General features: G+C 63.9%; 53 protein-coding genes and 2 pseudogenes (1 of these 55 only partly in view). 21 read left to right on the top strand and 34 right to left on the bottom strand.

From position 1 onward, the window contains the following. Positions 1-1,138, top strand: partial view of a class II poly(R)-hydroxyalkanoic acid synthase gene (gene phaC, locus E8E75_RS19305; protein WP_153918174.1) — the 3' portion only. The gene continues 545 nt to the left of window position 1, outside the view; 1,138 of the gene's 1,683 nt are visible here — the last part of the coding sequence; its start codon lies beyond the left edge, outside the window; it ends in the stop codon at positions 1,136-1,138. 75 nt (positions 1,139-1,213) lie between these two features. Beyond that, on the top strand, positions 1,214-1,828 hold the full coding sequence (locus tag E8E75_RS19300) for a TetR/AcrR family transcriptional regulator (RefSeq protein ID WP_120654153.1): 615 nt from the start codon (positions 1,214-1,216) through the stop codon (positions 1,826-1,828). 48 nt (positions 1,829-1,876) lie between these two features. On the opposite strand, the gene E8E75_RS19295 is transcribed toward E8E75_RS19300, so the two are convergent. From E8E75_RS19295 to E8E75_RS19285, 3 genes are all read right to left on the bottom strand, one after another. After that, positions 1,877-2,794, bottom strand: coding sequence for a phasin family protein (locus tag E8E75_RS19295; RefSeq protein ID WP_153918175.1), 918 nt, complete (start codon positions 2,792-2,794; stop codon positions 1,877-1,879). Between the two features lie 10 nt (positions 2,795-2,804). Then, entirely contained in the window at positions 2,805-3,236 is a 432-nt protein-coding gene (locus E8E75_RS19290) for a phasin family protein (RefSeq protein WP_120654151.1), read from the bottom strand. A 175-nt stretch (positions 3,237-3,411) separates the two neighbouring features. Further along, on the bottom strand, positions 3,412-3,687 hold the full coding sequence (locus E8E75_RS19285; RefSeq protein ID WP_120654150.1) for a polyhydroxyalkanoic acid system family protein: 276 nt from the start codon (positions 3,685-3,687) through the stop codon (positions 3,412-3,414). A gap of 142 nt (positions 3,688-3,829) precedes the next feature. On the opposite strand from E8E75_RS19285, the gene ubiE reads away from it, so the two are divergent. The 10 genes from ubiE (at position 3,830) to E8E75_RS19235 (ending at position 10,381) form a co-directional block, all read left to right on the top strand. Continuing rightward, positions 3,830-4,600, top strand: a complete 771-nt coding sequence (gene ubiE, locus E8E75_RS19280; RefSeq protein ID WP_120654149.1) for a bifunctional demethylmenaquinone methyltransferase/2-methoxy-6-polyprenyl-1,4-benzoquinol methylase UbiE — start codon at positions 3,830-3,832, stop codon at positions 4,598-4,600. Next, positions 4,600-5,217, top strand: coding sequence for an SCP2 sterol-binding domain-containing protein (locus tag E8E75_RS19275; protein WP_120654148.1), 618 nt, complete (start codon positions 4,600-4,602; stop codon positions 5,215-5,217). Before ubiE ends, E8E75_RS19275 begins: the two co-directional genes overlap by 1 nt. Beyond that, a complete protein-coding gene (gene ubiB / locus E8E75_RS19270) occupies positions 5,214-6,806 on the top strand; it encodes a ubiquinone biosynthesis regulatory protein kinase UbiB (RefSeq protein WP_153918177.1) in 1,593 nt (530 codons plus the stop codon). The genes E8E75_RS19275 and ubiB overlap by 4 nt, the downstream gene beginning before the upstream one ends. A 78-nt stretch (positions 6,807-6,884) precedes the next feature. Beyond that, positions 6,885-7,286, top strand: coding sequence for a phosphoribosyl-AMP cyclohydrolase (hisI, locus tag E8E75_RS19265; protein WP_120654146.1), 402 nt, complete (start codon positions 6,885-6,887; stop codon positions 7,284-7,286). Beyond that, positions 7,279-7,614, top strand: coding sequence for a phosphoribosyl-ATP diphosphatase (locus E8E75_RS19260; RefSeq protein WP_120654145.1), 336 nt, complete (start codon positions 7,279-7,281; stop codon positions 7,612-7,614). Before hisI ends, E8E75_RS19260 begins: the two co-directional genes overlap by 8 nt. Before the next feature lie 25 nt (positions 7,615-7,639). Beyond that, positions 7,640-7,900, top strand: a complete 261-nt coding sequence (locus E8E75_RS19255; RefSeq protein WP_120654144.1) for a twin-arginine translocase TatA/TatE family subunit — start codon at positions 7,640-7,642, stop codon at positions 7,898-7,900. Between the two features lie 6 nt (positions 7,901-7,906). Further along, entirely contained in the window at positions 7,907-8,410 is a 504-nt protein-coding gene (gene tatB, locus E8E75_RS19250; RefSeq protein ID WP_120654143.1) for a Sec-independent protein translocase protein TatB, read from the top strand. Next, complete coding sequence (gene tatC, locus E8E75_RS19245; protein WP_077524723.1) at positions 8,407-9,201, top strand: twin-arginine translocase subunit TatC; 795 nt, start codon at positions 8,407-8,409, stop codon at positions 9,199-9,201. The genes tatB and tatC overlap by 4 nt, the downstream gene beginning before the upstream one ends. After that, entirely contained in the window at positions 9,198-9,905 is a 708-nt protein-coding gene (locus tag E8E75_RS19240; RefSeq protein WP_120654142.1) for a 16S rRNA (uracil(1498)-N(3))-methyltransferase, read from the top strand. The genes tatC and E8E75_RS19240 overlap by 4 nt, the downstream gene beginning before the upstream one ends. A 53-nt stretch (positions 9,906-9,958) precedes the next feature. Continuing rightward, entirely contained in the window at positions 9,959-10,381 is a 423-nt protein-coding gene (locus E8E75_RS19235) for a UPF0158 family protein (protein WP_120654141.1), read from the top strand. Positions 10,382-10,504: 123 nt separating this feature from the next. Here the strand turns inward: E8E75_RS19235 and E8E75_RS19230 are convergent, their stop codons facing one another. From E8E75_RS19230 to pip, 5 genes are all read right to left on the bottom strand, one after another. Next, positions 10,505-11,239, bottom strand: coding sequence for an amino acid ABC transporter ATP-binding protein (locus tag E8E75_RS19230; protein ID WP_028629825.1), 735 nt, complete (start codon positions 11,237-11,239; stop codon positions 10,505-10,507). After that, the gene (locus tag E8E75_RS19225; RefSeq protein WP_153918179.1) at positions 11,232-12,194 is read right to left on the bottom strand and encodes an amino acid ABC transporter permease; all 963 of its coding nucleotides are present in this window, start codon (positions 12,192-12,194) and stop codon (positions 11,232-11,234) included. The genes E8E75_RS19230 and E8E75_RS19225 overlap by 8 nt, the downstream gene beginning before the upstream one ends. A 92-nt stretch (positions 12,195-12,286) precedes the next feature. Next, a complete protein-coding gene (locus tag E8E75_RS19220; protein ID WP_120654139.1) occupies positions 12,287-13,078 on the bottom strand; it encodes a transporter substrate-binding domain-containing protein in 792 nt (263 codons plus the stop codon). Positions 13,079-13,342: 264 nt separating this feature from the next. Continuing rightward, on the bottom strand, positions 13,343-13,780 hold the full coding sequence (gene dtd / locus E8E75_RS19215) for a D-aminoacyl-tRNA deacylase (RefSeq protein ID WP_120654138.1): 438 nt from the start codon (positions 13,778-13,780) through the stop codon (positions 13,343-13,345). Beyond that, a complete protein-coding gene (gene pip, locus E8E75_RS19210; RefSeq protein ID WP_120654137.1) occupies positions 13,780-14,754 on the bottom strand; it encodes a prolyl aminopeptidase in 975 nt (324 codons plus the stop codon). The genes dtd and pip overlap by 1 nt, the downstream gene beginning before the upstream one ends. 93 nt (positions 14,755-14,847) lie before the next feature. Here pip and E8E75_RS19205 point away from each other — a divergent pair, with 93 nt between their 5' ends. From E8E75_RS19205 to E8E75_RS19190, 4 genes are all read left to right on the top strand, one after another. Further along, positions 14,848-15,279, top strand: coding sequence for a hypothetical protein (locus E8E75_RS19205; RefSeq protein WP_153918181.1), 432 nt, complete (start codon positions 14,848-14,850; stop codon positions 15,277-15,279). After that, positions 15,276-15,749, top strand: coding sequence for an NUDIX hydrolase (locus tag E8E75_RS19200; RefSeq protein ID WP_153918183.1), 474 nt, complete (start codon positions 15,276-15,278; stop codon positions 15,747-15,749). Before E8E75_RS19205 ends, E8E75_RS19200 begins: the two co-directional genes overlap by 4 nt. A 147-nt stretch (positions 15,750-15,896) precedes the next feature. Further along, on the top strand, positions 15,897-17,309 hold the full coding sequence (locus tag E8E75_RS19195) for an FAD/NAD(P)-binding protein (protein WP_153918186.1): 1,413 nt from the start codon (positions 15,897-15,899) through the stop codon (positions 17,307-17,309). A gap of 15 nt (positions 17,310-17,324) precedes the next feature. Then, entirely contained in the window at positions 17,325-18,284 is a 960-nt protein-coding gene (locus tag E8E75_RS19190) for an alpha/beta hydrolase (protein ID WP_153918188.1), read from the top strand. A 30-nt stretch (positions 18,285-18,314) separates the two neighbouring features. Here the strand turns inward: E8E75_RS19190 and hutG are convergent, their stop codons facing one another. The 11 genes from hutG to hutC all read right to left on the bottom strand — a co-directional run bounded on the left by hutG (position 18,315) and on the right by hutC (position 30,716). Continuing rightward, positions 18,315-19,118, bottom strand: a complete 804-nt coding sequence (gene hutG, locus E8E75_RS19185; RefSeq protein ID WP_280359644.1) for an N-formylglutamate deformylase — start codon at positions 19,116-19,118, stop codon at positions 18,315-18,317. Further along, entirely contained in the window at positions 19,111-20,319 is a 1,209-nt protein-coding gene (gene hutI / locus E8E75_RS19180; protein WP_120654131.1) for an imidazolonepropionase, read from the bottom strand. Before hutI ends, hutG begins: the two co-directional genes overlap by 8 nt. Beyond that, positions 20,316-21,848 (bottom strand): histidine ammonia-lyase, encoded by a 1,533-nt coding sequence (gene hutH, locus E8E75_RS19175; protein ID WP_120654130.1) that lies wholly within the window; start codon positions 21,846-21,848, stop codon positions 20,316-20,318. The genes hutI and hutH (E8E75_RS19175) overlap by 4 nt, the downstream gene beginning before the upstream one ends. An 11-nt stretch (positions 21,849-21,859) precedes the next feature. Beyond that, on the bottom strand, positions 21,860-22,690 hold the full coding sequence (locus E8E75_RS19170; protein ID WP_153918190.1) for a glycine betaine/L-proline ABC transporter ATP-binding protein: 831 nt from the start codon (positions 22,688-22,690) through the stop codon (positions 21,860-21,862). Further along, a complete protein-coding gene (locus tag E8E75_RS19165) occupies positions 22,687-23,538 on the bottom strand; it encodes a proline/glycine betaine ABC transporter permease (protein ID WP_028629837.1) in 852 nt (283 codons plus the stop codon). Before E8E75_RS19165 ends, E8E75_RS19170 begins: the two co-directional genes overlap by 4 nt. A gap of 74 nt (positions 23,539-23,612) precedes the next feature. Further along, a complete protein-coding gene (locus E8E75_RS19160; protein WP_120654128.1) occupies positions 23,613-24,581 on the bottom strand; it encodes an ABC transporter substrate-binding protein in 969 nt (322 codons plus the stop codon). A gap of 206 nt (positions 24,582-24,787) precedes the next feature. Beyond that, entirely contained in the window at positions 24,788-26,326 is a 1,539-nt protein-coding gene (hutH, locus tag E8E75_RS19155) for a histidine ammonia-lyase (RefSeq protein ID WP_153918193.1), read from the bottom strand. Beyond that, positions 26,323-27,993, bottom strand: a complete 1,671-nt coding sequence (gene hutU, locus E8E75_RS19150; RefSeq protein WP_153918194.1) for a urocanate hydratase — start codon at positions 27,991-27,993, stop codon at positions 26,323-26,325. The genes hutH (E8E75_RS19155) and hutU overlap by 4 nt, the downstream gene beginning before the upstream one ends. 291 nt (positions 27,994-28,284) lie before the next feature. Next, the gene (locus E8E75_RS19145; protein ID WP_153918196.1) at positions 28,285-29,292 is read right to left on the bottom strand and encodes an ABC transporter substrate-binding protein; all 1,008 of its coding nucleotides are present in this window, start codon (positions 29,290-29,292) and stop codon (positions 28,285-28,287) included. A 90-nt stretch (positions 29,293-29,382) separates the two neighbouring features. Next, the gene (locus E8E75_RS19140) at positions 29,383-29,967 is read right to left on the bottom strand and encodes a HutD family protein (RefSeq protein WP_120654124.1); all 585 of its coding nucleotides are present in this window, start codon (positions 29,965-29,967) and stop codon (positions 29,383-29,385) included. Beyond that, on the bottom strand, positions 29,964-30,716 hold the full coding sequence (hutC, locus tag E8E75_RS19135; protein WP_120654123.1) for a histidine utilization repressor: 753 nt from the start codon (positions 30,714-30,716) through the stop codon (positions 29,964-29,966). Before hutC ends, E8E75_RS19140 begins: the two co-directional genes overlap by 4 nt. Before the next feature lie 179 nt (positions 30,717-30,895). Here hutC and E8E75_RS19130 point away from each other — a divergent pair, with 179 nt between their 5' ends. Continuing rightward, on the top strand, positions 30,896-32,260 hold the full coding sequence (locus E8E75_RS19130; protein ID WP_153918198.1) for a formimidoylglutamate deiminase: 1,365 nt from the start codon (positions 30,896-30,898) through the stop codon (positions 32,258-32,260). Between the two features lie 123 nt (positions 32,261-32,383). Here E8E75_RS19130 and E8E75_RS19125 read toward each other — a convergent pair whose 3' ends face one another. The 7 genes from E8E75_RS19125 to E8E75_RS19095 form a co-directional block, all read right to left on the bottom strand. Continuing rightward, entirely contained in the window at positions 32,384-32,953 is a 570-nt protein-coding gene (locus tag E8E75_RS19125) for a lipocalin family protein (protein WP_280359642.1), read from the bottom strand. After that, positions 32,950-33,204 (bottom strand): outer membrane protein assembly factor BamE, encoded by a 255-nt coding sequence (bamE, locus tag E8E75_RS19120; RefSeq protein WP_120654120.1) that lies wholly within the window; start codon positions 33,202-33,204, stop codon positions 32,950-32,952. The genes E8E75_RS19125 and bamE overlap by 4 nt, the downstream gene beginning before the upstream one ends. 69 nt (positions 33,205-33,273) lie before the next feature. Then, entirely contained in the window at positions 33,274-33,873 is a 600-nt protein-coding gene (locus tag E8E75_RS19115) for a DUF924 family protein (protein WP_120654119.1), read from the bottom strand. Between the two features lie 2 nt (positions 33,874-33,875). After that, a complete protein-coding gene (locus tag E8E75_RS19110) occupies positions 33,876-34,886 on the bottom strand; it encodes a class 1 fructose-bisphosphatase (protein ID WP_120654118.1) in 1,011 nt (336 codons plus the stop codon). Positions 34,887-35,040: 154 nt separating this feature from the next. Beyond that, entirely contained in the window at positions 35,041-36,690 is a 1,650-nt protein-coding gene (locus E8E75_RS19105; protein ID WP_153918200.1) for a histidine kinase N-terminal 7TM domain-containing protein, read from the bottom strand. 172 nt (positions 36,691-36,862) lie between these two features. Then, on the bottom strand, positions 36,863-38,248 hold the full coding sequence (locus tag E8E75_RS19100; protein ID WP_153918202.1) for a DUF3999 domain-containing protein: 1,386 nt from the start codon (positions 38,246-38,248) through the stop codon (positions 36,863-36,865). Continuing rightward, complete coding sequence (locus E8E75_RS19095) at positions 38,245-41,847, bottom strand: DUF2339 domain-containing protein (protein WP_153918204.1); 3,603 nt, start codon at positions 41,845-41,847, stop codon at positions 38,245-38,247. Before E8E75_RS19095 ends, E8E75_RS19100 begins: the two co-directional genes overlap by 4 nt. Before the next feature lie 263 nt (positions 41,848-42,110). Here E8E75_RS19095 and E8E75_RS19090 point away from each other — a divergent pair, with 263 nt between their 5' ends. Beyond that, on the top strand, positions 42,111-42,506 hold the full coding sequence (locus E8E75_RS19090) for a YkgJ family cysteine cluster protein (protein WP_077524693.1): 396 nt from the start codon (positions 42,111-42,113) through the stop codon (positions 42,504-42,506). A gap of 42 nt (positions 42,507-42,548) precedes the next feature. On the opposite strand, the gene E8E75_RS19085 is transcribed toward E8E75_RS19090, so the two are convergent. The 3 genes from E8E75_RS19085 to cptA all read right to left on the bottom strand — a co-directional run bounded on the left by E8E75_RS19085 (position 42,549) and on the right by cptA (position 46,522). Beyond that, positions 42,549-43,478 carry a pentapeptide repeat-containing protein gene (locus E8E75_RS19085; RefSeq protein ID WP_120654115.1) on the bottom strand — a complete coding sequence of 310 codons (930 nt, stop codon included), beginning with the start codon at positions 43,476-43,478 and terminating at the stop codon, positions 42,549-42,551. 274 nt (positions 43,479-43,752) lie between these two features. Then, complete coding sequence (locus tag E8E75_RS19080) at positions 43,753-44,667, bottom strand: DUF808 domain-containing protein (protein ID WP_120654114.1); 915 nt, start codon at positions 44,665-44,667, stop codon at positions 43,753-43,755. 76 nt (positions 44,668-44,743) lie between these two features. Continuing rightward, complete coding sequence (gene cptA, locus E8E75_RS19075; protein ID WP_153918206.1) at positions 44,744-46,522, bottom strand: phosphoethanolamine transferase CptA; 1,779 nt, start codon at positions 46,520-46,522, stop codon at positions 44,744-44,746. A gap of 321 nt (positions 46,523-46,843) precedes the next feature. Between cptA and E8E75_RS19070 the strand changes: the two genes are divergently transcribed. Continuing rightward, positions 46,844-48,601: a carboxylesterase family protein gene (locus tag E8E75_RS19070; RefSeq protein ID WP_153918209.1), complete on the top strand. Its 1,758-nt coding sequence runs from the start codon at positions 46,844-46,846 to the stop codon at positions 48,599-48,601. Between the two features lie 436 nt (positions 48,602-49,037). Here the strand turns inward: E8E75_RS19070 and E8E75_RS19065 are convergent. From E8E75_RS19065 to thiI, 5 genes and pseudogenes are all read right to left on the bottom strand, one after another. Then, positions 49,038-49,487: pseudogene (locus tag E8E75_RS19065) on the bottom strand (CsgG/HfaB family protein); the annotation flags it as partial. Then, entirely contained in the window at positions 49,394-49,738 is a 345-nt protein-coding gene (locus E8E75_RS19060) for a DUF637 domain-containing protein (protein WP_280359661.1), read from the bottom strand. The pseudogene E8E75_RS19065 and the gene E8E75_RS19060, both read right to left, overlap by 94 nt. A 146-nt stretch (positions 49,739-49,884) precedes the next feature. Beyond that, positions 49,885-50,040 (bottom strand): annotated as a pseudogene (locus tag E8E75_RS19055) (hypothetical protein); the annotation flags it as partial. Between the two features lie 345 nt (positions 50,041-50,385). Continuing rightward, positions 50,386-52,203 (bottom strand): translational GTPase TypA, encoded by a 1,818-nt coding sequence (gene typA / locus E8E75_RS19050; protein WP_120654110.1) that lies wholly within the window; start codon positions 52,201-52,203, stop codon positions 50,386-50,388. Between the two features lie 126 nt (positions 52,204-52,329). Next, entirely contained in the window at positions 52,330-53,784 is a 1,455-nt protein-coding gene (gene thiI / locus E8E75_RS19045; RefSeq protein ID WP_120654109.1) for a tRNA uracil 4-sulfurtransferase ThiI, read from the bottom strand. A gap of 331 nt (positions 53,785-54,115) precedes the next feature. Here thiI and glnA point away from each other — a divergent pair, with 331 nt between their 5' ends. Both glnA and E8E75_RS19035 read left to right on the top strand, forming a co-directional pair. After that, positions 54,116-55,519, top strand: a complete 1,404-nt coding sequence (gene glnA / locus E8E75_RS19040) for a glutamate--ammonia ligase (protein WP_120654108.1) — start codon at positions 54,116-54,118, stop codon at positions 55,517-55,519. 157 nt (positions 55,520-55,676) lie between these two features. Continuing rightward, positions 55,677-56,841, top strand: a 1,165-nt coding sequence (locus E8E75_RS19035) for an ISL3 family transposase (RefSeq protein ID WP_280358009.1), incomplete at its 3' end; no start/stop codon positions are given.

Here is a 56,841-nt window from a genome sequence, read left to right as displayed (position 1 = left end):
GATCGGCCGCAACCTCGCCAACACGCCGGGTGCAGTGGTCTACCGCAACGAGCTGCTGGAGCTGATCCAGTACAAGCCGATGAGCGAGAAGCAGTACCTGCGCCCACTGCTGGTGGTGCCACCGCAGATCAACAAGTACTACATCTTCGACCTCGCCCCGGATAAGAGCTTCGTCCAGTACGCCCTTAAGAATGGCCTGCAGGTGTTCATGGTGAGCTGGCGCAACCCTGATGCGCGACACCGCGAATGGGGCTTGTCGACCTATGTGCAGGCCCTCGAAGAGGCCTTCGAAGCCTGCCGCGCCATCACTGGCAGCAAGGAAGTCAACCTGGCGGGCGCTTGCGCAGGGGGCCTCACCATTGCCGCACTGCAGGGCCACCTGCAAGCGCGTCGTCAATTGCGCAAGGTCACCAGTGCCACTTACCTGGTCAGCCTGCTGGACAGCCAGGTGGACAGTCCCGCCGCGCTTTTCGCCGATGAGCAGACCCTGGAAGCTGCCAAGCGTCGGTCGTACCAGGCTGGCGTCCTGGACGGCAAGGACATGGCCAAGATCTTCGCCTGGATGCGTCCCAACGACCTGGTGTGGAACTACTTCGTCAACAACTACCTGCTGGGCCGCGAACCACCGGCGTTCGACATCCTCTACTGGAACAACGACAACACCCGCCTGCCCGCCGCGCTGCATGGCGACATGCTGGACTTCTTCAAGCACAACCCGCTGGCCCGCAGCGGTGGGCTGGAGATCTGCGGCACCTCCATCGACCTGCAGAAGGTCACGGTGGACAGCTTCAGCGTGGCCGGCATCAACGACCACATCACCCCCTGGGACGCGGTCTACCGATCCGCGCTGCTGCTGGGTGGAGACAGTCATTTCGTACTGTCCAACAGCGGCCACATCCAGAGCATCCTCAATCCGCCGGGCAACCCCAAGGCGAACTACTACGAGAACGGCAAACTCAGCTCCGATCCCCGCGCCTGGTACTACGATGCCAAGCATGTGCAAGGTAGCTGGTGGGGCAAGTGGTTGGGCTGGATCCAGGAGCGCTCCGGCGAGCAACGGGAAACCATCATGGCGCTGGGCAATCAGGACTATCCGCCGATGGAGGCCGCCCCCGGCACTTACATTCACGTGCGCTGATACCTATGCGGGCCGGCCGGGCAAGTAGCCGGCCGGCCCTTCAATTCTTCTTTGAGTGCCTGGCAAGAAACCTGGATGAAGACCCGCGACCGCATCCTCGAATGCGCCCTCGAGCTGTTCAACCTCAACGGCGAACCCAACGTCACCACCCTGGAAATAGCCACCGAACTGGGCATCAGCCCCGGCAATCTCTACTACCACTTCCATGGTAAGGAACCGCTGGTGATGGCGCTGTTCGAGCGCTTCCAGGAAGAGCTGGCACCGCTGCTTGACCCGCCAGCCGACGCGCAACTCGACGCCGAGGATTACTGGCTGTTCCTGCATCTGATCGTGGAGCGCCTGTCCCAGTACCGTTTCCTGTTCCAGGACTTGTCCAACCTGGCCGGCCGCCTTCCCAAGCTGGCCCGCGGCATGCGCAACTGGCTGAACCACCTCAAGCGTACCCTGGCTGCCCTGCTGGCACGTTTGAAGTCCGAGGACCAGTTGGTGAGCGATACCGAGGCCCTTGGCCAACTGGTGGAGCAGATCACCCTGACCCTGTTGTTCTCCCTCGACTACCAGCGCGTGCTGGGCAGCGGCGGCGAGATACGTCTGGTGGTCTATCAGGTGATGATGCTGGTCGCCCCGCATTTGCGCCCAGGCTCCCGGCACGCTGCCGAAAACCTCGCCCGGCGCTACCGGGAAACCTGAAACGAAAACGCCCGGCAAAGCCGGGCGTTTTCGTCATACCGATAAAGCTCAGGACTGGCTGGCCGGCGGAGTTGCCGGTGCTGCCGGAGCCGGTGCTGCTGCCGGTGCCGCGCTGGGCGCCGGGGTAGCGGCTGCAACCGGTGCCGCGGGAGCAGCTGCCGGAGCGGCAGGCTTGGCGGCCGCCTTGGGCGCAGCGGGCTTCTTCACTGCCGGTTTTTTCGCGGCGGCGGGTTTGGCCACTGCCGGTTTTGCAGCTGCCGGCTTGGCAGCAGGTTTCGCTGCGGCGGGCTTCGAGGCAGCAGGCTTCGCCGCTGGTTTGGCAGCGGGCTTGGCCGCAGCCGCCGGCTTCGCAGCAGCCTTTGCAGCTGGCTTGGCGGCCGGTTTTGCAGCAGCAGGTTTGGCAGCCGCAGCCTTGGGTGCCGGCTTGGCAGCGGCAACCTTGGCAGCAGGTTTCGCAGCAGGCTTGGCGGCGGGTTTCGCAGCAGCTTTGGCAGCCGGTTTGGCGGCAGTCTTTGCAGCAGCGGGCTTGACCGATTTCGCCGACACGCCGGTGAGCTTCTCGAGCTGCTTGGTCAGGGAATCCACCTTGCCTTGCAGGTCCTTGACTTCACTGCGGCTGGGCACGCCGAGACGGGAAATGGCGCTATTCAGACGCTTGTCGAAAGCCTCCTCCAGCTCACCCCATTTGCCGATCGCCTTGCCCTTGACCTCTTCAACCTTGGACTTGGCCGTGCCCACGCGGGCGCCGACCTTCGACTTGACCGCGTCTACCTGCTTGTCCACTTCGGTCTTGGCCTGCTTTTCAGCCTTCTCACCATCCTTGACCAGCGTATCGAACAGCTTGGAGCCGTCGTTACTGACCTTCGAGTAGGCCCCCAAGCCAGCCAGCCAGATCTGGCGCGAGTATTTCTCGATCTCGCCGATCCAGGAGTTGGTGTCTTTATCGGTTTTCTTCTTGCCAGCCATCCTGCTCTCCTTATTTGGTTCGCGCGACGTGCTCGAGCAACGCGCTCAGCTCATCAAGCTTAGCAGAGAGTGCCTCAACGTCCTGCCGGGAGGGAATACCAATGCGATTGAGAGCACTGGCCACACGGTTGTCGAACGCCTTCTCGATCTTGTCGAGTTGAACTTCGACCTTTTCCTTCACGCCGGTGACACTGCTCTTCACGCTGTCGAACTGGCTGTTGGCCGCCTCGACCTGCTCGTCGACGAGCTTCTTGCCCTGCTTCTCGACGCCTTCGCCGGCCTTGACCAGCTCCTTGAAGTAATCGACGCCTTCGGCGCCGGCCTTGGCATAGGCACCCAGGCCAGCCAGCCAGATCTTGCGGGCGTAGAGCTTCACGTCGCCAATGACGGTGGACTTGCTTTCGGCTTTCTCGAGTTTCTTCTTGACGGCTACTTTGGCCATGGTGCACCTCACGCGGAATGGTAGATGACTCGTCCTTTTTCAGGACTTGAGCGCAAGGTAGCGAGGAAAATTAGAAACCGCATACTAGCCGCGAGATTGGCTGCTTCAGGTGAGTTGCCAGTGGAAGCGATTGCATTCGCGAAGGGCCGCAAGGCGGCCCCGGAGAGGTTCTGATTCAGGCCAGGTATTCGTCCAGCGCCTTTTCGATCTCGCGCTTGATACTGCCGCTCATGGCCGACAGCAGCAGGCCCAGCTTGACCTCCACGCGCACCTTCGAAGCGCTCACTTCGATCTGCCCATCGGCGCCGCTGCGCTTGAATTCCAGGGTGTCTCCGCGCCATTGGTAGCGCACGTCGTACTCGCGCGCCAGGCGCTCGGCCAGCTTCTCGGCTTTATCACGGACGGCCTCGCGACCGAGGGCATGGGAACGTTCGACTTGGATGCGGGACATGTGGGGTTCCTGAACTGCGACCTTTGGTCGCGTGAATATACCAGCGCCCACGGTCCCTGACCGCGTCCCCCGCCGTCGGGCGTCAAGACAAAGCCGGACGCGGGCATTAGAATGGCCGCCATTCAATTCCGGTGGCAGCGACATGAACGATCAGCGCAAAGGCAACGACGCCGAACCCACGACCCACTTCGGTTATCAGCAGGTTCCCGAAAGCCAGAAGGCCGACAAGGTCGCCGAGGTATTCCACTCGGTAGCGGCCAAGTACGACCTGATGAACGACCTGATGTCCGGGGGCGTCCACCGCCTGTGGAAGCGCTTCACCATCGAGCTTTCCGGCGTACGCCCGGGCAACCGCGTGCTGGACATTGCCGGTGGTACCGGCGACCTCACCCGCCAGTTCTCCCGCCTGGTCGGCATGACCGGCGAAGTGGTGCTGGCCGACATCAACGCCTCCATGCTCAAGGTAGGCCGCGACAAGCTGCTGGACAGCGGCGTGGCCGGCAACGTCAGCTTCGTCCAGGCCGACGCCGAGAAGCTGCCTTTCCCCGATAACCACTTCGACGTGGTCACCATCGCCTTCGGCCTGCGCAACGTCACTCACAAGGACGAAGCCATTCGTTCGATGCTGCGCGTGCTGAAGCCGGGCGGCCGCCTTCTGGTGCTGGAATTCTCCAAGCCCACCAGCGGCCTGCTGTCCAAGGCCTACGACGCCTACTCCTTCAGCCTGCTGCCGCTGATGGGCAAGCTGATTACCAATGACGCTGAAAGCTACCGTTATCTGGCCGAGTCGATCCGCATGCACCCGGACCAGGAAACGTTGAAGGCGATGATGGTCGAGGCGGGCTTCGAACGCGTCACCTACCACAACATGACCGGCGGCATCGTCGCCCTGCACCGCGGCATCAAGCCCTGATGCTGACCCAGGCGCTGCTGGCCGGTATCGAGCTCGGCCTGAACCGGGTGCTGACGCTGGACAGCACGGCGCTGCCGCGCATGACAGCCCTTGAGGGCAGTGTCATCGAAGTCGACTGCCAGAGTCCGGCACTGACGCTTTTCCTGCTCCCTGGTGGCGACGGCCTGAAGCTTTCCGCCCATTGGTCCGCTCCCGCCGATTGCCGTCTGCGTGCTCCGGCCAGCAGCCTCCTGAAGCTGGCCACAGCGCGGGAAAAGACCGCCGTCCTGCACAGCCCGGAAGTCACCCTTGAAGGCGACAGCGCCGTGTTGCTGGAGCTGGCCGCCATTCTCCAGGACCTCGAACTGGATTGGGAATACGAGCTGTCGCGCTGGCTCGGGCCAGTCGGCACCCAGTTGCTCGCAGGCCATCTGAAGCTCCGCGCCAATTGGGCGGGACAGGGCCTGGAAAGCCTGCGCCAGAATCTCGCCGACTACCTAGCCGAAGAGTCGCGCACCCTGGTGGGCCGCCGCGAAGCCGACGCACGCTTCGCTGAACTGGACCGCCTCAAGCTCGCCCTCGATCGCCTCGACGCTCGCGTCGAGCGTCTGAACCAGAGAATCAAACCCAACGCATGAAGCTGCTCGCCGCCCGCCGCCTGTTGCGCATCCAGCAGGTCGTCATCCGCTACCGCCTCGATGACCTGCTGCTCGAACTGCCGCTGCCCTGGTGGCTGCGCACGCTGAGCCACGTCCTGCCCTGGCGCTGGTTTCCGCGCAAGGAACTCAGCCTGTCCCGCGGTGAGCGCCTGCGCCTGGCCCTGGAAGACCTCGGCCCGATCTTCATCAAGTTCGGCCAGTTGCTCTCGACTCGCCGCGACCTGATGCCACCGGATATCGCCGACGAGTTGGCACGCTTGCAGGACCAGGTACCGCCATTCGCCCCGGCGAAAGCCGTCGCGCGCATCGAAGAGCAATTGGGCGCCAAGGTCAGCGAAGTGTTCGCCCGGTTCGACGTCGAGCCACTGGCCTCGGCGTCGGTGGCCCAGGTCCATGCTGCGCAACTGAAAAGCGGCGAAGAAGTGGTGGTGAAGGTGATCCGCCCCAACCTGCGGCCGATCATTCGCCAGGACCTCGCCTGGCTGTTCATCCTCGCCCGGCTCGCCGAGCGCGTATCCGCCGATGCCCGCCGTCTGCGCCCGGTGGAGGTGGTGGACGACTACGAGAAGACCATCTACGACGAGCTCGATCTGCTCCGAGAGGCAGCCAACGCCAGCCAGCTGCGACGCAACTTCGATGGCTCGCCGCTGCTCTACGTGCCCCAGGTCTACTGGGACTGGTGCCGCCCCAAGGTGCTGGTGATGGAGCGCATCTACGGCATTCCGGTAACGGACCTCGCTACCCTCGCCGACCAACGCACCGATATGAAATTGCTGGCCGAACGCGGCGTGGAAATCTTCTTCACCCAGGTATTCCGCGACAGTTTCTTCCACGCTGATATGCACCCCGGCAACATTTTCGTCGCCACCCGCCAACCCTGGAACCCGCAGTACATAGCCATCGACTGCGGCATCATCGGCAGCCTCACCCCAGAAGACCAGGACTACCTCGCACGCAACCTGATCGCCTTCTTCAAGCGCGACTACCGCCGCGTAGCCCAGCTCCACATCGACTCGGGCTGGGTGCCGCCGGAAACCAAGGTCAACGATTTCGAAGCGGCTATCCGCACCGTCTGCGAACCCATCTTCGAGAAGCCGCTGAAAGACATCTCCTTCGGCCAGCTGCTGCTGCGCCTGTTCCAGACCGCCCGCCGCTTCAACATGGAAGTCCAGCCGCAACTCGTGCTGCTGCAGAAGACCCTGTTGAACATCGAAGGACTGGGCCGCCAGCTCTACCCGGACCTGGACCTCTGGAACACCGCCCAGCCCTTCCTCGAACGCTGGATGCGCGAACGCGTCAGCCCGCTGCAACTGCTGCGCAACCTGCAGCAGCAGGCCGAGCAGGTACCGCACCTGTCGCAGATCGCCCGCGACACCCTGGAGCGCCTGGCGCTGCCCGCGAGCGCACCGCAGAAGGCCGAGAAACCAGCCAGCGACCAATGGCCAGCGCGCCTGCTGGGCGCCCTGCTGATCGCCGGCGCAGCCACACAGGGCCTGGCCCCCACTGCCGACACCTGGCCGAGCTGGCTTATGCTGGCCGGCGGTCTATATCTGGTGCTGCGCCGATAGCCAGCCCCGAACGGCACTGGCACACTATTTCGAATCCGAGCGCCGGCCCTTGAGGCCGGCCCAGTTGTGGAAGACGCGATGAAAGACTGGCTGGAAGAGATTCACTGGAACGCCGATGGCCTGGTCCCGGCGATCGCCCAGGACTACAAGACGGGCCGCGTGCTGATGATGGCCTGGATGAACCGCGAAGCCCTTACCCTCACCGCCGCCGAAAACCGCGCCATCTACTGGTCACGCTCCCGTGGCAAGTTGTGGCGCAAGGGCGAGGAATCCGGTCATGTGCAGCGTCTCCACGAATTGCGCCTGGATTGCGACGCCGACGTCGTCATCCTGATGGTCGAACAGCTGGGCGGGATCGCCTGCCATACTGGTCGCGAAAGCTGCTTCTACCGTGTCTTCGAGGATGGTGGCTGGAAGACCGTTGACCCCGTACTCAAGGATCCGCATGCCATCTATGCCGCAGGAAACAGCCATGAGTGATACCCTCGCCCGCCTGGCCGAGGTGCTGGAGGAGCGCAAGAACGCCGCTGCCGACAGCTCCTACGTCGCCAGCCTGTACCACAAGGGCCTGAACAAGATCTTGGAAAAGGTCGGTGAAGAAGCGGTGGAAACCATACTCGCCGCCAAGGATGCCGCCGTCAGTGGCGACGCCAGCGACCTGATCTACGAAACCGCCGACCTCTGGTTCCATAGCCTGGTCATGCTCGCCGCCCTCGGCCAGCACCCCCAAGCCGTACTGGATGAACTGGACCGTCGCTTTGGCCTGTCCGGGCACGCCGAAAAGGCCGCCCGCCAGCCCTCCGCCTGACAAAGACAATCAAGAGGAACACACCATGGGCATCTTCGACTGGAAACACTGGCTGGTCATTCTCATCGTCGTCGTGCTGGTCTTCGGCACCAAGCGCCTGAAAAACCTCGGTTCCGACGTCGGCGAAGCCATCAAGGGCTTCCGCAAGGCGATGAACACCGAGGAAGGCGACAAGGCCCCCGAGCAGACCACTGCCGCGCAGCAACCCGGTGCCACGCTGAACCAGCCGCATACCATCGACGGCCAGGCTCAGCAGGTGCAGGACCCGGTGACCCGCAAGGACTGATGACCCATGTTCGGTATCAGCTTCGGTGAACTGCTGCTGATCGGCCTGATCGCACTCCTGGTGCTCGGGCCCGAACGGCTGCCCGGCGCGGCGCGCACGGCCGGTCTCTGGATCGGGCGCCTCAAGCGCAGCTTCAACGCGATCAAGACCGAGGTCGAGCGCGAAATCGGCGCCGACGAGATCCGCCGCCAGCTGCATAACGAACACATCATGGCGCTCGAAAAGCAGATCAAGGAAAGCATCGTGCCTCCCACGGTCGAATCCCTGCTTTCCGAGGCAGAGCCTGAAGGCGACTCCGCACCGGCAAGTCCGGCGCCCGGCGCCCCGGCTGCGCAAACCGTGCAGGCAGCGCCGGCACCGGCAACCGCCAAGGCCCCGGCAACTCCAGGCACGGCAGCCCCCAGCCAGACCGACCCGGCAGCGCCCGTCCAGGCCTCCAACGCCGCGTCGCCGTCTCAGCCATCGCCCCAGGCACCCATTGAACCGCAGCAGCCGTCCCGCATCCCATGAGCGACCAGAAGCCGGAACAAGACCAGGAAATGCCCCTGGTCTCGCACCTCACTGAACTGCGTACGCGCCTCCTGCGCTGCGTGGCGGCGATCTTCCTGATCTTCGCCGGCCTGTTCTACTTCGCCCAGAAGATCTACACCCTGGTATCGGCGCCGCTGCGCCAGTACCTGCCGGAAGGCGCAACCATGATCGCCACCGACGTGGCATCGCCCTTCCTCACGCCCTTCAAGCTGACCATGGTGGTGGCGCTGTTCCTCGCCATGCCGGTAATCCTGCACCAGGTCTGGGGCTTCATCGCGCCCGGCCTGTACAAGCACGAGAAGCGCGTCGCCCTGCCCCTGCTGGTCTCGAGCATCGTGCTGTTCTACGGCGGCATGGCCTTCGCCTACTTCCTGGTGTTCCCGCTGATCTTCCACTTCTTCGCCAGCGTGACGCCCGAAGGCGTGTCAATGATGACCGACATCAGCAGCTATCTCGACTTCGTGATGACGCTGTTCTTCGCCTTCGGCGTGGCCTTCGAGATTCCCGTGGCCGTCATCCTGCTGATCTGGATCGGTGTGGTGGATGTGAGCTACCTCAAGCGCATCCGCCCCTACGTGATCATCGGTTGCTTCGTGGTGGGCATGGTCCTGACCCCGCCGGATATCTTCTCCCAGACCTTGCTGGCCGTGCCCATGTGGCTGCTGTTCGAGGTCGGCGTGTTCTTCGGTGGCCTGATCCGCAAACGTGGCGATCATCCGGAAGACGACGCGGAAGAACCTGGCGACCAGCCGCCCGCCACTCGCCCGTGAACCTGCTTCTTCTCGAAGACGCCGACTTCATCGCGGCGGACCGGGCACGGCTGGAAGGCCGTCGCCTCAAGCACCTGCATGAGGTCCACCGTGCTGAGGCAGGCGACAGCCTGCGGGTGGGCCGCCTCGGCGGCCAGATGGGCCAGGGCCGCCTGCTGAGCCTCGAAGCCAGCTACGCGGAGCTGGAAGTCAGTTTCGACCAGCCGCCGCCAGCCAAGCTTCCCATCACCCTGCTGCTGGCCCTCCCCCGGCCGAAGATGCTCCGCCGTGTACTCCAGACCGTCGCAGCCATGGGCGTTCCGCGCCTGGTCCTGCTGAACAGCTACCGCGTGGAAAAAAGCTTCTGGCAAACGCCCTTCCTGGAACCTGCAGCCATCCGTGAGCAGCTGATCCTGGGCCTTGAACAAGCGAGGGACACCGTGCTGCCCGAGGTGATCATCGAGAAGCGCTTCAAGCCCTTCGTCGAAGACCGCCTGCCGCAACTCGCCGCAGGCACCCTGGGACTGGTGGGCCACCCCGGCGACCACCCGCCCTGCCCCCGCGCGGTAGAGGAACCCATCACCCTTGCCATTGGCCCCGAGGGTGGCTGGATTCCTTACGAGGTCGAGAAACTGCACGAGGCCGGCCTACAGCCGGTGCAGCTCGGAGAACGCATCCTGCGTGTGGAGACAGCGGTAACCGCCCTGCTCGCGCGGCTGTTCTGATAAGCGACGCTGGCGTAGGCTGACAACATCCTTTCCGCTATCGAGATTGAGCCATGCGCCCGCTGACCATCGACCTCGACCAACTTGCCTTCGCCCTCAACACCATGGGGCTCGACCACTACCTCGACCTTCTCAGCGGCAAGGTGCTGCTGATCCCTGAAGAAGACGCCGATCCCGAACTGGAAGCCCTGCTGCGCGAGGAGCCCGAGCGTTTTCTGCTGGTGGAACCCCTTGGCCAAGCCGACGAGCTACGGCTGATGCAGGAATTTCTCCACGAAGTGGTCCATCCCCATGCCTATTCCGCCCTGGAACAGGCCCTGGCGAGCCGCAAGCCGGCGCGCACGTTTCGCCACGTGCTGATGGAATACCCAGTGCTGCTGGAGGCCTGGCACCAGTTCGAGGCCGCGCGGCTACGCGAGCTGGCCCAGGACTGGCTGGCGGAGAATGAGCTGCAACCGGCAACGCCGCTGCACTGAGATACCCGGTATCAACGCCCTTCTGGGGGGCGATTTCAATCGCTTGGCAGGTTGGAGGGGGCAGCGTTGCTGCCCTTGGCGAATGAATTCGCCCCCACAAAATGCCGACACCACTGGGATCGATCAGAGCACCTGGCGCAGGAAGCTCTGCGCGCGCGGGTCCTGCGGCTTCTCGAAGAATTGCGCGGGGGGCGCGTCTTCCAGCAGCTTGCCGTGGTCGAAGAACAGCACCCGGTCTGCCACTTCGCGGGCAAAACCCATCTCGTGGGTCACGCAGACCATGGTCATGCCTTCCTGGGCGAGCTGCTTCATCACGTCCAGCACTTCGCCGACCATTTCCGGATCGAGCGCCGAGGTGGGCTCGTCGAACAGCATCACCTTGGGCTCCATGCACAGGGCGCGGGCAATGGCGACACGCTGCTGCTGACCACCGGACAGGCGCGAGGGGTACTCGTTGGCCTTCTGCCCAATGCCGACCTTGGCCAGCAGCGCTTGGGCCTTGGCCTCGCGCTCAGCCTTGCCGCGCTTGCGCACGACCTTCTGGGCCAGGCAGAGGTTCTCCAGTACGGTCATGTGCGGGAACAGGTTGAAGTGCTGGAACACCATGCCCACTTCGCGGCGGTAGGCGTTCACGTCGGTTTTCGGGTTGGCGAGATCGACACCGTCGATGCTCACCGAACCGGAATCCAGCTCTTCCAAACCGTTCAGGCAGCGCAGGAAGGTGGACTTGCCGGAGCCCGAGGGACCGATCACAACCACCACTTCGCCACGCTTCACCTGCGTGGTGACGTTATCCACAGCCCGCACTTCATGGCCACGGGCATCGAAGACTTTCACCAAATTTCTGACTTCAATCACTTTTCCCGAGCCTCCGCTCCAGACGGCTGGCGATTTGCGACAGCGGCAGGTTGATGACGAGGTAGAGCGCGGCAACGCAGAACCAGATCTCGAAAGTTGAGAAGGAGGTCGTGATCGCCTCGCGGCCGCTCTTGGTCAGTTCTGTGATGGCGATTACCGACACCAGCGAGGTGTCCTTGACCAGGCTGATGAACTGGCCAGCCAGGGGCGGCAGCACGCGCTTGAACGCTTGCGGCAGGATCACGTGACGCATCGACTGGCCGGCGGTCAGGCCCAGGGAGCGCGCTGCCTCGTTCTGGCCACGGGCGATGGACTGCACGCCAGCGCGGACGATCTCGCCCACGTAGGCACCGGTGAACAGGGCTAGCGCCGCCACTCCGGCGAATTCGCGGGAGAGGTTCAGCACGGTGCCGATGAAGAAGTAGAAGATGAATATCTGCACCAGCAGCGGCGTACCACGTACCAGTTCGACGTACACGGTTGAAAGGTCGCGCAGAGTGGGATTGCTGGACAGGCGGCAAAGGCCGGTAAACAGGCCGAGCACCAGGCCGAAGGCGCCGGACACGACAGATATCCACAGGGTGGTCCAGAGGCCCCAGAGCAGTGGGCCAGCAGCCCAGTGGCGGGTAACACCAATCTGGTCGCCCTCGGAAACATCGTCGCCCTGGCTCACCTGCAGACTGTCGCGAGCCACTTCCAGCACCTGCTCCTCGCCGCCCTCGGCGGTCAGGGTCACGCGGGCGTTGTCGCCGGCGTCGGCAATGGCACTGACGGTGCTGTAATCGGCAGCGCGATGGCTTTCCTCCGCCTGGTAGGCGAAGTACTGGGGCACACGATTCCAGCGCCATTCGTAGGAAATCAGGGAAGTGGAGTACCAGAGGCCCCATCCGATCACGACCAGGATCAGTCCGGTCAGGATGTGCCAAGGCCAGTTGCGGCGATGTTTTCTAGTCAAGGGTAATCTCGCTCATGGCGGGGGAACAAAAGGCAGGCCCGGCCTTGTGGGCCGGGCCTGTCGAGCCAGCGCGGGCAGTGCCGTCGCAGGGCTTATTCCATCTCTTTCAGCCAATCGGTCTTCTTGAACCACTTGGCATGGATGCGCTCGTAGGTACCGTCGTTGCGGATCTGGTGCATCCAGTTATTGATCCAGTTCAGGCTGTCGTAGTCGCCCTTCTTCAGGCCGAAGGCCAGGGGTTCGAAGGTGAAGGGCTCTTCCAGGAACACCAGCTTGCCGGCGCCGGCCTTGTTCACCGCAACGACGTTGTACGGGGCGTCGTAGATGAAGGCGTCGGCCTTGCCGTTGACCACGTCCATCACCGCTTCCTGCTCGTTGTCGAAGCCGTGGTACTGGGCCTTGGAGATCAGCTTCTTGGCGACCATCTCGCCGGTGGTGCCGATCTTGGAGGTGATGCGGTACTTGGCATCGTTCAGGTCCTTGTAGGACTTAATGTCACCTTGCAGTTCCTTGCGGATCAGCAGGGTCTGGCCAACCACGATGAAGGGCTCGGAGAAGTTGATGCGCAGGTTGCGCTCCTGGGTCAGGGTCATGCCGGAACCGATCATGTCGAACTTGTCGGTCAGCAGGGCCGGGATGATGCCGTCGTAGCTGGTGGACACCAGTTCCAGCTTCACGCCCATGGCCTTGGACATGGCTTTGAGCAGGTCGACTTCGAAGCCGATGATTTCACCGCGCTTGTTGGTCATTTCGAAGGGCATGTAGGTCGGGTCCATGCCGACACGCAGGGTGCCACGCTTGACTGCATCATCGACCATGCCAGCGTGGGCCAGGCCAGTCAGCGCGCTGGCGGCGAACAGCAGTGACGCGAGAAACTTTTTCATTCTTTCTCCTAACGGCTTGTTGAAAAACGTTAACGAGGCAGTCGAGGCTAGGCAAAAACAGACGAAAAAGCGGAATTTACGTGCTGTAAATGAGCATTTTGAGTTTGTCTTTAACGACGCATCGGCAACGCAGGTAGTTTTTCAGCAGCCTGCTAATGGGGCAGCTCGTTGTTGTTGTCCAGCCCGCGAACGACGGGGCATGGCGCGCATGCTAAACCGCATCTTCGTGGATGGCGAGTCGCAGGAAGCAGATATCGGGCCAGCTCAGCTTTCGAGCAGGAAAGTGACCGGCCCGTCGTTGACCAGATGCACCTGCATGTTGGCGCCGAAGCGGCCAGTGGCGACCTGTGGATGCTTGAGGCGAGCCTGGTGCACCAGGTAGTCGAACAGCTCTTCGCCGCGCGCTGGCGACGCGGCGGTGGAAAAGCTGGGACGCAGGCCGCTCTTCGTATCGGCAGCCAGGGTGAACTGGGAAACCAGTAGCAGGCCGCCGCCGACCGCCCCGAGGGACAGGTTCATCTTGCCCTCGGCATCGGCGAATACGCGGTAGTTGACCAGCTTGTGCAGTAGTTTGTCGGCGCTGGTCTCGGTGTCCTGCGGCTCAACGCCGACCAGCACCAGCAGGCCCTGGTCGATGGCCCCGACTACCTCCCCTTCAACTTCGACGCGGGCGGCACTGACCCGTTGCAGCAGTGCCTTCATCAGGCGTCTTCCTCGGGCGGCAGTTCCAGCAGGCGGCGCGCCATCTGGTTGGCAGCGCGCACCAGGGCATCGGTGATGCCAGCCTCGGACGCGGCGTGGCCGGCGTCGCGGACGATCTGCAACTCACTGTTGGGCCAGGCTTTGTGCAGCGCCCAGGCGTTGTCCAGGGGGCAGATGACGTCATAGCGGCCGTGCACGATCACGCCCGGCAAATGCGCGATACGCGGCATGTCGCGAAGCAGCTGGTTGGGTTCGAGGAAGGCGTTGTTGACGAAGTAGTGGCATTCGATGCGGGCGATGGACAGGGCACGCATCGGCTCGCTGAAGCGCTCCACCACCGGCGCGCTGGGGCGCAGGGTCGCGGTGCGGCCCTCCCAGGTGGACCAGGCCTTGGCGGCGTGCATCTGGGCGATCTGGTCGGGACCGGTCAGGCGCTTGTAGAACGCCTGCATCAGGTCACCGTGTTCCTCGGCCGGAATCGGCGCCAGGTAATCCTCCCAGTAGTCCGGGAACATCCGGCTGCAGCCTTCCTGGTAGAACCAGTGGAAGTCCTGCGGACGGCACAGGAAGATGCCGCGCAGGATCAGCCCGAGCACGCGCTCCGGATGCGCCTGGGCGTACGCCAGGGACAGGGTGGAACCCCAGGAGCCGCCGAACAGTACCCACTTGTCGATCCCGAGGTGCTGGCGAATGCGCTCGAGGTCCGCGACCAGGTCCCAGGTGGTGTTCGATTCCAGGGTCGCGTGCGGCGTCGAACGGCCACAACCGCGCTGGTCGAAGGTGACGATGCGGTACAGGTTCGGGTCGAAGAAGCGTCTGCTCAAGGCATCGCAGCCGGCTCCCGGGCCACCGTGGATGAACACCACCGGCAGGCCTTCCGGCGTGCCACTCTCGTCCACGTAGAGTACGTGCGGTGCATCCACCGCCAGCTCATGCCGGGCGTAGGGTTTTATCTCCGGATACAAAGTCTGCATTCTGGGCTCCCGAATCTGTGCGAAAGGTCGACTCCTGGGCGAGTCCGGCCTTCTAATCTGCCGGGCATCATAACGAGGAAAAAGGAGTTCAGCATGTTACTCAGGAAGTTCGCTCTGCCGATGCTATACGTTCTGGCAATCCTAGCCGGTTGTGGCCGGAACGACCCGGCAGCGGAGCTGGATGCGGCAGTGCAACGGCTGCAGGAGAACCTCGAAGCGAAAAAAACCACCGCGGTGCTGGAGCAGTTGCACCCGCAGTTCATTGCCCAGCAACAGCACGACCGGGACTGGGCCAGGCGCACCATGACCCTGCTTTTCATGCGCCACAAGAACGTCAGCGTTCTCGCCCTCAGCAAGGCGAACAGCCTTGACCCGACCTACCGCGAGAAAGGCTATACGGACGCCCAGGTGGCCCTCACCGGCGCCGAGGGGCTTATCCCCGACAGCGCACGCCATTACGCGGTGAAGCTGGAATGGTGGCTGGACGACGGTGAATGGAAGCTCGCCCGGCTGGACTGGCAATGAGCAAGCCGCTCACCCATCGCATACGCGCTGCCGGCCTGCTGGTGCACGAGGGCCGCATCCTGCTGGTCAAGCACGTGGTGGGGGACGATACCTACTGGATTCCACCTGGCGGCGGCTTCGAATCGGTCAGCGACGAATCCACCCGCGACACGGTGCGCCGTGAGTTCAGGGAAGAAACCGGTCTAGACGTGAACGTCGGCCCACTGGTCTACGTCCGCGAGTTCGCCGAGCCGGCCATGGGGCGTTTCCACATGGAACTGTTCTACCGGATCGATGCCTGGCGCGGCGAACTCAGCCTGGCCAACCTGAATGGCCTGGGTGGCGACGAGTTCGAGATTCGCGAAGTGGGCTGGATCAGTCGCGAAGAGCTGACCACCCTGCCCTTCTATCCGGCGGAGTTACTGGACGATGTCTGGGAGCGGGTGGCGAACGAGGACGTGGTGATCCGCCATCTTGGCCTGCAACGCTGAAACCGTGCGACAGCCCTGTGCGGGAGCGTCCGCCAACCGGTCATAGAGTCCTTGGCTATCTCGGCAATCAGCTCTTGTTCTGGAGCCCCAGCCCCGTGGGGCTAGCCTTGAACAGTTGGGTATACCTGCTGCGCGGAGACAGTCGCCATGAGTGCCGAGCTTCTGGACACCGATTATCTGGTCATCGGCGCGGGGGCTTCGGCAATGGCCTTCGTCGACACCCTGCTCAGCGAGTCGAATGCTACCGTGCTGATGGTCGACCAGCACGGCCATCCCGGCGGCCACTGGAACGATGCTTACCCCTTTGTACGGCTGCACCAGCCTTCAGCCTGCTATGGCGTCAACTCACGAGAGCTTGGCAGTGGCAAGAAAGATCTGTCCGCGCTGGGTGAAGGCCTGTACGAACTGGCCTCCGCCGCAGAGATCCTCAGTTATTACGACCAGGTCATGAACCAGCGATTCCTCCCGTCGGGACGGGTACGCTACCTCCCCATGCACGACTACATCGGCGACCGTGGTTCCGACCATCGTTGCCGGTCCCGGCTCAGTGGCCAGGAACTGCGCGTGCAGGTAGGCCGAAAGCTGGTGGACGGTACCCACGCCCAGACCGAGGTTCCCTCCACCCACCCTCCCAGGTACCGGGTCGGCCAGGGGGTCACCTGCCTGGCGCCCAATTCGCTGCCGTCAATCAGCCAGCCATGGCGGGCCTATGTAGTGGTCGGTTGCGGCAAGACCGGCATCGACACCTGCCTGTGGCTACTGAAGAACGGCGTGCCATCAACGTCGATCCACTGGGTCATGCCTAACGATCCGTGGCTGGTAGACCGCGCCACCCTGCAACCCGGCCTCGAGTTTTTCGAGCAGTGCGTCCGTGGCGTCACTGCACAGTACTCGGCCATCGCCACAGCCGGCTCGCTGGCCGACCTGTTCGAGCGCCTCGAACGATCAGGCCAGCTGCTGCGCATCGATCCCGCCATCACGCCGACAGCCTATCGCGGCGCCACCGTCACCCAGGCCGAACTCCGTGCCCTGCGCAGCATCGACAACAAGGTCCGGCTGGGCCATGTGCTGGCGGTCGAGCCAAGGAATATCCAGCTCGAACGAGGGCGCGTCGAGATTCCTGCCGGGGCGCTGATCGTCGACTGCAGCGCCCGTGGCCTGGCCGGCTGGCGGGTGCCGCAGGTGTTCGAAGATGAGCGCATCAACCTCACCCTTGTGAGCAACAACCAGCCAGTGTTTTCCGCGGCCCTGATCGCCTACGTCGAGTGCCACGTCGCGGACAACGCCGAGAAGAATGCGAACTGCCGGCCGGTTCCGGCTCCACACACCCCGGAGGACTGGGTCAGGATCTGGGACAGCTACCTGGGCAACTTCCTGAAATGGCGCGAGAACGAGGCCTTGTTCCGGTGGCTGTTCAGTTCCCGCCTGTTCCTGATGACGACCGTGATACGCGACGTGCAGCCGGAGGACACGGAGCGCCATGCGCTGCTCAAGGAACTGTCCGTGGCGCGGCAGCAGGCAGCGGCGAACCTGCCGACGCTCATGGCCACGCTGAACTGACAGAGGGAGACGGACATGAGCGACCTGCAACTGAACACCCTGGTCATGGACGGGTTGCAAATGCGGGTGGCGGTGCAGGGGAAGGGACCACTGGTAATCCTTTGCCACGGTTTCCCCGAGCTTTGGTACTCGTGGCGACACCAGCTCCAGGCGCTGGCCGGCGCCGGATTCCGGGTTGCGGCCCCGGACATGCGTGGATACGGCGGCACGAGCGCACCGCCATCAGTGGAGGCCTATACCCGCTTGCACCTGGTAGGCGACATGGTCGGCCTGGTCCGCGCCCTGGGGGAACGGCAGGCAGTCATCGTCGGCCACGACTGGGGGGCCGTCGTGGCCTGGACCGCCGCCCTACTGCGGCCCGACCTGTTCCGGGCCGTCGTTGGGATAAGCGTCCCCTACTCGCCGCCCGACCCGACAGACGTCCTGAGCACGCTGGAAACCTGGGGAATCCACGACTTCTACATCCAGTACTTCCAGGCGCCGGGCGTGGCGGAGGCAGAGCTGGAGCGGGACGTCGAATCGTCCATGCGCAAGATCCTGCACTGTGGCTCCGGCGATTGGCAGGGCGAACCGGCGTTCGGTCGCATCGCACTGGAGAGGGGTTTCCTGGGCAACATGCGGGAGCCGGCGACGCTGTCGCCCTGGCTCACGGAAGAGGACATAACCTATTACGCCAGTGAGTTCACCCGCACGGGCTTTCGCGGTGGGCTGAACTGGTACCGCACCCTGAAGACGTCCTGCGAACTCATGTCGCCATGGCGTGGTTGCCGTGTCCGGCAGCCGGCCCTGTTCATGGCAGGCGCTCGGGACTCGGTTCTGGATTTCCCGGGCATTCCCCAGTTGATCGAGGCCCTCCCGCGCACGGCACCGGAGTTGCGGGGCTGCCACCTGCTGCAAGGCGCCGGGCACTGGGTGCAGCAGGAACGCCCTGCGGACGTGAATGAGCTTCTGTTGGACTTCTTGCGCGGGCTCTGATCGCCGGCTGCTTGCCTTATCAAGCGACGATCAGACTCCGTAACGCTGGCGTCCCCATGCCAACATCGCCTCCAGCAATTGCTTCAACACCGCCTGGGTCGGCACGGCCAGGTCCTCGCGGTAGTCGAAAGGCACCTGCTCATCCATGTAGGTGCACTGCGCGAGCTCCAGTTGGACAGCATGGATGTGCTGGTCCGGCTGGCCATAGTGACGGGTGATGTGGCCGCCCTTGAAACGCCCATTCAGCACGTGGCTATAGTCCTGGGCATCGGCGCATACCCTGACGAGCGAGTCGGCCAGGCCCGGATCGCAACTGGCCCCGGCGTTGGTGCCGAGATTGAAGTCCGGCAGCCGGCCATCGAACAGTCGCGGCACGAAGGAACGGATGGAGTGCGCGTCGAACAGCATCGCGTAACCGAACTCCGCCTTCATCCGCGCCAGTTCTTCGTTGATGGTCTGGTGATACGGGGTCCAGATGTCCGCCAGGTAACGCGCCCGCTCCGCCGCAGTGGGTTCTTCGCCCTCGTGGTACAGGGGCTCGCCATCGAACAGCGTCGCCGGATAGAGACCGGTGGTGGCGGTGGCGTAGAGCGGCTTGTCGTCGGCCGGGCGATTCAGGTCGATGACGTAGCGCGAGTACTGCGCGGCAAGCGTGCTCACCCCCAGTTCGGTGGCGAAGTCGTAGAGGCGCGGGATATGCCAGTCGGTGTCGGTGAGGTCCCAGCCAGCTTCCACCATGCCGGCTTCCACTGCCGGGGTCAGAAGGGTGCCGGGGTGCGGCATGCTGATCAGCAGCGGTGCGTTGCCGCGGCTGAAGCTCAGTACGTTATCCACAGTCGATCTCCTGTCCGTGTCGAATCACCCGCTTGGGCAGGTCGCCGCCCAGCCAATAGGCGAGCTCCGCCGGGCGCTGGATATCCCAGGCGATGAAGTCGGCCACCTTGCCGCTTTCCAGGCTGCCATGGCTATCGGCCAGGCCCAGGGCCTTCGCGGCGTGCAACGTGGCGCCGGCCAGCGCTTCCTCCGGGGTCAGGCGGAAGGAAGTGCAGGCCATGTTCAGCATCATCCGCAGCGACAGCGCCGGGGACGTGCCGGGGTTGAGGTCAGTGGACACCGCCATGGCGACACCGTGCTTACGCAGTGCCTCGATGGGCGGCAGCTGGGTTTCCCGCAGCAGGTAGAAGGCACCCGGCAGCAGCACGGCAACGGTGCCGGACTTGGCCATGGCGATGGCGTCATCCTCGGTCATGTATTCCAGGTGATCCGCCGACAGCGCCTGGTAGCGCGCCGCGAGGGCGGACCCGTGGAGGGAGGACAGTTGCTCGGCATGCAGTTTCACCGGCAGGCCAAGTTTCTGCGCCACCTTGAAGACGCGCTCCACCTGGGCCGGGGAGAACGCCAGGTGCTCGCAGAAAGCGTCCACTGCATCCACTAGCCCTTCATCGGCCAGCGCCGGCAGCATCTCGTTGCAGATGTGCGCGATGTAGTCGTCGGCACGCCCCGCATATTCCGGTGGCAGGGCGTGGGCGGCCAGGCAAGTGGCACGCACGGTGATCGGCAGGGATTCGCCCAGGCGCCTGGCGACCCGCAGCATCTTGCGCTCGCTGGCCAGGTCCAGGCCGTAGCCGGACTTCACTTCCAGGGTGGTGACGCCGTCGCGCAGCAGCTTTCGGGCGCGACGGGTAGCGCTTTCCAGCAACTCCTCCTCACTGGCCTCGCGGGTGGCGCGCACGGTGCTGGCGATGCCGCCGCCCTGGGCGGCAATCTCGGCGTAGCTGACGCCTTCCAGACGCTGCTCGAACTCGCGGCTGCGATCGCCGCCGAATACCAGATGGGTGTGGCAGTCGATCAGCCCCGGGGTGACCCAAGCGCCGTTAAGGTCGACTTCCACGTCATAGGGAATCGCCGGCAGTGCCTCGCGCGGGCCGATCCACTCGATGCGCCCGGCATAGGTCACCAGTACAGCGTCTTCGATGATCGAGTACTTGCCGCCTCGCATCGTGGCGACGTGGCAGTTATCCCAGAGGTGTTTCATTGCAGTCCTCCGGTGCGAGCGGCTATCCCTTCCAGCGCGGCACCGTCGCGCAACAGGTCGGCGGCACGGGCGATGTCCGGTGCCAGCCAACGGTCCTGGTCATAAGCCGGCACCCGTTCGCGCAGGGTTTCCCACGCGGCGGTTGTGCCGGCACCGAAGCCCCTGGGCTTGTGGAACTCGAAAGCCTGGGCGGCAAACAGGTACTCGATGGCAAGGATGCGGCCGCAGTTCTCCAGTGCCTTGCCCAGTTTGAGCGCGGCGCTGGTACCGAGGCTGAGGTGGTCTTCCTGCAGGCCGGAGGTGACGAAGTTGTCCACAACCGCCGGCTGCGCCAGCTGACGGTTCTCACCGACCAGGGCGGCAGCGACGTACTGGGCGATCATCATTCCCGAGTTGACCCCGGGCTGGCTCACCAGGAACGCCGGCAGTCCGCTGACCAGCGGATTGACCAGGCGATCCAGGCGGCGCTCGGCAATGCCACCCAGTTCAGCCACGGCAATGGCCAGAAGGTCGGCCGCCATGGCCACCGACTCGCCATGGGGGTTGGCCTGGGAGACGATCTTGTAGGCATCCGGCGTCCCCAGCAGCAGCGGGTTGTCATTGGCGGCGGCCAGTTCGGTATCCACCTGGCGGGCAGCATGAGCGAACTGGTCGCGGCAGGCGCCGTGGACCTGCGGGATAGAGCGAATGCTCAGGGCATCCTGGGTGCGAATGCCGCGGCTGGCGGCAACCACCTCGCTGCCAGCGAGCAGGGCCAGCAGGTTGGCGCCTACCGTCTGCATGCCCGGGTGCGGCTTGAGGGCGATGATGTCCGGGTCGAAGGCGGCGATCTGCCCGCGCAGGGCTTCGAAACTCATGGCACCAATCACATCAGCCCAGCGCATCAGGCGTTCGGCGTCGTCCAGGGCGAGGCAGGTCAGGCCGGTCATGCAGGGCAAACCATTGACCAGGCACAGGCCGTCCTTGGCGCCCAGGCGCACGGGCTCCAGCCCTTCGGCGGCCAGAGCCTCGACGGCAGGCACCACCTGGCCGCGATAGCTCACCTCGCCAACGCCGAGCAAGGCGATGCCGACATGAGCCATGTGGGTCAGGTAACCCACCGAGCCCTGGGACGGCACCCGTGGGGTAATGCCGCGCTCCAGCAGCGCCAGTAGCGCTTCCACCACAGCCCTTTGCAGGCCCGAACGGCCGTGGCTGTAGTTGGCGATGGCGCAGCAGATGATGGCGCGCGTCTGCTCATCGGCCAGTACGGGACCAACGCCGCAGGCGTGGCTGAGCAGCGTGTTTCGCGACAGCGCGGCGAATTGTTCGGCGTTCAGCACAATGTCGCTCAGGGCGCCGAGGCCGGTACTGATCCCGTAGGCGCGTTCGCCCCGTTCGACGATACGTTCGACGATGCCACGGGCATTCTCGATGCGCGCCCAGGCTGCCGGGGTCAGCTCCAGGCGGGCGCCGTGACGGGCCACGGCCACCACCTGGCGCCAGTTCAGCGGTGAATCGCCCAGCAGGACTTTCTCGGGTAACGACATTCGGATGTTCCTTACAGATTGGCCACGCGGCGCTGGACGAAGCGGTCGACGTAATCGTCCGCGGGCTGATGGAGGATTTCACGCGGCGTACCGACCTGGATCAGTTGGCCGTCCTTGAGGATGGCGATGCGATTGCCGATGCGCACGGCTTCGTCCAGGTCATGGGTGATGAAGACGATGGTCTTCTGCAGGGTCTTCTGCAGTTCCAGCAGTTGTTCCTGCATGTCGGCGCGGATCAGCGGGTCGAGCGCGCTGAAGGCTTCGTCCATGAGGATGATGTCGGTGTCCGAGGCCAATGCGCGGGCCAGGCCGACGCGTTGGCGCATGCCACCGGAAAGTTGGTGCGGGTAGGACTTCTCGTAGCCCTTCAGGCCCACCGTGGTGATCCAGTGCTGGGCGCGCTCCAGGCAGTATTCCTTGGTCTCGCCACGGACTTTGAGACCGTAGGCCACGTTATCGATCACCGACTTGTGCGGCAGCAGACCGAAGCTCTGGAACACCATGCTGATCTTCTTGCGGCGGAATTCGCGCAACTGCTCCATGTCGTAGCGCAGGATGTCCTCGCCATCGACCAGGATCTGCCCGCTGGTGGGGTCGATCAGGCGGTTGAAGTGGCGCACCAGGGTGGACTTGCCGGAACCGGACAGGCCCATGATCACGAAGATCTCGCCCGCGCCGATGGACAGCGACAAGTCGTTTACCCCGACCACGCAACCCGTGTTTTGCAGCACATCGGCTTTGCTCTTGCCTTGCTGGATCAGTGCCAGGGCCTCCTCGGCGCGCTGGCCGAAGATCTTGAATACGTTCTTGACGACAATCTTGCTCATGTTCTCGCCACTCATTTGCTGACTGCGTGCCGCGAACGGCCGTAAGCCTGGGTGATGCGGTCGAAGACCACAGCCAGGATGACGATGGCCAGGCCGGCCTCTAGGCCCTTGCCGACGTTGAGGGTCTGGATGCCCACCAGGACGTCTTCACCGAGGCCACGGGCGCCGATCATCGAGGCGATCACCACCATCGACAGGGCCATCATGGTGGTCTGGTTGATACCGGCCATGATGCTCGGCATGGCCAGCGGCAGCTGCACGCCGAACAGTTGCTGCCAGCGGTTGGCGCCAAAGGCGTTGATGGCTTCCATCACTTCTCCGTCAACCTGGCGGATGCCGAGGTCGGTCAGGCGGATCAGCGGCGGCGCGGCGTAGATAACGGTGGCGAAAATGGCTGGCACCTTGCCCAGGCCGAAGAGCATCAGCACCGGGATCAGGTACACGAAGCTGGGCATGGTCTGCATGATGTCCAGCAGCGGCATCAGCACGGCGCGCAGGCGGTCGCTGCGGGCCGCAAGGATGCCCAGGGGGATGCCGATCAACACCGAGATGAAGGTGGCCACCAGCATCAGCGCCACGGTCTGCATCAGCTTGTCCCAGAGCCCCACCGCACCAACGAGGAACAGCAGGCCGGTGATCACCACCGTCGGCAGGATGCGTCGGGTGGCATGCCAGGTGATGCCGGCGACTATCGCCAATACCAGCCACCAGGGCGTGGCGCGCAGAGTGCCTTCCAGATAGACGATGGCCCAGAGCAGGGTGTCGGAGATGTGGCGGAAGACATCGCCGTAGTTGGTCACCAGGCTGTCTACCCAGCCATTGACCCAGTCAGCGATGGAAAAGGTGAAGCGTTCGGGGAACATAGCTCGCTCCGGTCAGGTGGTGAACCCGCTCCTCCGTCCAAGGAGCGGGCCGTGATTTAGGGACTGCCCCAGCCTCAGAGAGCGGCTTCGATTTTCTTCGCCGCATCCTCGCTCACCCAGGCGTGCCACACCTCCGGGTGCTCCTTGAGGAAGACCTTGGCCAGGTCGGCGGAATCCATCTTTTCCTTGGCCATCTTCGCCAGGTTCTGGTTCAGCAGGTCGATCGGCAGATTGACCTTCTCCAGGACGGCCACCAGTTCCGGAGCCTCGTCATGGAAGGTCTTGGACAGGCCGACCTGGATGGTCACGCTCTTGTCCACGCCGGGCTTCTCCTCCAGCTTGACCAGGTCCGCCTGGCCCATCAGCGGCGTCGGCGACCAGTAATAGAAAAGGATAGGCTCGCCACGGCGATAGCTCGACAACACGGCCGCATCCAGGGCCGGGCCGGTGCCGGGGCGGAAGTTGGTGAACTTCTCTTCCAGGCCATAGCTCTTCAGCATTTCGCTGTTGTCCAGCTCGCAGGTCCAGCCAGCCGGGCAGTTGTAGAAACGGCCCTTGCCCGGTTCTTCCGGGTCGCGGAAGAGTTCGGCGTACTGGCCCAGGTCGGCGATGGCCTTGAGCTTCGGCGCCTTGGCCTCGATGCCCCGCTTGGCATCGCCCTCGATCACGTAGCGCGGCACGTACCAGCCCTCGGTGGCGCCGACGATCGGTGCGCCCACGCCCACCACCTTGCCGGCGGAGGCGGCCTTGTTCCAGGCGTCGCTCCGGCCGATCCACTCCTCGGCGAAGATCTGGATGTCGTTGTTGCCCAGGGCCTGCTCCATGGTGATGGAGTTGCCCGGCAGGCTGTCGGTCTCGCAGCCATACCCGTTCTTCAGCACCAGTTGCAGCACGTCGGTGAGCAACATGCCGCTTTCCCAGTTGAGCCCGGCGAACTTCACCGGTTTGCCGGATTCACACCAGCCCGCCGCCTGGGCGGAAGCCGTACCGGCCAGCAGACCCGCTGCACACATCAGGCCCAACACTCGCTTCTTGAATTGCATGTTCCGACGCTCCTGAAACTTGGTAAGGGTTAAGGCAGTTCGTTCATCGACAGAAGCCGGTTGTGCCGGCTCCCGGTGCCAGTGACTGGCAATTGTTGTTTTGACGACCGGTCACGACTCGTGATCGCCCCGGGTACCTCAAGCAGTTGCGGTCTTCCCGACCTGGGCGGGACGCTCGCCCCACCCTCCCGCTCCCTACCTCAGGTTCACAGGCTCGGCAGCAGCCTTGCCGGAACCAGTGCGTTCAGGCAGCCACTGGCCAGCAGATCACTTGCGGTTTCGATATCCGGGGCGAAGAAGCGGTCTTCCTGGTAGTAGGAGACCTTCGCGCGCAGCAGGCCGCGGGCTTCTTCCAGCTTCGGCGAACTCTTCAGGCCGGTGCGGAAGTCCAGCCCCTGGCAGGCGCCCAGCCATTCGATGGCGAGGATGCCGCGCACGTTTTCGGCCATGGCCCAGAGACGCTTGCCGGCGTTCGGCGCCATGGACACGTGGTCTTCCTGGTTGGCCGAGGTGGGCAGGCTATCGACGCTGGCCGGGTGGGCCAGGGCCTTGTTGTCGCTGGCCAGGGCGGCGGCCGTGACCTGGGCGATCATGAAGCCGGAGTTGACCCCGCCGTTCTCCACCAGGAAGGGCGGCAGCTGGGACATGTGCATGTCCATCATCAGCGAGATACGACGCTCGGACAGCGAGCCAATTTCCGCGATGGCAAGCGCCAGGTTGTCAGCGGCCATGGCCACCGGCTCGGCGTGGAAGTTGCCACCGGAGATCACATCACCCGATTCGGCGAATACCAGCGGGTTGTCGGAAACCGCGTTGGATTCAATCTCCAGCACTTCGGCGGCCTGGCGCAGCTGGGTCAGGCAGGCGCCCATGACTTGCGGCTGGCAGCGCAGGGAGTACGGATCCTGCACCTTGTCGCATTTCTCGTGGGAGCGGGCGATCTCGCTGCTGGCAGTAAGTAGCTCACGGTAGGCAGCAGCCACGTCGATCTGGCCGCGCTGGCCACGGGCGGCGTGGATGCGCGCATCGAACGGCGCGCGGGAACCAAGCATGGCCTCGACGCTGAGACCGCCGCAGACGGTGGCACCGGCGAACAGGTCCTCGGCCTCGAACAGGCCGCGCAGGGCATAGGCGGTGGAGACCTGGGTGCCGTTGAGCAGGGCCAGGCCCTCCTTGGCAGCCAGGGTCAGCGGCTCGAGTCCGGCAACAGCCAGTGCTTCGGTGGCCGGCAGCCACTGGCCCTTGTGGCGCGCCTTGCTCTCGCCGAGCAGCAGCAGCGACATGTGCGCCAGGGGTGCCAGGTCGCCGGAAGCGCCTACCGAACCCTTCAGAGGAATGTGCGGATAGACCTCGGCGTTGATCAGGGCGATCAGAGCGTCGATTACCTTGCGACGGATGCCGGAAAAACCGCGCGCCAGGCTGTTCACCTTGAGCAGCATGATCAGGCGCACCATGGCGTCGTCCAAGGCTTCGCCAACACCTGCGGCGTGGGACAGCACCAGCGAGCGCTGCAGCTTCTCCAGGTCGGCCGGGGCGATGCGGGTCGAAGCCAACAGGCCGAAGCCGGTGTTGATGCCGTAGGCGGTGCGGCCTTCAGCGACGATGCTCTCGACGCAGGCAACACTGGCGTCGATGGCCTTGCCGGCACTGGCATCCAGGGTCACATGCACGGGCGCGTGGAAGACCTGGCGCAGCTGCGCCAGGGTCAGGCTTCCGGGTTTCAGGTTCAGCGCGTTCACGCTCAGTCTCCTTTGCCGATCATGGGCAGGTTCAGGCCCTGCTCACGTGCGCAATCAATGGCGATCTGGTAGCCCGCATCGGCATGGCGCATCACGCCGGTGCCCGGGTCGTTGGTCAGTACGCGAGCGATGCGAGCAGCGGCTTCGTCGGTACCGTCGCAGACAATGACCATGCCCGAGTGCTGGGAGAAGCCCATGCCCACGCCGCCTCCGTGGTGCAGGGACACCCAGGTGGCGCCGCTGGCGGTGTTCAGCAGGGCATTGAGCAGCGGCCAGTCGGAAACGGCGTCGGAACCGTCCTGCATGGCTTCGGTTTCGCGGTTCGGGCTGGAGACCGAGCCGGAGTCCAGGTGGTCGCGACCGATGACGATGGGCGCCGACAGCTCGCCGCTACGCACCATTTCGTTGAAGGCCAGGCCGAGCTTGGCACGCAGGCCCAGGCCAACCCAGCAGATACGTGCCGGCAGGCCCTGGAAGCTGATGCGCTCGCGGGCCATGTCCAGCCAGCGGTGCAGGTGGGCGTCGTCCGGAATCAGCTCCTTGACCTTGGCGTCGGTCTTGTAGATGTCCTGCGGATCACCGGACAGCGCGGCCCAGCGGAACGGACCGATACCACGACAGAACAGCGGGCGGATGTAGGCCGGGACGAAGCCGGGGAAGTGGAAGGCATTGGCCACGCCCTCTTCCTTGGCCATCTGGCGGATGTTGTTGCCGTAGTCGAAGGTGGGCACGCCCATTTTCTGGAAGTCCAGCATAGCTTGTACGTGGACGGCCATGGACTGCTTGGCAGCCTTGACCACCGCAGCCGGGTCGCTCTTCGCGCGGTCGCGGTACTGCTCCCAGCTCCAGCCGATCGGCAGGTAACCATTGAGCGGGTCGTGGGCGCTGGTCTGGTCGGTGACCATGTCCGGACGTACGCCACGACGTACCAGTTCCGGCAGGATCTCGGCGGCGTTGCCCAGCAGGGCGATGGAGATCGCCTTGCCTTCGGCGGTGTACTTGGCGATGCGCGCCAGGGCGTCGTCCAGGTCGGTGGCCTGCTCATCGACGTAACGGCTGCGCAGGCGGAAATCGATGCTGGTCTGCTGGCATTCGATGTTCAGCGAGCAGGCGCCGGCCAGTGTCGCGGCCAGCGGCTGGGCGCCGCCCATGCCGCCGAGGCCGGCGGTGAGTACCCAGCGACCGGCAAGGTTGCCGTTGTAGTGCTGACGGCCCGCCTCGACGAAGGTTTCATAGGTGCCCTGGACGATGCCCTGGCTGCCGATGTAGATCCAGCTGCCGGCGGTCATCTGGCCGTACATGGCCAGGCCCTTGGCATCCAGTTCGTTGAAGTGTTCCCAGGTGGCCCAGTGGGGCACCAGGTTGGAGTTGGCGATCAGCACGCGCGGGGCGTTGGCGTGGGTCTTGAAGACGCCGACCGGCTTGCCGGACTGCACCAGCAGAGTCTCGTCTTCATTCAGCTCTTTAAGGGTCTCGACGATCTTGTCGTAGCACTCCCAGTTGCGCGCGGCACGGCCGATGCCGCCATACACCACCAGTTCCTTTGGGTTCTCCGCCACCTCGGGGTCGAGGTTATTCATCAGCATGCGCAGCGGCGCTTCGGTCAGCCAGCTCTTGGCGTTCAGCTTGTTGCCACGCGGGGCGCGGATTTCGGTGTCACGGAATTTGGTCATGCCTGGCTCCTCGTAGGGTGGTAGCGGTGAGCAACGTTACTGCCTGACTGCGCGGGAAAAGCAGTGAACATCTGCACACATATAAACTTGTACATACAAGCATATGCAAGCGAGAGGCCAAACTCTCTCAGGCAATCGGAAAAGTCCGCTCGAAGCCTTGCGCCACAAGGGTCGCAGAGCGCCAGGATGTATAGACAAGCAGAGAGGCGGACGGTGAAAAAACTGTTACCGCACAGGGGGAATGCCCGATTTAGAAGCATGCGCTCCCCAACCTGGGGCATTAGGTAACAGTTACTTCAGGGAGTCGTCGATGCGCTGTGCGACGTCTTTCGGCACCCAGTTCGACCAGACATCCCGATGCTGGCGGTAGAAGTCGATGGCCATGGGAGCGGCGTCGGCGTGCTGCTCGGCCATGCGCGCAAGGATGCCGTTGAACAGTGGCAGGGGTATTTCCAACCGGGCGAAGGCGTCCACGAGGGGCTGTGCCTTTTCATGCAGCTCGCGGGACACGCCGATGGAGATTTTCGCCGGCAGCGAGCGCGTGCCGATCGGTTTGGGATTCTTCGGGTCGATCAGGGTTTCCCAGGCCTTCTGGTCGAAGGGCGGCTCTTCCAGTTGCACCAGCTGATAGCGACCCATCAGCGGTGTGGGCGACCAGTAGTAGAAGAGGATGGGTTGGCGCTGTCGGATCGCCGAGGTAATGGCCGCGTCCAGCGCCGGTCCCGTGCCGGTGCGGAAGTTCACATAGCTGTCTTCCAGGCCGTACGCCTTGAGCTTCTGACTATTGACCCCTTCGCAGGTCCAGCCGGTGGGGCAGTTGTAGAAGCGCCCCTTGCTGCGATCTTCCGGGTCCTTGAACAGCGCCTTGAAGCGCGGCAGGTCGCTCACCGAACGCAGGTCCGCGGCGGGCGCGCCCTCCCCCTTCACCAGGTAATCCGGCACCCACCAGCCCTCGGTGGCACCCTTCACTGGCTCGCCGACGGCAAAGACTTCACCGGCCGCTTCGGCCTTGCGCCACAACTCGCTGCGGCCAGCCCACTGCTCGGCAATCACCTGAATGTCGTTCTGCCGCAAGGCGTTTTCCATGGTCAGGGTGTTACCCGGCAGCACATCGGTCTTGCAGCCGTAGCCCTTTTCCAGCAGGTAGCGCAGCACTTCGGTGGTGAACATGCCGCTTTCCCAATTCAGCCCGGCCAGCACCACGGGCTTGGGATAGGGGCATTCGGCGGCTCCGGCTTCCAGCGAGGCGGACAGCGCCAGCGACAGGACGACGGCAGCGAGGACGCTGTGGCGTGGCATGGTGCAGCTCCGATAGGCGTGGCGGGCGACAGGATTAGGTTTAGACCCTGTAGCGCCAATGTGCCCCTACAAAAGAATCGGCCGTGCGCCTTAGCGTGGTGTCAGCTCGATCAGGCAGCAGGCACCCTTGCCGTCCAGCTTCGCCTCGGCCAGGGCGCTGGTGGTTTCGATGTGCAGGCAATCATGTCGGCCGAGTAATTCGAATGCCTGGCCATCCAGCGTGAGGCTCACCCCGCCTTCAGCGGCGAACAACAGCATGGTGCTGGCGGCACTGAACAGCTTGAGTTCGCCTTCGACTTGCAGCCATTGCAGGCGAGCGGCATAGCGCTTCGGCGAATAGATGAGGTTGAAGTCGCGGATGGGGCCGTCGATCAGCTCGCAGTTCACCGCACTGCCACCATTGAAGGCAAACGCGTCGAGAGCGGTCAGGTCGCGGGATTGCTGCCCGTCTACCGCAAGGCGCATCCCAGCGCCTTCCAGCACGGTGATTACCCGCTGATAGCCGGTGAAGGCGGAGAAGCCGCCCGACTCGCCGACATCGGCGATGGACAACCGCCAGCCGAAGCCGTCGAGACCGTCGCCTGCATCGCGGGCGATTTCCAGTGTGGAACCGGCACCGTTTTTCCACGGCATGCGGGGGTAATCGGCGGCACGCAGCAAGCGGGATTGGGTCATGAACCGAAACGTCCTTCGAGGCGGTAGCGGGAACCGGGATAGAGAAGGCGCGCGCTGGTCACGGTATTGCGTCCGGACCAGGTACGCCGGCGAATCAGGAGGCAGGGCTCGCCGCGCTCGATCAGCAGCAGCTTGCACTCATCGGCGTCGGCCAGGATGGCCTCCACCACATGCTCGCCTTCAGTGAGAGGCGCCACCTGGGACAGGTAGGCGTAGGGCGTCTGCCGAGTGAAGTCCTGCTTCAGGTAATCGGGGGCGACGGCCGGGTTCACGAAGCGGTCTTCGATCTGCACCGGCACATCGTTTTCGAAATGCACGATGCGCGAGTGGAACACGCGCTGGCCCTCACGCAGGTCAAGCGCCAGTGCCCGCTCGGGACCGGCCACTTCGTCCACCAGGCTGACCACTACGCAATGATGGCGATGGCCACGAGCGGCGATCTCTTCGGCGATGTTGTGCACTTCGAACAACGCCGACTGGCCCTTGGGCTCGGCGACGAAGGTTCCGACGCCCTGCATGCGCACCAGCAGCCCTTCGGCAGTCAGCTCGCGCAGGGCACGGTTGATGGTCATGCGGCTGAAACCCAGCTCGTTGACCAACTCGCTCTCCGAGGGCACTCGATAGTGCGGCGGCCATGCGCCGCTCTGGATCTGCTGGCTGATCATCTGCTTGACGCGGGCATAGAGCGGCGCGGGGGTGCCCCCCATCTGGGCGGCCAGCGACGAAGGCGCTGAGGGCGAACTGGACACGAGATTCTCCTTGTCGGCGAAGAGGCAGAACTGGCGGTGCCCGGAACGTGGCGCCCGTCTCCGGCATGTACCGGATTCGACAACTCCAGACAAGTGTGCGACTGACGGTGAGTTTACGTTACCCTCAAACGTCTGTATATGTATATACAAATAAAACCACCCATCCAGGGGCCCTCACCATGTCCGCATTCTTCGCCGAACGCGCCCTGCTGCCGCAGGGCTGGGCGCGCAACGTCCGCTTCGAAGTTTCCTCCGACGGTCTGCTCCAACAGGTCCTCGCCGATGCCGACGCAGAAGGCGCCGAACGCCTGCAAGGCCCGGTGCTGGCGGGCATGCCGAACCTGCACTCGCATGCCTTCCAGCGCGCCATGGCTGGCCTTGCAGAGGTGGCGGGCAACCCTAATGACAGCTTCTGGACCTGGCGCGACCTGATGTACCGACTAGTAGGGCGATTGTCGCCGGAGCAAGTCGGGATCATCGCCCGTCAGCTCTATATCGAAATGCTCAAGGCCGGCTACACCAGCGTCGCCGAGTTCCACTACGTGCACCACGATGTCGACGGCCGCCGCTATGCCGACCCCGCCGAGCTGTCCCTGCAGGTCAGCCAGGCCGCCCGCGATGCCGGCATCGGCCTCACCCTGCTGCCGGTGCTGTACAGCCACGCCGGTTTTGGCGGCCAGTCGCCCAACGAGGGACAGCGCCGCTTCATCAACAGCACCGACAGCTACCTGGCCCTGCAGGAACGCCTGCGCGCAGAAATCGCTCGCCAGCCCAACCAGCGCCTGGGTCTGTGCTTCCACTCGCTGCGCGCGGTGACGCCTGAACAGATCAAGGCCGTGCTGGCAGCGGAACAGGGCAAGCGCCCCATCCACATCCATATCGCCGAACAGCAGAAGGAAGTGGACGACTGCCTGGCCTGGAGCGGCCGCCGGCCGCTGCAGTGGTTGTACGAGAATGCCCCGGTGGATGAGCGCTGGTGCCTGGTCCATGCCACTCATGCGGAGCCAGGAGAAGTGACATCCATGGCATCCAGCGGCGCGGTGGCCGGGCTCTGCCTGACCACCGAGGCCAACTTGGGTGACGGCATCTTCCCGGCGGTGGACTTCCTCGCCCGGGGCGGTCGCCTCGGCATCGGCTCCGACAGCCATGTGTCGGTCAGCGTGGTGGAGGAACTACGCTGGCTGGAGTACGGCCAGCGCCTGCGCGACCAGCGTCGTAACCGTCTCTATCGCGCCGATCAGCCCCAGGTTGGCCGCACCCTGTTCGACGCTGCCCTGGCCGGTGGCGCCCAAGCCCTCGGACAGCCGGTGGGCGCCCTGGAAGTCGGCAAGCGCGCCGACTGGCTGGTGCTCGATGGCAACGATCCCTACCTGGCCACCGCCGAAGGCGATGCCCTGCTCAACCGCTGGCTGTTTGCCGGCGGCGATCGTCAGGTGCGCGATGTGATGGTGGGCGGGAACTGGGTGGTAAGGGATGGCCGGCATGCGGCCGAAGCGGAAACTGCGCAGGCCTTTGCAGGGGTTCTGCGGGAAGTCTTGCGCTGACCCGTTACCCTCCCCCTTAAGAGGAGAGGGGTGACCCGCGCCTGAGACCACGAAGCTCACCGGCTACTCCGAGTCTATCCAGGCTTTGAACCTGCCATCGCACGGACAAGCACCCCTCGCCCTTCAGGGAGAGGGGTGGGAGGAGAGGGCAGCATCCGACACACGCCAGATCAGCAGGTCCGTGTCGTAGCCCTGCTCCTCCGCCACTTCGAGCAATTGCTCGCGAGTCTTCTCCGAGACCACTGGCGTGCGCGACAGCAGCCAGAGGTACTTGCGATCCGGATTGCCCACCAAGGCGGTGCGGTAGTCGTCGTCCAGGTAGAGCACCCAGTAATCGCCCTTGGCGATGCCTGGCAGTAGCCGGGAGAACCAGTTGTCGAAACGCACCCAGAGCTTGTCGGTGCGCCCCTCCACCTGGGGCACGGCATTGCCGCGTGCCTCTTTCCAGTCGCCATCGAGGGTACGGCAGCGGTTCAGCACACCCAGGCTTCCGTCGTCTTGCAGGCTGTAGTGGGCTTCGGACTGGGCGCAACCGCGCTGGAAAAACATCGGCAATCGCGCCAACTCATACCAGGTGCCCTGGTAACGCTCGAGGTCCACCGCCGACACGGTACGCGGCGGTACAGGCGCCCCGCCATGGCTGGCGCAGCCGGCCAGCAACAGGGCCGCCAGCAACGCAGCTGCGCGCTTCACTTGAGCCCCTTGCCGGAGAACATCAGCACCTTCTCCCCGGCGTACTGCACGCTGACGAAGGCCTTCTCGTCACCCCAGGTGCAGCTGGTGAATCCCACGGCGCCGGAGCACTCGGTCGGGCTGCCGAGCAGTTGCTCCACTTCGGCCTTGGTCATGCCGGACTTGAGCTTGGAATAGTTCTCCTGGTTGAGCTTGTTGCAGGCGGCCAGCACCAGGCAGCAGGACAAGAGGGCGAGGGTACGCAATGACATGAAGCACTCCTTGGCGGATGGAAAGCGACCGACCGGACACGGCGGGTCACGAGATTGTTCCATTCGATTCTAGAAGCGCGAACCGGGTTCCCGCAGGAAAACGGATTCTTCGTCGCTCGACGCGCGTCCGAGCACGGAATTGCGATGAGGGAAGCGGCCGAATCGGGCAATGACCACCCGATGGCGCTCGGAGAAATCGAGGAAGCCCTCGAACAGCTTGCGCTCGGCGGCGTCCGCAGCGTCCAGCAGCAGCCGATAGCGATACAGGGCACGCTCCTGGCTGGCGAGGTCTTCGGCGTGCTCCAGCACCAGATAGATGAAGATCTGGCGGATCGGCGCGAGGCCCCGTTCCTGGCCACGGACAAGCCCGTCGGCCACCAGCGCCTGCGCGCGGGCGTCGCCGGCGAAGGCGCGTGGGTCGTTGCGGTAGATCATGCGTGGCAGCTGGTCCAGCAGCAGCACCAGCGCCAGCCAGCCGTCCGGCTGTTCGGCCCAGTTGGCGAGACCGCCATCGAGTGCCTGTTCAACCAGGCCACCGAAGCGCTCGCGGGCTTCGGCGTCCTGATGGTCCTTCTTGCCGAACCAAAGCCCCTGGCGCGCTGCTGCGGTCTGGCTGGCGGAGGCCTCGGGGCCAAACCACCAGTCCAGTAACGGCTGCCAGGGCTGCACGGTTACTCCTGGTGGTAACCGGTGACGCGGGCGACTTCTTCCTTGGAACCGAGGAAGACGGGCACGCGCTGGTGCAGGGAGGTCGGCTGGATGTCGAGGATGCGCTGGCGACCATCGGTGGAAGCGCCGCCGGCCTGCTCGATGATGAAGGACATCGGGTTGGCCTCGTACATCAGGCGCAGCTTGCCGGGTTTCTCCGGCTCACGGGCATCCCAGGGGTACATGAAGATGCCACCGCGGGTGAGGATACGATGCACGTCGGCCACCATGGAGGCGATCCAGCGCATGTTGTAGTTCTTGCCCAGGTTGCCTTCCTTACCGGCCAGCATCTCGCTGACGTAACGCTTTACCGGGGCTTCCCAGTGGCGCTGGTTGGACATGTTGATGGCGAATTCGGCGGTGGTTTCCGGCACGCGGATGTTGTCGTGGGTGAGCACGAAGGAGCCCAGCTCGCGATCCAGGGTGAAGCCCTTCACGCCGTCGCCCAGGGTCAGCAGCAGCATGGTCTGCGGACCGTAGATGGCGTAACCGGCGGCAACCTGCTGAACACCCGGCTGAAGGAAAGCCTTTTCGTCCAGGCTGTCGTTCTGCGACAGGTACTGCTCAGGGCAGCGCAGCACGGAGAAGATGGTGCCTACCGACACGTTGACGTCGATGTTGGAGGAGCCGTCCAGCGGGTCGAATACCAGCAGGTAGGCACCCTTGGGGTACTTGCCGGGGATCTGGTAGGCGTTGTCCATTTCCTCGGAGGCCATGCCGGCCAGGTGACCGCCCCACTCGTTGGCTTCGAGCAGGATTTCGTTGGACATTACGTCCAGCTTTTTCTGCACTTCGCCCTGCACGTTCTCGGTGCCCATGCTGCCGAGCACGCCGCCCAGCGCGCCCTTGGACACCGCATGGCTGATTTCCTTACAGGCGCGCGCGACAACCTCGATGAGGAAGCGCAGATCGGCAGGGGTGTTGTGGCTTCTGGTCTGCTCGATCAGGTAGCGACTCAGGGTAACGCGGGACATGGAATGGCTCCGGAGGGTGGAAAAATGCGCGCAGTTTAGCGCGAGTCGAATGGCATTGCCTCTCAGCGGGATGGAAGGTGCTGAATCGGCAGTGAATGCGGGCCACACAGGCCACGAGAATATCTGACGCCGGTGTCAGCCACTGGTTCAGCGGTCAGCCGACATCGTTCGCGGCGAGTCTCCGCACCTGGTTACGGCCGTTGCGTTTGGCCTCGTAGAGCGCGGCATCGGCCACCTGCATCAGCTCTTCCAGGGTCTGGCCCTGCATCGGCCAGACCGCCAGGCCGGCGGACAGGGTCACCGACACTGGCCCTTCCCGGGTCGGCAGCGGTAGGCCGGCAAGTGCCTGGCAGAGCGCCTGCAACCGCGCGTACGCCTCATCGCCGCTGGCGCCGGGCAGCAGCAGGAGGAACTCCTCACCGCCAATGCGGAATACCGCGTCGCTGCCGCGCAGGTTGCCGGTGAGATGGATGGCCACCGCGCGCAACACATCGTCGCCGACCAGGTGACCGTGACGGTCGTTGAGTTGCTTGAAGTGGTCGAGGTCGATCAATGCCAGGGCGATGGGCGTGCGCTCGCGCTGGCTGCGAGCCTGCTCGCGAGCGAACAGTTCGCCGAGATGTCGGCGGTTGTAGAGACCGGTCAGCGGGTCCCGCAGCGCCTGCTCCTGCAACTGTTCATGCAGACGAGTGATGGTACGCAGGCGCTCTTCGCTGGTCGCGAGGGCCTCAGCCAGCTTGAGTTCACTGCAGTGGCGCTCGGTGATGTCACGCAGGTAGAGCATCTGTCCGAGAATCGATGTGCCGCTGCGGGTCACCCGCTCGATATCGCGGGAGCGGACCTCGAAGTAGCGCGAAGAACTGGCCGGGACCAGCAGCATCTCCTTCTCCCCCGCCACCAGCATCGCTTCCAGCTCCAGGCCATACACCGGCCACCTGGAGAGCGCCATGCCCTGCCAGCCCACGGGTTGCCCGGCCAGTGTCAGTGCGGCGGGGTTGGCATCGATCACCCGGCGTTTGGGGTCAACCACCAGCACCGGGTCGGGCAGCTCCTCCAGCAGCAGATGGCGCGCCACCGGCACCAGGTCGAAAAGACGAACGCCGAGAATCAGGAAGGTGAAGGCCACCAGGGTGAAGGCGAAGCTGAAAGGCGTTGGGTCGAAGCCGAACAAGGTCCAGCCGTAAACGACGTAGCTCAGGTTGACGCCCCAGGGCACGCAGGTGACCAGCACGAATGCCAGATAGTGACGGCGGTGCAGGCCATGGCTGGCCAAGGCGGCGCGGGTCACCACGGCCAGGCAGAAAACCATGAACACGTAGACGTAGACGGCCACGGCATCGAAGAGCGGCCCATGGTCGTAGCGGATCGCCGCCCCCAGCGTATCGTCCGCCGGCAGGGTGCCGGGGCCGTAGAACAGTTGGTGCCAGGGGTTGCTAAGGGCCATGGCGGAGGCGACCAGCGGACCAATACCCAGGAGCAGGAAGGCTCGCGGGCTCAGGGGTTCACGGATGCTGTTGACGTACTGCCAGAGAAACACGGCCCAGAAGGTCGGTACGCCGATAATGCCCGGCCAGGCCATGCTGGCCCAGAAGACCTTGCACTGCGGACCCTGCGCTGCCAGCTCCAGGCAGGCGGCCGCAAGCCACCAACAGATGCCGGCATGCAGGACGAGAAAGCTTTCGCGACCAGGAAAATGAGGCTGGCGGCGGACCCAGAGCGCTATGAACACCACGCCGATACCGACGGCAATGGTCAGCGCCACCGGCCCGCTGAAGCTCCATCCACTGGCCAGGCAGGTGTTCAACGCAGCTCCCCGGAGGGCACGGCAATTGGGGGCAAGGGTTCCGGATGGAGCGGCTGAAGGCTGGGCACCTGATCGTCCTGACCTGACGTGGAGCCGCCTGCTGCGGCCTTTGGAATGACCGAACAAAGATACATCAAAAAGCCACTATCACCGTATGGTCATTCGCAATTCATCAAGACCGCGCCGCCGGGCGACGCAGCAAGCTGAACGCCATGCCCCCTAATAGACCGACACCCAGCAGCAGGACGGCCCAGAGGCCGACACGTTTCCAGACGATCTGACCGGCCGCCTGCCGCTCTGCCGGATGGACGCCAGTCTGCGCAGGAATCGCCACTGCTTCGGCGCGCCCCATCTTCTCCAGACTGGCGCTGTCGAAACCCGGCACCAGCGTGGACAGGGGCAGTTCCGCGCGGCTGGCCTCAAGATTGCCCAGGGCGAGCGTGAACGGCGGATTGCCACGAGCGAGGAATACCACCTGGGTGGCATGCATGCCCACTTCCAGACGGGGTACCTGCTGGCCGAAGCCGCCGGCACGCTGATCAACCGTCAGGCGCAGCTGCTTGATCGCCATCCATCCCGGCAGGTCCAGCTCCTCCTGGGCGACCTCCTTTCCGTCCTGCGGTAACCGGTAAAGCAGGCCGGACATTACCGGCTGCCATTGCGGAGCGCCATCGCGGCGAGCCTCCACCTGCACCGGCAGCAGGCTGCCGGGCCGCTCCACGGCAACGCGCAGGCGCTCGATGGGCAACCCCAGCGGCAGGTCCCAGATGTACTGGCCGGCCTTGCTGCTGACCGGGTCCAGCGGCGCGGACCAGGCCATGGCCGCCGGCAGGCTTTCGCGGCTGGCGCTCGATACCTTCACCGCAGTCAGTTCCGCCGCGTGCCGAGGGCTCTGCCAGAGAAGCCTGAGGTACCGCGCGGAACGCCCGGGAAGGGCCACTTCGCGCTGGTCGATGCGTTGATCGGCGAACGACAGGCGCGCCACCTGTCCATCACCCCATGACTCCCAATGTTGCAGGTCATCGCTGGCCTCGATGCTGAAGTGCTGGAAGCCGTCAGCTGCGCTGTTCCACTCCAGACTGAGCTTCTCCAGCGGAGCTCCCACACCGCTGACGTCCAGCAACCAGCCACGCAATTGCTCACCTTCGGCCACGGGATTCTCCGGCACCACCTGCACGACCGTTCCGGTAGTACTGCGCTCGATCCTTACGCTGGGCAAGGCACCACTCCCGTCCGCCTGACCACGCAAGGGGAACCAGCGTACGGTCTGTTCGTGACGGGCACGGCGTTCGCTTGCGCTGCTGCGAGTCAGGGCATAGGCCAGGGACTCGCCCTCGGCGTTGAACACGCGTAGGTCGCGCAGGTCGGCATGCTGCGCGGCGAAGTGCAGAGCCATGGGCAGGTCCATGCGATACCAGGGGCCCTGCCCGTCCAGCCGCAGCTCGACGCGCGTAGTGAAGTCGTCTGGCTGTTCAGCGGCGAGCAGCGGCTGGCAGAGCAATCCCAGGCTGGCCAGCAAGGCCAGGCCGGGGCGGCGCAGACAAGACAATCCGATCATGCGTTGACCTGTTCCTGTTGAGATTCCGCGCGCTTTGGCGGCAGCGGCGCGAAGTAGCCGACGACCAGCAGCAGGACGCCGACGCCAATGAAAGACACGATGCGTTCCAGGCCACCGCGATTGCCCAGTTCGACGAAGAACAACTTGGCCACCACCAACGCGATCAACGCCGCGCCCACCAGCCAGAGTTCGCGCCGCGCCCGCAGGTGACCGCCAACCATCAGGCCCAGGGCGATGCTGGTCCAGACGATGGACAGGCCAGCCTGCACCAGCATGGAATCCAGTTGTGCTTCCAGTTGATAGGGCACGCCACCCCAATGGTGCGCGCAGCGGAACACCGCCGCGGTCGCCAGGGCGAACAGCGATACACCGGCCACGCCCTGGGGCAGCCATGCCGGCAGTGCGCGCACACCGAACTGCGGCAGGCAGTCACGCAGCCAGAGGCAGATACCCAGCAGCGCGAACAGCAGGCCCAGCTCCAGCGGGTTGAGCAGCGGCAGGTACGGCAGCGGTTCGGCTGCTCCATCGCTCCAGGCGTTGGCGATCCAGAACCAGGCGAGCATCAGCAGCGCCAGCGGCAACGACGCCCACAGACGGTATTCACGCGGATAAGCCGCCACCGGCCAAGGCAGGCGCGGACGCAGAGCCACCAGCAACAGCCAGGCGCTCGGCAGCAGGGCCCAACCCAGCCAGCGCCAGGCGTTGTATTGCTCGGAGAGCAGCATCAACAGGTAGCGCAACTCCAGCGCCAGCACGCCGAGCAGCAACCAACAGCCCAGCACATGGGCGGCACTACGTGCCCCCGCGGGCAAGATGTCATCCAACCTGCGCAGGGCCAGCACGTGCACGAGGAACAGGGCACCCCAACCGGCCCAGCCGAAGCTGGCTGCCGGGTGATACTGCGGGTCCCAGGCAACCGCCAGCGCCACAACGCCGGCAGGCGCCAGCACCAGGCAGAGCAAGGCCAGTGCACGCCACTGCTCGCGCCCCGCGAGCCAGGTGGTGAAGGCGACGCTGGCCGCCGCCAGCAACAGGGCCAGGGGCACTTGCAGTTCAGGCTTGGCAAAGCGCGCGATCTCCGCCAGCCAGGCCAGCGCCCACCAGCCGGCACTCCAGGCCAGCAGCAATTGGGCCAGATGTGCGAGGCTCAGCCCGCCCAATGCCGCTTCCGCACGGGCGGCACGCTGTAAGCGCCAGGCACCGACGAAGGCTGCCAGAGCGAGCACGGTCGGCGTCCAGAAACCGGCGTGGGCCAGCGGTCGCAGGCCTTCGCTACTCAGCTCGCCCAGTAGAAGCGGACTTACCGCGAGGAAACTCATGCCAGCCAACAATTGCAGGAACAGACCGAACCAGAACCCGGCGCGCTGTTGCAGATGCAAGCTGAGCCAGAGGATCAGCAGACCGCTGCCGGCCCAGACCCCAGCGGCGGTGCGCCAAGGCAACACGAAGAGCACCGCCAGGTTGACGAAAGCCAGCCCCGCCAGCAGCACCAGCGACAGACCACGCAACAATCGCGCATCGCTGCGTGCCAGCGGGTGGCGAGCAGCCAGGATCATCCCGGCGATCAGCGCCAGACCGATCAGCGACGCCACCATCAGCCCACGCCAGCCCGGCATGGAGCCGCTGCCCAGGCCCGAGCCGTCCAGGTCGAGCAAGAAGATCGCGCCGCCGAGCAACTGCACGGCGAACGCGCTGAAGAGGAAGGTGCGCGAGTTCAGTCGCAACCCGACGAAAAGCGTCGCCAGCCCGGCCAGTGCCCAGGCAATGGCGGTGCCTTCCGCCGCGAAGGCGAGCGGCGCCATCAGATAAAGGAACGCCAGCCCGGCACAAGCGAGAGCCGGCGAGAGGCGTTGCTCCAGGTCGGTGGCAGCGTCATCTGGCGCCTGGCGCAGTTGCCAGAACACGAACAGCAGTGCCGCGCCCAGCATCAGGGCGCCCAGGGGCGAACCGTCGAGCAATGTATAGGCGCCGGTGCGCAGCCCGCCGAGGAAAGCAATCGCGGCGCCGAACTGCAGCAACAGCGCGAAGGCCCGCGCCAGCGGCCGACCCTGGCGCAGACCAAGCCAGTAGATGCCAGCGCCTTCCACCGCCCAGGCAGCGGAAGTCCAGCGCGCATCCAGCCCCAGCGGGATGGCCAGGCTGCCGAACACCACACCGAGGGCCAGACAGGTTTCCACCAGCAGCAAGGCGCGCCCGGCGGTACGGCCGGCCAGGACCCGTGCCAGAACGATGTAGAACAGCCCCAGGGCCAGCGCGCTGAAGGCCGCGCCGAACTCGATATGGCGGATCAGCGCCACCTGCAGGCCGAAGCCGATGATCGGCGGACCGAACAGCACCGTGCCGTCCACCGTGTCGCCCTGGCGCGCCGACCAGCGCAACAGCTCGTCCCGCTCCGCCGGCGCGTCCATCGCCTCTGCCAGCTTGCGCCGGGCGAACAGCAGACCGATGCCGACATACATCAGGAAGAACAACACCAGGAAAGGTTCGGTGCTGGCGAAAAGCTCCGGCTGGTAGGAACGCAGGCCCCAGGCAAATCCAATACCGAAGGTGCCGACGAAGCCGATCAGGTTGAGCAGACGCCAGGCCTTGAACCAGGCAATGGCGAAGATGCCGGCGTTGAGCAGCGCGAAATAGCTGAACAGCGCCACATGGTTGCCACTGCCACTGGAGGTGAGGATGGGCGCGGCGAACCCGCCAAGCGCGGCGGCAGCGGCCAGGCCCAGGGCGTCCTGGGCCACGGCGAGGATGGCGGAAAACAGGGTTACCGCGACCAGCAGCCCGAAGGCCATCTTCGGGTCCAGTAACGGATGCAGGCGCATGGCAGCGAACACTGTCAGGTAGAGCACGGCAATGCCGGCGCCCTGAAGCATCAAGCCATAACTCGGATTGCGTCTGCGCAGCCACCAGCCAAGGCCTAGCAGCGCGATGGCGGCCAGGGCCACGCCGGCGTAGCGGAGCTCCACGGGCACCACCATGCCTTCGGTGGCGTAGCGCAGCAGGAAGGCCAGGCCGAGGAACAGCAGCACGACGCCGATGCGCAGCACGGTGTTGCCGCCGAACAGCCAGTTACGGGCAGCGGCGAAGCCCCGTTCGAGCAGAGAAGGTTCGCGGGGTTTCGGCGGACGCGGCGGCGCCTTGGGAGGAACAGCGGGGCGGGCTTCCCGGCCCCAGGCGTCAGCGGGCGCCGCAGCCGCTGGTGCAGGTGTGGGCGCTGGCGATGCGGCAGCCGCAGGCTCGGCCAGCACATCCGCCGGCAGTTCCCAGACGAGGTCGGCATCGTCTTCGGCCACGGTCTCGGGCGCGGCTTTGGCAACCGGCACGGCGGGTTCGACAGCCTGAGGCGGTGCTGTCTCGGCCGACTGCGCCCTTCCCTGCTCCACCTTGAGCAGGCGCTCATGGATGGCCTGGGTGCCCTTGTCGAACCGTGCGGCAAAACTGGCGAGCGACTTGCGCAGCTCGGCATTTTCCCGCGTCAGCCACTGGAGGCGGATAGCCTGCCCCAGCCCCAGCCCCATCAGGCCGCCGAGCAGGGCTCCGGTGACGCTTTCATCAATCCCGGCCCCGAAGGCCAGGCCAACCAGCATGAAGATCCATTGCATGCAGCGATTACCCGGATGATTGAGCACTGGGGCCGCATCCATCGCAGCCACGAACGGCCGGAAGCTACAGGAAACCGGCATCGTCCCAATAGAGACGCCTGAGTCCTGGCTCACAGACACAGAAGATTCCTACAACCCGGTGTCGTATAGACACAAATCCGCTGAGACAAAGGGAAATTTCGCGTTCCCCGACGGGAAACTGTTCACTTTTTCACCGACATCGCTATGATGCCCGCCCTTCTACCCTAGCCTGCTCGCCGACCATGAAGACCATGATGATCGTCGGTGCCGACCTCGACCGGACGGACACCTGGATCAAATACGAAAAGACCATGTGCCACGCATGCGTTTCCAGCTGCTGCACCATGCCGGTCGAAGCGCGCCTGAACGACTTGATCCGCCTGGAACTGGTGGCCGAGTTCGAGCGTGGCGAACCGCCGAAGAACATCGCGAAAAGGCTGATGAAGGACGGCGTGGTGGAGCGCTTCAACCAGAAGTCCGGCATTTTCACGCTCACCCGCATGGGCAACAACGATTGCTACTTCCTCGACCGCAAGAGTCGCCTGTGCACCGTGTACGACAAGCGCCCGGATACCTGCCGAAACCACCCGAGAATCGGCCCGCGCCCCGGCTACTGCGCGTTCAAGCCGAAGGACTGATTTCCAGGTTTTTCAGCAATAAGCCGTCTTTCGGACAAAGCCTCAGCGCGTCATCTTCTTCACGAACACCACCACGAACAGCGCCATGGTGAAGCTGCCGACGAAGGCCTCGAAGGCAGCCAGCGGTCGCGACAAGCCAAGCGGCGCGATGTCGCCGTAGCCGAGCGTGGTGAAGGTCACCACGCTGAAGTACATGCAGGCGCCCAGCTCCTCGAGGTTGGTCAACAGGTCCTGCTCCAGGGAAAAGGCCAGCCGCACATCGCCGTGGTGAATCCCCGTCAGGAAATAAAGCAGCGCGCAGAACAGCACGAAGCCCAGGGAAAACAGCACCACGCGCAGGGGCTGCTCGCCGTAGCCGCAGAACAGGTCCACCAGCCAGGAAAACAGCCGCTGGGCTGACCAACGCGGCATTTGCAGGCGGCGCATGACCATTTCGCGATAGAAAAAGCGCCCCGCTTCCTCGAACAACCCGGCCTTCTCCAGATGAATGCGCAGGTTGCGATAGACCTCCTCGGCCTGTTGCAGGAAGTCCAGCATCAACGCCGGCTGCCTGTTCTTGCAGGCGTCACGGGCCTCGCGTTCCTGTAGCACCCGCTCGTCCCAGACCACGTTATCCAGACGGGCACCGTCGAGCTTCACCCCGAGCAGATTGGCGTCACGCAGGTCGGCGCAGTGCAGGTTGGCATCACGTAGATCGGCCTTCATCAGCGAGGCGCCGCGCAGGTTTATGGCGAACAGATGGGCACCGCGCAAATTGGCGCGGTAGAAATCGCTTCCGGAAAGGTCGTACCCGGTGTGGCTGCCACGGTGCACCAGATCGAGGCCCGCCAACTGGCATTTCTTCAGGCAGAAACCGCGCATCGGCATACCGCTGCGGGCCCGCGCCTCCAAGGCCGAGCCGAGTTCGGGCGCTTGCGACTTGTCCTGTTTGGCATCCCGCCAGAAGTCGTCCTCAGGTGGGATGTCGAGCATGTTGGCAAACCCGGGGTACGGATTTTCAGCCTAGCCCAAAGCCCCAGGAATCGCGCCGCATCAGCGTCGAAACACTGTGGCGGGATTTCAATGGCTATGTCTGCATTGCCCGTAGGAGCTGGCTTGCCAGCGAATGGCCGCGTTTCGCTGGCAAGCCAGCTCCTACAAGGCTCTTGGCCCGATGGTCAATTTCTCGCAACAGCTAACGCAGACAGAGCCAATTCAATCGCCAAAGGCGGCGCATCTGCCCTTGGCCCCCCGTACAGCCAATAGTTCAGCCCTTCACGGCCGACAGCACCTTCTTCACCAGGCTCACCCCGGCCAGAACCAGCGCACCGGCAGCGATACCTGCCAGGCCATCCACCAGAATCTGTACCAGCCAGGCAAAGCCGCCAACCGCGGCCAGCACCGGCTCCAGCAGATGATGGGCCGCAGGGATGCCGTGGAGGATGATGCTGCCCCCCACCAGGAACATTGCAGCGGTTCCCAGTACCGACAGCCCCTTCATCATCCAGGGTGCGGCGGCAAGGATGGCGCGGCCGATGGCCTGTGCCGTCGAGCTGGCCTGGCGCACCAGGTAGAAACCGAGGTCATCCAGCTTGACGATGCCGGCCACCAGGCCATACACGCCCACCGTCATGATCAGCGCGATGCCCACGAGAACCGCCACCTGCCTGCCGAAGGCGGCATCGGCCACCGTCCCCAGGGTGATGACAATGATTTCGGCGGAAAGGATGAAATCGGTGCGGATGGCGCCCTTGATCTTTTCCTTCTCCATGGCCACCAGATCCACTTCCGGGTTGGCCACGGCCTCGGCCAGCTCCGCATGGTGCTGCGCGTCTTCCTCGTCGCTGTGCAGCCACTTGTGCGCCAGCTTCTCGAAGCCTTCGAAGCAGAGGAAAGCGCCGCCCAGCATCAACAGCGGGATCACCGCCCAGGGAATGAAGGCGCTGATCAGCAGGGCTGCGGGCACCAGGATGGCCTTGTTCACCAGGGAACCCTTGGCCACCGCCCAGACCACCGGCAACTCGCGCTCGGCCCGCACGCCGCTGACCTGCTGGGCGTTCAGCGCCAGGTCATCGCCCAGGACACCCGCGGTTTTCTTCGCGGCGACTTTGGTCATTACCGAGACGTCATCGAGCAGGGTCGCGATGTCGTCGATCAGGGTCAGCAGGCTGGCTCCGGCCATGGGATGTCCTTGCAGAGGGAGTGACGGGGCGCCGTAGTCCGGCGAAGGCGAACTACAGACAAAAACGCCCCGGCGGTCAACCCGGCGGAGCCTTTCTGCCAGTCGGTTCACGCTCCCCGCTGACCACTTCCATATCGGGCGCCTTGGTTTTGGGCTTGATCAGGCTGAAGTCGATCAGCGTCTTCGGCTGATAGGGGTCGCCGATCAGCAACGGGCGCGGCTGGAAGCGGGCATTGACCACACTGCGACTGGGGTCGAAGTCATCGAAGCCGATACCGGCCAGATCCGCCCAGGTATGGATGAAGCTGGAGCTGCTGTAGGGCCGCTGCAGGCTGGAGGACAGCTCCCGTGGATGGGCGGCTCGCCATTGCGGGGAGCGCCAAAGCATGAAGGGGATGGTGTACATGGGCGCGGTAGGCGCCGCCTCATTGCGCCCCAGGACGTCCGGCTGCTCAGGGTCGAACACCGCCTCACCGTGGTCGGAGAGGTAGAGCAGGAAGCCGTTGGAGTTACTGCCGGAGAAGCGCTCGATCAGGCTGGAAACCACGTGGTCGTTGAAGAGCACGGCATTGTCGTAACTGTTGTAGGTGGGCAGCTGATCGTCGGTGACCGAGTCCGGAACGCCCTGGCGATCGGTAAAGCGGTCGTACTCCGGCGGATAGCGGTACTGGTAGCTCATGTGGGTGCCCAGCAGGTGCACCACGATGAATTTGCGCGGCGCAGGGTCGGCCAGCACCTTCTCGAACGGCGGGAGCACGTCGTCGTCGTACTGGCGCGCGTTCTGGTTGCGGTTGTTGTTCAGGTAGAACTGCTCGTCCGCCTGCTTGGAGAAGGTGGTGAGCATGGTGTTGCGCTTGGTCAGGGTCTGCTGGTTGGTGATCCAGTAGGTCTTGTACCCGGCCTGCTTCATCATGTTCAGCAGCGAAGGCTTGGTCAGATAGAGGTCTGGATTGCGCTCGTCGGCGAAGGTCAGAACCTGCTGCAGGGCTTCGATGGTGTAGGGGCGCGGTGTGATGACGTTGTCGAAGACGTCCAGCTGGTCACGGATGCGGTCGAGCTTCGGCGTGGTCGCACGCGGATAGCCATAGAGGCTCATCCGCTGACGATTGGTGGATTCGCCGATCACCAGCACCAGGGTCGCCGGCAGCCCGGCATTGGCGTCCTGCAGGTTGGCCAGGGGAGCGATATTGGCGCTGTTCTCCAGCAAGTCATGCATGTCCGCCAGTTGTTGGCGGTATTGGCGATAGCCGACCAGCAACTGCCAGGGCACTGCCGGCTCCATGCGCTTCTCGAAACTGTCGCGCGCCGCCGCGAAGGTATCGTTGCCAAGTCCCTGCTTGACCGCCGGATAGCCCACCAGCGCCGCCAGCAGTGCCAGGCTCGCAACCATCGCCTTGTTTCGTGGCAGATAGACCGGACGCAGCCGCGTCCAAAGCAATACACCGCCCAGTGCATAGCCAAGAAACGCCGGCACCATCCACCAGGCGAAGTACTGGGCCAGGTATTCCGAGCCTTCGGCCACGTTCGATTCGAACATGATGAAGATGACGCTCTGGGAGAACTCCTGGCCGTATACCAGGAAGTAACCGAAGGCCGGCAGAGAGGCCAGCCAGAGTAGCCCGCCGATGACCGCCGCGACGGTCCGCGTGCGCCCCGGGAACAACAGCACCGGGATCAGCCACAGTCCGCTCAGCAGGAACGCCTGGCGAAAGCCGGTGAAGCCGCTGGTACCGGTGACCTGAATCAGGAGCTGCGTGACACCCGAGAAATACCAGAAGAAGAGAAAGAGCCAGCCGAGCCCGGCCCAGTCGAACCGACGCTCGCCAGTGTTGTTTAGATCGAACTTCATAGACATCCGCCCTAGTCGAGCCTTGACCAGTCCATCTGATCGAAAAGCAGGGAATATGACTGTGAATGTGTGAAAAGTTCGTCAAAGGCCGGCGGTTTTGGTCAGAAATTCGCCAGCTTCGGTTCATTCCTCCGACACGACATGTGACCAACCGGTCAGCGGTTCGGGGGGCTCCAGCGTTTGACCGAAGGGCACAGCCTGACTAGTACTGGCACCCGAGTGCCATATCCGTATTCGGGATTCGCAGTTGGACTCACATGGACCCGACGGCGGGGCTAGAACAGTCAGCGCTCCGCCAATCCAGTGGCTCGAATCGAGATAACAACAATGAATTCGATTGCAAAGCTGCGTTTCCGTGGCTGCCTGTTCGGCAGCTCGATACTGGTGCTTTCCGCCCTCTCCCAGCTGAGTCAAGGCGCCGACAACCAGTCCCTCACACGCTCGATCACTTCCCTGGGCGGCGCTCAAGTGCAGGGCGTGACTGATGCCAACAACACCCAGTCCTGGCGCGCCATTCCCTATGCGGCGCCGCCCGTTGGGGAGCTGCGCTGGAAGGCACCGCGCGATCCCGCGACCTGGAACGGTGTGCGCCCTTCAGGCCAGTTCGCCAGCATCTGCCCGCAGCTCGGCAGCTTCTTCGGCGCACCCGACCCGGCCACCTTCGGCCAGCCAATAGGCTCGGAAGATTGCCTCTACCTCAATGTCTGGCGACCAAAGAGCACTGAAAGCAACCTGCCCGTGCTGTTCTGGATACACGGCGGCTCGAACCTCAAGGGTGCTGGCTCGGAACTGCTCTACAACGGCGCCAACTTCGCCCGCAACGCCAACGCGGTGGTGGTGACGGTGAACTACCGCCTCGGCAGCCTGGGCTGGCTGTACAACTCCGCCCTGCAAGAAGGCAACGCCAAAGACGACTCTGGTAACTACGTAACCCTGGACCTGATCAAGGGCCTGGAATGGGTGCGAGACAACATCGCCCAGTTCGGCGGCAATCCGAACAGCGTCACCATCGCCGGGCAATCCGCCGGCTGCATCAATGCCTGGGGCCTGTTGCAATCACCCCTGGCCGATTCGCTGGTGGACCGAATGATCTGCATGTCCGGCCTGCCCAACGCCTACCCCAAGGCCCTGGGCGAGCTGCAATCCAACGACATGATCGACGGCCTGCTGGTGGAGAAGGGCTATGCCAGCGACAAGCTGCAGGCGGCGGCCTATCGCGCAAGCCAGGGCCCGACCTGGGTTCGCAGCTTCCTGAGGGGGCTGCCGGCGGCCGACATCGTGCGCCATACGCCGACGCCCGTTGTCATGGGCCACTTCACCGACGGCCACGTGATTCCCTGGGCCGGCTACGTCGACCTCATCGCCGGCGGCTACCACAAGGTGCCGATGATCCTCGGCACCACCAAGGACGAAGGCACCTACTTCGCCGGCGAACTGCTCCGCTACTACAAACCCAGCCACGCGCAGATGTGGGACATGGTCAACAACCAGAACCCTGCCAGCCTCGCCATCACCGACATCGTCAAACCGGAGCTCTACCCCACCTACCGCCCGGTGCACCGCGCCCTGAGCCTGGGCGTGGACCTGACGGTGGACAACATCTGCCGCTACCTGCGCCTGCTGCAAGGCAGCATCTACCGCTACAACTTCGACTGGGACGACTCGCCAGCCCCCTGGCAGGAAGCCTTCGGCGCAGTGCACGGCATGGACCTGCCCTTCCTCTTCGGTAACTTCCCCGTGGCACCGCAGCAGGACCTGCTGCGCTTCATCAGCACCACCGCCAACCAAGGCCAGCGCACCGCGCTATCCGCCAAGTTCACCCAGTACACGTCCCAATTCATGCGCACCGGCAACCCCAACAAGGCCTTCGATGCCCTGCCCGACTGGTACGACTGGTCGAACTTCTGGATCTTCCAGAAACGCCTGATCCTGGATAACACGGTGAAGACCAGCTCACACGACGTCTGGCTATCGGACATGAACAACGCACTGAACCAGCTCGGCACCGATGACCGGCAGAGGGTGCTGGATGTGATGGCGGGGCAGCAGGTTCAGTTGGAGGATGCAGACGTGTCTTACGAATGACCGGAATTGACCACGCAGCGCTTGTCAAAGTGTCGCGCGTTCGGGAAGGGGACGAACACGGCACCTGTGCGTACCGGTCTTTTCAGGTTGGTGCAGAGCGCAGCGAAGCCCAACGTTTGACGGACGAGTTGGTGGGTTTCGTGTCTGCGAGAGAGGGGACTAGATTCTCTCTCCATGGACAGATAAAGCCTGCTCTTCCCCCCAAATTGGAGTAGGGAGAATAAATCTGTCCCCATTTCCGTCCGACGACGGCAGCCACCCGCGCTGGTGGAAAGCGCGCTGGACAGCGGGGAGAAGGCGGTGCTGCGGTTGCTGGATGCAGCGAACTAAAGAACTGCCCCCATAAAGAGGCCCCCGCCGAGGTGATTCGGCGGGGGCTTGCTTCATAGAGCCACGATGCCCTAGTCGGTCATGTAGTGGGGTGATTCCATACGCATCACAGGAGCTCCTCTGTCTGGCGAGCCACCGTTGCCCAGCTGCCACTGTCCAACGCCTTCGCCAACGCCTCGACGGCTTCGCGGATGGCCAGATCCAGCACCTTCCCGTTCAAGGTGGAGTCGTAACTGGCCGTGCCGCCGAACCCGATGATCTCGCGGTTCGACAACGAGTACTCGCCGGCGCCCTGCGTGGAATAGACGACTTCCGACGTGGACACATCGACGATATTCAGGTCGACCTTGGCATACGCCACCTGGGACTTGCCGCGCCCGAGAATGCCGAACAGCTGGCGGTCGCCGACTTCCTTTCGGCCGAACTCGGTCACATCGCCAGTCGCCACAAAACGAGCGCCCTTCAAACGCTGGGCCTCGCCCGTGATCGAAGCTTCGAGCCGGCTTTCCGCGAGGTTGTCCCGGTCCAGGACATTGAATCGGCTGGATTGCTGCAGACCCACTTGTCTTCGGTGAAGTCGCCCACGGCGCAGAAGGCGGCTGCGGCCAGGGTGTTGTAAAGCGCGCCCTGCAAGGCATCCCTGAACGAAGCATCACGCCCCATCAGCTTGTTCAGCGCCGCCGCTGTGCCGCTCTGGGCCAGTTGGTTGCCGGCGAAGTTGCCGACGCCTTCCAGCGTCCCCAGATCGACGTTATTGACCTTGTCCGCGAAGGTGTTGGTCTGGGTCCCGAACAACTTGTCGAAAATGTCGCCAGTGAGGGCGATGGCACTGACATCGCGCCCGGCGACTCAAAGGCGCACCAGCCTGGGCGCCTTTGACGGTCAAATCGATTGGTTTGTTAATGAACGGAAGCAGCCCAGCATGAAGCCAGACCCGGAACTATCTGTATGCAAGCCGGCGCGGCGGCTTCCACACCTTTGCCTGGAAGCTGTTGCAGTTCTTCCAGCCGCTTCTGCTGCTCCTGCAGCAGGCGCTCCTGGCGGTCGCGGATCAGGTCGCGATCGCCGGGTGACACATCGGCGCTGGCCAGACCGTGGGCGCCGACCATGAACAGGTTGAGTACTACGACACCCAATTTCAGGGGACGCACGCTGGGCAGTTCCTTGGCAATGGACCGGGAATGGAAAAGGGCGCCATTGAAAACAACTGAGCCGGTGCGGTATGCCGGCGAACCCTGATTAGGTGGCTGGAAATTTCCTGATTGATTGTATGAAGCCCTGACCCGGGGCCTCGGCATGTCGCACCAGCACCCCTGACAGGTGCGCACGACGAGCGCTGCGGCACGAAGCGAGCGCACGAAGACTGAAAGCTGAGCCTTCCGGGCCGACCTTGCCCAAAACGAAAACGCCCCCGCAGGCAGGGCCGGCGGGGGCGATTTCAGCAGCGGGTCGAGTTAGACCTTGGTGCGCTCGTAGCGCTTGCGGTCGTTCTCGTTCAGCATTTTCTTGCGCAGGCGGATGGACTTCGGAGTCACTTCCACCAGCTCGTCGTCGGCGATGAATTCCAGCGCCTGTTCCAGGGTGAACTTGATCGGCGGAACCAGGGCGATGACTTCGTCCTTGCCGGAAGCGCGCATGTTGTCGAGCTTCTTGCCCTTGGTGGGGTTGATCACCAGGTCGTTGTCACGGCTGTTGATACCGCACAGCTGGCCTTCGTAGATCTCGTCGCCCGGGGCGAGGAACAGCTTGCCGCGGCTCTGCAGGGTTTCCAGCGAGTAGGTCAGTGCGGTGCCAGTGGCCATGGAGACCAGTACGCCGTTCTGACGGTTGCTGACTTCGCCAGCCTTGATCGGGCCGTAGTGGCTGAAGGTCGAGGTCAGGATGCCGGTACCCGAGGTCAGGGTCAGGAAGTTGTTACGGAAGCCGATCAGGCCACGCGCCGGGATGGTGTATTCCAGGCGAACGCGGCCCTTGCCGTCGGGGATCATGTTGGTGAGATCGCCCTTGCGCAGGCCCATCTGCTCCATCACGGAGCCCTGGTGCTGCTCTTCGATGTCGATGGTGACGTTCTCGTAAGGCTCCTGCTTCTCGCCGTCCTTCTCGATGATCACCACTTCCGGACGGCCAACGGCCATCTCGAAGCCTTCGCGGCGCATGGTTTCGATCAGTACGGAGAGGTGCAGCTCGCCACGACCGGAGACTTTGAACTTCTCGGCGGATTCGCCGGCTTCAACGCGCAGGGCGACGTTGTGCAGCAGTTCCTTGTCCAGTCGGTCCTTGATGTTGCGGCTGGTGACGAACTTGCCTTCCTTGCCGGCGAACGGCGAGTCGTTGACCTGGAAGGTCATGCTCACGGTCGGCTGGTCAACGGTCAGCGGCGGACGCGCTTCGACGTTCTGCGGGTCGCACAGGGTGTCAGAGATGAACAGTTCTTCCATGCCGCTGACGCAGACGATGTCGCCGGCTTCGGCTTCAGCCACTTCCACGCGCTGCAGGCCGGAGTGGCCCATGATTTTCAGGATACGGCCGTTGCGCTTGGTGCCGTCGTCGCTCACGGCGACGACCTGGGTGTTGGCCTTGACGCGGCCACGGGCGATACGGCCGATGCCGATCACACCGAGGAAGCTGTTGTAGTCCAGCTGGGAAATCTGCATCTGGAACGGACCGTCGACGTCTACGTCCGGTACCGGCACGTGGTCGATGATGGCCTGGAACAGGGCGTCCATGTTGTCGTCCATCTTCTCGTGGTCCAGACCGGCGATGCCGTTCAGGGCGCTGGCATAGACGATCGGGAAGTCCAGCTGCTCGTCGGTGGCGCCGAGGTTGTCGAACAGGTCGAAGATCTGGTCGATGACCCAGTCAGGACGCGCGCCCGGACGGTCGATCTTGTTCACCACCACGATCGGACGCAGGCCGGCCTTGAAGGCCTTCTGGGTCACGAAGCGGGTCTGCGGCATGGGGCCGTCCTGGGCGTCGACCACCAGCAGTACGGAGTCCACCATGGACATCACGCGCTCAACCTCACCGCCGAAGTCGGCGTGGCCGGGGGTGTCCACGATGTTGATGTTGTAGCCGTTCCATTTGATGGCGGTGTTCTTCGCCAGGATGGTGATGCCGCGCTCTTTTTCCTGGTCGTTGGAGTCCATCACGCGCTCGCTTTCCGCTTCTTTGCGGTCGAGGGTGCCGGACAGCTTCAGGAGCTTGTCCACCAGGGTGGTCTTGCCATGGTCGACGTGGGCGATGATGGCGATATTGCGGAGTTTTTCGATCACGTTTGTATCTCGATCAGAGGATTCGGTTTGCCGCGAAGTCTATGCGGCGCAGATGAATGAACTGCGACTCAGGGCCGGCAATCGGGAGGGCGGTGGCGGATGCTGCCGCCGAACAGCCCGGGTTGCTTAGGCCGGGCGATAAACGCGCACATTGGCGTGCCCCTCGCTGAGCAAGTGGTGAGCATGCAGGCGGCTCATTACGCCCTTGTCGCAATACAGGAGGTACTGGCGATTGGCGTCCAGTTCCTTGAATCGGTTGTTGACCGCATAGAACGGCAGCGCCTGCACTTCGATGCCAGGCAACTCCAAAGGGTCGTCTTCCTGAGCATCGGGGTGACGGATGTCGATGACGATCTGTCCCGGCAGGGCTTCGCACACTTCTTCCACGGCTACATCCTGGCCCAGTTCATCGATCACGCGATCGATGGGCACCAGCCGAGCACGCTCCAGGGCGCGCTCGAGGATGGCCATGTCGAACTGTTCTTCCTCGTGCTCGATGCGACCGGGCTTGGCCTTGGTGGTCGGGTTCACCGAGATCACGCCGCAGTATTCGGGCATGTGCTTGGCGAACTCGGCAGTGCCAATGCGAGTGGCAGTGTCGATGATGTCCTGCTTGTGGCTGGCGATCAGCGGACGCAGCACCAGCATGTCAGTGGCCGAATCGATCACCGAGAGGTTGGGCAGGGTCTGGCTGGATACCTGGGAAATGGCTTCGCCGGTCACCAGTGCATCCAGGGTCAGCTTGCGCGCCATGTGAGTCGAGGCGCGCAGCATCATCCGTTTGAGCACCACGCCCATCTGGCTGTTGTCGACCTTGCTGAGGATTTCGCCGACCACTTCCTCGAAGGGCACGCTGATGAATAGCACGCGCTGGGAACGGCCGAATTTCTCCCACAGGTAGTGGGCCACTTCCATCACGCCCAGTTCGTGGGCACGCCCGCCCAGATTGAAGAAGCAGAAGTGGGTCATCAGGCCGCGACGCATCATCTGATAGGCGGCGACGGTGGAGTCGAAGCCGCCGGACATCAGTACGAGGGTCTGTTCCAGGGAACCAAGCGGATAGCCGCCCATGCCGTTGTGCTGGTGGTGGATGACGAACAGGCGCTGGTCGCGCACTTCCATCCGCACTTCCACTTCCGGGTTCTTCAGCGAGATGCCGGCTGCGTTGCACTCCTGGCGCAGGCGGCTGCCGACATGGCGCTCCAGCTCCATGGAGGTGAATTCGTGCTTGCCGGCGCGCTTGCAGCGCACGGCGAAAATCTTGCCGGGGATCTGGTCGGCGTAGTGCAGCTTGCACTTTTCCAGTACGTCGTCGAAGTCGCCCAGCGGGTACTCGTGCACTTCCAGGAAGTGCGTGATGCCCGGGGTGCAAGTGAGCCGCTCGATCATCTCGCGCAGCAGCTTCGGCTCGGTCTGCCGCGTCTGCACTTCCAGGTTGTCCCAAACGCCGGTCACCTCAAGCTCCGGGTCCAGGTCTTTAAGGACCGCGCGGATGTTCTTCGAGAGCTGGCGGATGAAATGCTTGCGCACCGGCCGGCTCTTGATGGTGATTTCCGGGAAGACTTTGACGATGAGTTTCATGAAAACAGCGCTTGCGACGGCGGCCGAAAAAGAGGGGCGCGGATTATAGCGGAAATTGTTCAAGGTTTGACCAAAATCATTCAGCAAAGCTTTCTCTGCACCAAATTGGATCACGCGCACCACGCATGGCACGAAAACGGTGCGCAAAACTGTGCACAAACGGAGCGAAGCCCCCGCCAGCCGCGAGTTTAGGGCCATCTGCCCATTCCGGGGCACTGGCACGCAATTTGCTCCCTTGTGAGGCAGGTCGCCCTGGCGGACTATCCCGCTCCGGCTTCACCCCGATTTTTTGGGAGGCAAGGTCCCTGCCCCCAACCACCTGGAGGACAACATGTCGAAGTCGCTTCAACTGATTAAAGAACACGACGTGAAGTGGATTGATCTGCGCTTCACCGATACCAAAGGCAAGCAGCAGCACGTGACCATGCCGGCCCGTGACGCCGATGACGATTTCTTCGAACACGGCAAGATGTTCGACGGCTCCTCCATCGAAGGTTGGAAAGGCATCGAAGCCTCCGACATGATCCTGCTCCCGGACGACAGCACCGCCGTTCTGGACCCGTTCACCGAAGAGCCGACCGTGATCCTGGTCTGCGACATCATCGAGCCGAGCACCATGCAAGGCTACGATCGCGACCCGCGCGCCATTGCCCGCCGCGCCGAGGAGTTCCTCAAGACCACCGGCATCGGTGACACCGTATTCGTAGGCCCGGAGCCGGAGTTCTTCATCTTCGACGAAGTGAAGTTCAAGTCCGACATTTCCGGTTCCATGTTCAAGATCTTCTCCGAGCAGGCTTCCTGGAACACCGACGCTGACATCGAAGGCGGCAACAAAGGCCACCGTCCGGGCGTCAAAGGCGGCTACTTCCCGGTACCGCCGGTCGACCACGACCACGAAATCCGCACCGCCATGTGCAACGCACTGGAAGAAATGGGCCTGGTCGTGGAAGTTCACCACCACGAAGTGGCGACTGCCGGCCAGAACGAAATCGGCGTGAAGTTCAACACCCTGGTTGCCAAGGCTGACGAAGTTCAGACCCTGAAATACTGCGTGCACAACGTGGCTGACGCTTACGGCAAGACCGTGACCTTCATGCCGAAGCCGCTGTACGGCGACAACGGTTCGGGCATGCACGTTCACATGTCCATCTCCAAAGATGGCAAGAATACCTTCGCTGGCGAAGGCTATGCCGGCCTGTCCGACACCGCCCTGTACTTCATCGGCGGCATCATCAAGCACGGCAAGGCCCTGAACGGCTTCACCAACCCGTCGACCAACTCCTACAAGCGTCTGGTCCCGGGCTTCGAAGCCCCGGTAATGCTGGCCTACTCCGCCCGCAACCGCTCCGCCTCGATCCGTATCCCGTACGTGAACAGCCCGAAAGCCCGCCGTATCGAAGCGCGCTTCCCGGACCCGGCTGCCAACCCCTACCTGTGCTTCGCAGCTCTGCTGATGGCCGGTCTGGACGGTATCCAGAACAAGATTCACCCCGGCGATGCCGCTGACAAGAACCTGTATGACCTGCCGCCGGAAGAGGCCAAGGAAATCCCGCAGGTTTGCGGCAGCCTGAAAGAAGCCCTGGAAGAGCTGGACAAGGGCCGCGCGTTCCTGACCAAGGGCGGCGTGTTCAGCGACGACTTCATCGATGCCTACATCGAGCTGAAGAGCGAAGAAGAAATCAAGGTGCGCACCTTCGTGCACCCGCTGGAATACGACCTGTACTACAGCGTCTGATCCACGAATACCTATAAATAGCGTCAACATTAAGGCCTCCCTCGGGAGGCCTTTTTTAGGTTCTTCGCGGAGTCTGGGGGAAGAGCGCGTTGACAGTCAGGGAAGTGGGTAAATTGGCAGTCGCCAAACGAACCAACCCCCATTCCCTGCTGCCGCCGTGCATCCTATTGATCTTGCCCAGTTCTGGCCAGGCTACGAAGTCGTCGCCTGTCGCCCCTCTGCCGACAACACCCTGCTGATCGAACTCAAGCCTCAAGCCGACGCCATCCCCGAATGTGGGGGCTGTGGCCAAGCTTGTCCGCTGATCCATGAGCGCCGACTGCGTCGGGTGCGCGATCGGGATTTGTTGGATCAGCGCGTTCTGCTCCAGGTGCCAGTGCGCCGCGTCGATTGTCTGCGATGTGGGCGGGTGACCGAGCGGATCGCCTGGCTGGCGCCGGCGTCACGCCTGACGCGGCGCTTGCAGGCCTGGCTCGAGGCTTTGCTGCAACTGCTGCCGATCAGCCACGTCAGCCGCCTCACCGGCCTGCATTGGCACACGCTCAAGCAGCTCGACAAACGTCGCCTGGATGCCGCCGTCGGCACCTTCGAGCCGGGTGATGTGCGTCACCTGGTGATGGACGAGTTCGCCCTGCACAAAGGCCATCGCTACGCCACGGTGATCATGGATGCCGAGCGCACGCGGGTGCTGTGGGTCGGTCATGGCAACAGCCGCGAGGCGATCCGCCCATTCTTTGAGTTACTGGGCGAGCACTGCCAACGGATCGAAGCGGTGGCGATGGACATGAACACCGCCTTCGACCTGGAGGTGCAGCGGCATTGCCCGCAGGCCGAAGTGGTGTACGACCTGTTTCATGTGGTGGCGCGCTACGGCCGCGAGGTGATCGACCGGATCCGCGTCGACCAGGCCAACCGCCTGCGCGAGGACAAGCCGGCGCGCAAGGTGGTCAAGCAGAGCCGCTGGCTGTTGCTGCGCAATCGCGAAAACCTGAAGGACGGGCAGGCCGTGCAGTTGCAGGAGTTGCTCGACGCCAACCAGCCGCTGGCCACGGTCTACCTGCTCAAGGATGCGTTAAAGGAAGTCTGGTACGCCCCCACTGTGCGGGAGGGCTGGCGGCGCTGGCGAAGTTGGCTACGGCATGCTCGGGACAGCGGTCTGGCGCCGCTCCAACGCTTTGCCCGGAATCTGCGCAAATACGCCCGGGGCATCCTGGCCAGCGCCCGCTTCCCCCTGCACACCAGCGTCCTCGAAGGCGTGAACAACCGCATCAAGGTGATCAAGCGGATGGCCTATGGCTTCCGGGACTCCAACTACTTCTTCC

It is taken from the genome of Pseudomonas sp. BN606 (genome assembly GCF_029873115.1).
In the GTDB taxonomy this organism is placed as follows: domain Bacteria; phylum Pseudomonadota; class Gammaproteobacteria; order Pseudomonadales; family Pseudomonadaceae; genus Metapseudomonas.
Note: the sequence above shows the minus strand (reverse complement) of the source record. Positions and strands in the feature narration are given on the sequence as shown.

Excerpts from the sequence above, each read along its gene's own strand:
- E8E75_RS19300 (WP_120654153.1), top strand. The coding sequence starts at position 1,214 with ATGAAGACCCGCGACCGCATCCTCGAATGCGCCCTCGAGCTGTTCAAC.
- E8E75_RS19295 (WP_153918175.1), bottom strand. The coding sequence starts at position 2,794 with ATGGCTGGCAAGAAGAAAACCGATAAAGACACCAACTCCTGGATCGGC.
- E8E75_RS19290 (WP_120654151.1), bottom strand. The coding sequence starts at position 3,236 with ATGGCCAAAGTAGCCGTCAAGAAGAAACTCGAGAAAGCCGAAAGCAAG.
- E8E75_RS19285 (WP_120654150.1), bottom strand. The coding sequence starts at position 3,687 with ATGTCCCGCATCCAAGTCGAACGTTCCCATGCCCTCGGTCGCGAGGCC.
- ubiE (WP_120654149.1), top strand. The coding sequence starts at position 3,830 with ATGAACGATCAGCGCAAAGGCAACGACGCCGAACCCACGACCCACTTC.
- E8E75_RS19275 (WP_120654148.1), top strand. The coding sequence starts at position 4,600 with ATGCTGACCCAGGCGCTGCTGGCCGGTATCGAGCTCGGCCTGAACCGG.
- ubiB (WP_153918177.1), top strand. The coding sequence starts at position 5,214 with ATGAAGCTGCTCGCCGCCCGCCGCCTGTTGCGCATCCAGCAGGTCGTC.
- hisI (WP_120654146.1), top strand. The coding sequence starts at position 6,885 with ATGAAAGACTGGCTGGAAGAGATTCACTGGAACGCCGATGGCCTGGTC.
- E8E75_RS19260 (WP_120654145.1), top strand. The coding sequence starts at position 7,279 with ATGAGTGATACCCTCGCCCGCCTGGCCGAGGTGCTGGAGGAGCGCAAG.
- E8E75_RS19255 (WP_120654144.1), top strand. The coding sequence starts at position 7,640 with ATGGGCATCTTCGACTGGAAACACTGGCTGGTCATTCTCATCGTCGTC.
- tatB (WP_120654143.1), top strand. The coding sequence starts at position 7,907 with ATGTTCGGTATCAGCTTCGGTGAACTGCTGCTGATCGGCCTGATCGCA.
- tatC (WP_077524723.1), top strand. The coding sequence starts at position 8,407 with ATGAGCGACCAGAAGCCGGAACAAGACCAGGAAATGCCCCTGGTCTCG.
- E8E75_RS19235 (WP_120654141.1), top strand. The coding sequence starts at position 9,959 with ATGCGCCCGCTGACCATCGACCTCGACCAACTTGCCTTCGCCCTCAAC.
- E8E75_RS19220 (WP_120654139.1), bottom strand. The coding sequence starts at position 13,078 with ATGAAAAAGTTTCTCGCGTCACTGCTGTTCGCCGCCAGCGCGCTGACT.
- dtd (WP_120654138.1), bottom strand. The coding sequence starts at position 13,780 with ATGAAGGCACTGCTGCAACGGGTCAGTGCCGCCCGCGTCGAAGTTGAA.
- pip (WP_120654137.1), bottom strand. The coding sequence starts at position 14,754 with ATGCAGACTTTGTATCCGGAGATAAAACCCTACGCCCGGCATGAGCTG.
- E8E75_RS19205 (WP_153918181.1), top strand. The coding sequence starts at position 14,848 with ATGTTACTCAGGAAGTTCGCTCTGCCGATGCTATACGTTCTGGCAATC.
- E8E75_RS19200 (WP_153918183.1), top strand. The coding sequence starts at position 15,276 with ATGAGCAAGCCGCTCACCCATCGCATACGCGCTGCCGGCCTGCTGGTG.
- E8E75_RS19195 (WP_153918186.1), top strand. The coding sequence starts at position 15,897 with ATGAGTGCCGAGCTTCTGGACACCGATTATCTGGTCATCGGCGCGGGG.
- E8E75_RS19190 (WP_153918188.1), top strand. The coding sequence starts at position 17,325 with ATGAGCGACCTGCAACTGAACACCCTGGTCATGGACGGGTTGCAAATG.
- hutI (WP_120654131.1), bottom strand. The coding sequence starts at position 20,319 with ATGAAACACCTCTGGGATAACTGCCACGTCGCCACGATGCGAGGCGGC.
- hutH (WP_120654130.1), bottom strand. The coding sequence starts at position 21,848 with ATGTCGTTACCCGAGAAAGTCCTGCTGGGCGATTCACCGCTGAACTGG.
- E8E75_RS19170 (WP_153918190.1), bottom strand. The coding sequence starts at position 22,690 with ATGAGTGGCGAGAACATGAGCAAGATTGTCGTCAAGAACGTATTCAAG.
- E8E75_RS19165 (WP_028629837.1), bottom strand. The coding sequence starts at position 23,538 with ATGTTCCCCGAACGCTTCACCTTTTCCATCGCTGACTGGGTCAATGGC.
- E8E75_RS19160 (WP_120654128.1), bottom strand. The coding sequence starts at position 24,581 with ATGCAATTCAAGAAGCGAGTGTTGGGCCTGATGTGTGCAGCGGGTCTG.
- hutU (WP_153918194.1), bottom strand. The coding sequence starts at position 27,993 with ATGACCAAATTCCGTGACACCGAAATCCGCGCCCCGCGTGGCAACAAG.
- E8E75_RS19145 (WP_153918196.1), bottom strand. The coding sequence starts at position 29,292 with ATGCCACGCCACAGCGTCCTCGCTGCCGTCGTCCTGTCGCTGGCGCTG.
- E8E75_RS19140 (WP_120654124.1), bottom strand. The coding sequence starts at position 29,967 with ATGACCCAATCCCGCTTGCTGCGTGCCGCCGATTACCCCCGCATGCCG.
- E8E75_RS19130 (WP_153918198.1), top strand. The coding sequence starts at position 30,896 with ATGTCCGCATTCTTCGCCGAACGCGCCCTGCTGCCGCAGGGCTGGGCG.
- bamE (WP_120654120.1), bottom strand. The coding sequence starts at position 33,204 with ATGTCATTGCGTACCCTCGCCCTCTTGTCCTGCTGCCTGGTGCTGGCC.
- E8E75_RS19110 (WP_120654118.1), bottom strand. The coding sequence starts at position 34,886 with ATGTCCCGCGTTACCCTGAGTCGCTACCTGATCGAGCAGACCAGAAGC.
- E8E75_RS19100 (WP_153918202.1), bottom strand. The coding sequence starts at position 38,248 with ATGATCGGATTGTCTTGTCTGCGCCGCCCCGGCCTGGCCTTGCTGGCC.
- E8E75_RS19095 (WP_153918204.1), bottom strand. The coding sequence starts at position 41,847 with ATGCAATGGATCTTCATGCTGGTTGGCCTGGCCTTCGGGGCCGGGATT.
- E8E75_RS19090 (WP_077524693.1), top strand. The coding sequence starts at position 42,111 with ATGAAGACCATGATGATCGTCGGTGCCGACCTCGACCGGACGGACACC.
- E8E75_RS19085 (WP_120654115.1), bottom strand. The coding sequence starts at position 43,478 with ATGCTCGACATCCCACCTGAGGACGACTTCTGGCGGGATGCCAAACAG.
- E8E75_RS19080 (WP_120654114.1), bottom strand. The coding sequence starts at position 44,667 with ATGGCCGGAGCCAGCCTGCTGACCCTGATCGACGACATCGCGACCCTG.
- cptA (WP_153918206.1), bottom strand. The coding sequence starts at position 46,522 with ATGTCTATGAAGTTCGATCTAAACAACACTGGCGAGCGTCGGTTCGAC.
- E8E75_RS19070 (WP_153918209.1), top strand. The coding sequence starts at position 46,844 with ATGAATTCGATTGCAAAGCTGCGTTTCCGTGGCTGCCTGTTCGGCAGC.
- thiI (WP_120654109.1), bottom strand. The coding sequence starts at position 53,784 with ATGAAACTCATCGTCAAAGTCTTCCCGGAAATCACCATCAAGAGCCGG.
- glnA (WP_120654108.1), top strand. The coding sequence starts at position 54,116 with ATGTCGAAGTCGCTTCAACTGATTAAAGAACACGACGTGAAGTGGATT.